Consider the following 48,657-nt stretch of genomic DNA (forward strand, 5'->3'; position numbering starts at 1 on the left):
ACCATGACGGAGCCGCTCGCAGGGTCACCGGTGAAGGTCCCGAACCAGGTGCCGAGCAGCTCGGAGCGGTTCAGGTGCTCCCAGATCCGGGCTGCGGGGGCGGCGACGGTGCGGGTGAGCACGAGGTCGGGGCCTGCGGTATCGAGGGTTCCGGTGATGGGCATCTGCTCTCCTCCGACGGGGACGCGGAGCTGATCCGCGCACTCGCCCAGAGTAATCCGCACGGGGCGGACGCGCCCCGTGGTATTCCTGTGCGATGAGCACTTCCTCGTCCTCGCTGTCCACCCCGGATCGGGCAGTCCGAGCTGCCCTCCGCACCGGACGCCCGCACGAGATCCTCAACCTGCTCGAGCCGCTTCCGGCGACCCTGCGGCGCCGGGCGTGGAATGCAGTGAAGGAATCGGCAGATGCCATCGACGCGGCGCCGATCGGGGAGCGCGATGAGCAGGGGCGCTGGAGCGGGACCCTGCGCACGGGTCACCACGACGCCGCATGCGTCGCCCGGCTGGCGACCCGTACGGCGCAGGCCGCGACGAGGGTGCATCCCGTGGAGCTCCCCATAGCCCGGGACATCATCCCGAGACTGTTCCCCGAGAATCTGCCGGCCTTCGTCGAAGCATGGGCGGAGCGCTTCGAGACGAACCCCAAGGCATGGGACCGGAACCGGGGCATCGAGGCGATGTTCGACTGGGCGCAGAGCGGGCTGATTCCGCCGCTGGTCCAGCGCGGCGCCGTCCTGCTCCTGATCTCCCAGCCGGGCCTCTCGCGCTTCCTCGACGAGCGCCCGCTCCTGATCGACACCACGCTGCCGATGCTGTTCGAGGTGGCGGGGCAGAAGGGCGCCTCGGCCGCGCAGCGGGACGAGACGACGCCCGGGCTCACCCTCGGCGCGCACATCATCCCGCGCCTGATCCGGGAGGGCCGATGGGAGCGGTCGCAGGTGCTGAGCTGGTGCGAGCACGCCCTGGCGATGCCCCGCAGCGAGTACGAGCTGCGGTGGTTCCGTGCGCTGCGGGCTCGCCTCTCCGGCCTCGCCTGAGGTCGTCGTCCCGGGCGACTCAGCCTGCGTCGGAGACGGTCGCCGTCTGCCGCCGCGCCCGCATCATGTCGAGCACGCCACCGACCACGCTGCCGATCACGAGCGCGACCAGCACGGTGATCAGGGTGGCCAGCAGCGGCAGCTGCGGCAGATCGACCCCCGCAAGCTCATACAGCAGCATCCCAAACATCCCGAACACGCTGATCAGCGCGCCGATGATCGCGGCCGCCGCCACCCCGATCTGCAGCGCCCGCACCCTGCCCGCGACGGCGACCAGGAAGCCGACGATCGCCACCAGGGCGACCGCTCCGATCACCACCGAGGAGAGCACCACCAGGGTCGAGGAGCTGATGCCGAGCATCGCGACCACGGTCTCGCCGGGCTCGCCGAGGCCGATCAGCACGCAGGCGACGATCCCGAGGACGATGGCGAGGGTGTTGCCATCCTCATGCACGATGACCAGCACCGCAGCGGCGATCGCGCACAGCAGCCCCAGCGTCAGCCCGATGCCGCTGAGCGTCTGCAACGGCCCCGGCCCGATGAAGAACGCCGCGATGGCGAGCAGCACGCCCAGCAGCAGGCTGACCCCCATCGCGAGCCCCGCCCCGCTCCAGGCCCGACGCGGACCGGCGATGATCCCGGCGGCCAGCGGGAACGCGATCGGGACGGACAGCAGCACGGCCATCAGCGCGGCGGCGACGAGCTCGAGAGGATCCAGGTCGAAGGACATGACCCCATCGTCCCCCTTCAGCGCCGCAATGGAGAAGGAATGCGCGAAACGGGCTCTCAGAGGGAGCCTCAGAGCGAGGCGTCAGCGGGGCGACTCAGCGCGGCGGCCCAGTGCGGCGCCTCAGAGCGGAGCTGCAGCGCGCATGGGTCGGCGTCGACTCTCCGCGAGATGCCAGGCCCACAGGAGCGACCCGACCACCACGTAGCCGAGCGCGACCACTGCCACCACGGTGAGGCTGCCGGTGATCAGCGGGGCGATCACCCCGGAGAGCAGGGCGTTCATGACCAGGGTGAAGAAGGTGCCCAGCGATGCTGCGGCCCCGCGCTGATGCGGGAACAGATCCAGGATCTCCAGCTGGATGGGGGCGAAGAACAGCGAGGCGGTGAAGGACATCAGCATCGGGCCCACCAGCACCGGCAGCAGGCTCACATCGAGCTGCCCGGAAGGATCCGGGAAAACCATCACCAGCACCAGGTTCAGCACGCTGGTCACCACCGTGCCGAGGTAGCCGAGCGTGATCAGCCGGGTGCGCTCCATCGCGTCGGCCGCCCGCCCCACCAGGTAGGACCCGGCCATCATGCCGATGATCAGCGGGCCGAAGAGCACCCAGAAGTCCTGCTCGCCGAGCCCCAGCAGCCGCACCACGATGATCGGGGCGGCGGCGACGAACACGAAGTGCGCCGCGAACCCGAAAGCGGTCGCGAGCGCAATCCGCACCATCGTCGGGGAGCGTCCCACCTCCCACAGGGCTCCGACCACGGAGCCCACCCGCAGCGGGATCCGGGCCGCCTTCGGCAGGGATTCGGGCATCAGCGCGGTCGCCACCATCACGGCCACCCCGTACAGGCCGACGCCCACGAACACCCAGCGCCAGTCGCCCAGCAGCAGCAGCCAGCCGCCGAGCATCGGGGCGATCACCGGGGAGAGCGCGAAGATCATCATCACCTGCGCCATCAGCCGCTGCGCCTCGGCGCCCGCGAAGAGATCCCGGATCACCACTCGCGAGACGATGGTGGCGGCGCCGGCGCTCATGCCCTGCAGCACCCGCAGCGCGATCAGCATGCCCATCCCCGAGGCGAAGACCGCGCCGAACATCGCCAGGATGTAGATCGCAAGCCCCACGAGCATCACCTTCTTGCGGCCCAGCGCGTCCGAGAGCGGGCCGTGGAACACGCTCATCACTGCGAAGGAGGCGAGGTAGACGCTGATCAGCTGCTGCAGCACCACGTCGGAGGCACCGAACTCCTCCCCGATCTGTGTGAACGCGGGGAAGACGGTGTTGATCGTGAACGGGCCCAGCATCCCCAGGGCGGCGAGGGTGAGGGTGATGCGGGCGCCGGCCGTGCGGCGGCGGGGAGGGATGGTCGCGGGGTCGGCCGCCTCGGGGGTGGTCACGCCGGCGAGTCTATGACCAGGCGCTTTCGCCCCGTTTTCCTGTCCGCACCGGGCCGGAGGCACGCTCCTCGCCGGGGTGCGGCGCTCGCCTCAGGCGACCGACGGGCGGGCGCTCAGGGCGCCAGGGTGTCCAGCGTGCTCAGGGTGCCCCGGGGGATCAGCCGCGGCACCTCATGAGCCACGCGCACCGGGGTGCCCGGAGCCGCGAGCAGGGTCTGCGCAGTGCGGGCGAGGTCCACGCCGAGCTGGTGGGGATGGTGCTCGAGCACCGCCAGCGGCGGCTCATGGGTCTGACAGGCTGGCGAGTCGTCCCAGGCCACGATCGAGAGGTCCTCGGGCACCCGCAGCCCGGCCGCGGCCGCCCAGTGGGCGCCGGCGATCGCCATCGCGTCGTTGTCGTAGACGATCACGGTGGGGCGCTGCGGGTCAGCCAGCAGGGCCTGGGTCGCGGCGGTGCCGCTGTCGGCCCCGTAGTCGCCTTCGGCGAAGAGCGTGGGCAGGCCGCGGGCGTGCACGAACTCCCAATATGCCTCGCACCGCCAGCGGCTGTGCAGCAGGTGGGAGGGGCCGCCGACGTGGCCGATGGCCCGGTGGCCCCGCCCGTGCAGGTCCTCCAGGACACGTTGCATGGTGCCGGCGTTGTCGACGGTCACGGCGGAGAACTCGCCCTGGCGCTGATCGCCGATCACCACGAAGGGAAGGTCGAGCGTATGAGCCTGCTGGAGGCGGTCATCATCGTCCAGGAGGTCCTTGAGGATCAGCAGGTCGACCATGTCGCGCTCGGCCCAGCGCCGTACCGTCTCGATCTCCTCCCCGGGGCTGCCGGCGACGTGACTGAGCACGGTGTGGCCCTGGGAGACCGCGGTGTCCTCGAGGCCATGCAGGACCTGGGTGTAGAACCGTTCCGAGCGTGCGGACCAGACGGTCTCGGGGATCGTGATCCCGATGGTGGCCATGGATACCCTTCCCCGCTTCCTCAGGTGTCGCGGGCACGGGCCCGTGCCACCAGGTCGTTGGCGCTCAGAAGCACATCATCGGCCAGGAAGGCCCTCGGGTCCACCGTGGCGGAGGTGCGCACATGGAAGCGGGTACTCTCCCCGGCCAGCAGGGTCACCAGCTGGCGGTCCACCGTGGCGGCGGGGTCGACCTTGTCCGCCAGCACGCACAGGTCGCGCACGGTCGAAGCGGCCTCCACGAGGATCTCGACCCCGTCCGAGACCGGCTGTGCAGTGGCGGTGACCGCGTCACCGACCAGGGCGGAGTCCCGGTCCTCTGCGAAGGGGTGCACCGTGCGCACGACTTCGCCGTCCCCGTCGGTCCCCGCCAGCTCGACCAGCAGCACCTCGTCGGCAGCGTCCGTGGCGGTCGCGAGCTCTGCAGGCACGGGCAGCGTGGCCGCTGAGCGAGCGGGAACCTGCGCGTCGAGCGTGGCCTCGGCGAGGACAGTGCCGTCGTGGCGCTGTCGGCGCAGGTGCAAGGTTCCGCTCAGGGGCTCGTCGGTGTCGTTGCCGAGGCTGATCGCGGGGCTGGCCTCACGGGGCTGGATGCTCAGCAGCACCGGCTCGTACACCTCGCGCAGCGCGTACCAGAGCAGCTTGCGGCGTCGGTCGCCATCCACCGCGGCCCAGGAGGTCACCGGCCAGCAGTCGTTCAGCTGCCACACGATGGTGCCGGCGCATACCGGCCAGTGGGAGCGGTAGTGGCCGATCCCGCTGATCAGCGCGCGGGCCTGGTTGAGCTGGGTCGCGAAGTGGAAGTCGTCGAAGCCCTCGACCGGTGGCAGGTGCGGGGCCATGCCGCGGCGCAGCTTGTCCTGTCCGCCCACGGCCTTCTGGTGGGAGAGCATCGTCTCGGAATCCTCGTCCAGGGGCCGCTCTGTGATCGCGCGGGCGATCGTCGCGTAGTTCGCCGGGCCCTGGTAGCCGAACTCGGCGGAGAACCGCGGGATGGTGTCCCGGTAGCGGGTGTAGTCGTTGTCCTCCTCGGAGGCCCAGGCCACCCAGTTGTGCACGGTGCCGTGGTCGGGGTTGCGGGGATCTTCGGGCAGTGGCCGCGAATAGGGGCTGGTGGGGGTGTAGCTGCGTGTGGGGTCGAGCTCAGCCAGCAGCGAGGGGAACAGCTCGGTGTAGTAGCCGAGCCCCCAGCCGGCGCCCTCGGGGATGTGCTCCTGCCAGCCCCAGTGGTAGTAGCCCTCGACGTTCTCGTTGCTGCCGTTCCAGTGGACCAGCGCCGGATGCCACGCCAGGCGCACGATGTGCTCGCGGGCTTCGGCCTCGAACTCGCTGCGCAGCGGCTCGAGCTCGGAGTAGGCGGCGCAGGCGGTGGTGAAGTCCTGCCACACCATGATCCCCAGTTCGTCACACAGCTCGTAGAGCAGCTCCGATTCGTAGAGCCCGCCGCCCCAGATCCGCAGGGTGTTCATCCCTGCCTCGAGCGCGTCGGTGACGCTCGCGCGGTAGTCCTGCGCGGTCAGGCGCACCGGGAAGCAGTCGTCGGGGATCCAGTTCGCACCCTTGGCGAGGATCGGGCGGTCGTTGACCACGATCGTGAAGGAGGTGCCGATCTCGTCGGGCTCCTCGAGGACGCCGGCGGTACGGAAGCCGATCCGGTGCTCGCGCGCATCGCGCACCCGGTGCTCGGCGTCCCGCAGCTCGATCGCCACGGTGTACAGGGGCTGGTCGCCGTAACCGCGCGGCCACCACAGCTGCGGGTCCGCGGCCGACAGCCGCAGGTCGAGCTCGTCCTGCGCATCGGAGCGAGAGAGCTCATCGATCTGCTTCCCGGCAGGGTCCAGCAGTCTCGCCGAGACGGTCACCGCGGACTCGTCCAGCAGATCCGCACGCTCGATCAGGACCGTGAGGTCGACGAGCCCGCGCGCGCCAGCACCAGGCTCGACGGTGATCTGCGGGCGCACCTCGGCCAGGCGCGCCCCGGACCATTCCTCGAGGCCGATCGGGCCGGCGATCCCGCTGGTGACCAGCACCGGTCCCCAGTCCCAGCCGAAGTTGCAGGCCATCTTGCGGATCGCGTTGTAGGGCAGGTCGTTGCCGGTCACCGGCATCTTCCCGAGCACCCGCTCGTTCTCGCAGGCGGTGCGCAGCGGGGAGGCGAACCGGATCTCGAGCTGGTTCTCGCCCTCGATCAGCGCGTCGGTGACGTCGAAGCGCCAGGAGCGGTGCTGGTTCTGCGCCTCGGCGATGCGCGTGCCGTTCAGGACGACCGTGGCGGCGGTGTCGAGGGAGGCGGCGACCAGGTCCACCCGCTCGGCGCCGGTGGGTGCCCAGTCGAAGCGGGTCGCGTAGGTGACATCGCATTCGCCGGTCCACTGCAGGTCGTGCTCGTGGCGGTCCAGGTACGGATCCTCGATCAGCCCGGCGGCGTGGAGGTCGGTGATCAGGGTGCCGGGCACGGTGGCCGGCACCTCGCGCACCGCGAAGGGCGCGGGACCGTCGGTGATGCTCAGACGCCAGCCCTCGTGCAGGGGCCGACGGCTGGGGGTGCTGGTCAGGGTCACGGGGTCTCCTTCGCGAGGGCCAGATGGTCGGGCATGGGGACGCCGCGGCGCTGGGCCTCGGCGAGGAAGCGCGGGTTGTTCCCCGGTTCAGGGGCGGCGAGCAGCAGCTGCCGGGTGAACTCCGCTTGAGGGTTCAGGATGACATCGTCGGCCGGGCCGCGCTCGACGACCTCGCCGCGGTACATCACCAGGATCTCGTCGGAGAAGTGCCGGGCGGTGGCCAGGTCATGGGTGATGTAGAGCATCGCGAGGTTCTCCTCGCGCTGCAGCCGCGCCAGCAGGTTCAGCACTCCGAGGCGGATGGACACGTCGAGCATCGAGACCGGCTCGTCGGCGATCAGCACCGTCGGCTCCGGGGCGAGCGCGCGGGCGATCGCCACCCGCTGGCGCTGCCCGCCGGAGAGCTCGTGGGGGCTGCGGTCGATGAAGCTCTCGGCGGGGCTGAGGTTGACCCGCTCGAGCGGCTCGCACACCTTCTGCCGCACGTTCGCGCGGGTGGCCTTGCCGTGCAGCAGCAGGGGTCGCTCGATGTGGTGGCCGATGGTGTGGAAGGGGTTCAGCGAGGCGAAGGGATCCTGGAACACCATCTGCACGTGGTCGCGGTAGTGGGCCAGGCCCTTGCCGCGGGTGCCGATCGGCTGCCCGTCCAGGGTGATGGTGCCCGAGGTGGGCTTCTCGAGCTGGACGAGGATCTTCGCGATGGTGGACTTGCCGGAGCCGGACTGGCCCACCAGCGCCACGGTGCGGCCGGGCTGCAGCTCGAGGTCCACCCCCTTGACGGCCTGGAGGGTGGTGAAGCGGGCCCCGCTGCGCAGCCGGTAGGACTTGTGCAGGTCGGTGACGGTCAGCGTGGTCATGCGGTGGCCTCCTGGTCGGCGTGCTGCTCTCCGCCGAAGCCGGCGCGCACGAAGTCCCCGGCCTCGCCGGTCAGGGAGGGGAAGGAGCCCAGCAGGCGCCGGGTGTAGGGATCCCTGGGCTCGAAGTAGAGGTTCTCGGCGGTGTCGATCTCGACGATCCGTCCCGCCTTCATCACCGCGATCCGGTCGGAGATCTCCAGCAGCATCGGCAGGTCGTGGGTGATGAACACGACCGCGAAGCCGAGCTCCTTGCGCAGCCGCAGCACCTCCTGGAGGATCTCGCGCTGGACCACCACATCCAGTGCGGTGGTGGGCTCGTCCATGATCATCAGCTGCGGGTCCAGCGCGAGCGCCATCGCGATCATCACGCGCTGGCGCATGCCTCCGGAGAGCTCGTGGGGGTAGGCATCGATGCGGCCGCGGTCCACCCCCACCAGCTCCAGCAGCTCCTCGCCGCGGTGGCGGCGCTCGGCCCGTTCCATCTGGGGCCGGTGCGTGATGAGCACATCGGCGAGCTGGGTGCGGATGCTGAGCACGGGGTTCAGGGAGTTCATCGCCCCCTGGAACACCATCGCGACCTTCGACCAGCGGAAGGCGCGCAGCGCGGGCCCCTTCAAGGCCAGCACGTCCACGTCGGAGCCGTTCACGCGGTCATGGAAGGTGACCGAGCCGCTGGTGATGCGGGCGGGCGGGCGATGGAGCTGGTTCAGTCCGTAGGCGAGGGTGGTCTTGCCGCAGCCGGACTCCCCCGCCAGGCCCAGGATCTCTCCGCGGCGCAGGATGAATGAGGCGTCCTTGACAGCATGGACCCCCTCGCCGACCTCGTAGACGATGTTGAGGTCGCGCACGCTCAGCACGGGCTCCTCGAGCACCGGGGAGACGTCGCCGCCGGTGCGCCCCTCCTCGAGCGAGCTGTCCAGGACGGGGTCGCCGATCTCGCCGCGCGCGATCGCGGAGGCGGTCTCGACATTCGGATCCGGTTCGTGGGCGGGGTGGTCCGGGGGGACGGGCCCGGTCATCGGGGTGCTCATACGAGGACCTCCTTCGTCGTGGCCTCGGAGTCGTCGGCGTTCTCGGCCTTGCGGACGCTGCGCGCGGCCTTGGGGGCGGTGCGCAGGCGCGGGTTGATGATGCCGTCGATGGAGAAGTTGATCAGGGACAGCCCGCAGCCCAGCAGCGCGATCATCAGACCCGGCGGGACGAACCACCACCAGCCGCCCAGGGTGAGGGCCTGGCCGTTCTGGGCGTAGAACAGCATCGAGCCCCAGGTCTGGGTGCCCACCACGCCGAGACCGATGAAGCTCAGGCCCGCTTCGCCGAGGATCGCGGTGATCAGGGCGAACACGAAGCCGCTGGACATCACCGGCAGCAGGTTCGGCAGGATCTCCACGGCGATGATGCGGAGGGGCTTCTCCCCGGCGATCTTCGCGGCCTGCACATAGTCACGGGTGCGGATCGAGAGGGTCTGCGAGCGCAGCACTCGGGCCGCGGCGGCCCAGGAGGTGATCGCGAGGATCACGGCGATCAGCAGCAGGCCTCGCTGCTGGACGTAGGAGCCGATCACGATCATCAGCGGCAGGCCCGGCAGGATCAGCACGACATTGGTGAACAGGGAGAACCCCTCGTCGATCCAGCCGCCGAGATAGCCGCCGAGGATCCCGAAGAAGGCGGAGAGGAACAGCGCCAGGACCGCGACGATGATGCCCACCAGCAGGGAGCCACGGGTGGCCCAGGCGAGCTGTGCCAGCACGTCCTGCCCGGTCTGGGTGGTGCCCAGCAGGTGCTCGGCCGACGGCGGAGACATGCCCACGCTGGAGATGGCCAGCGGATCGGCGACGACGAGCGGGGCGATCAGCCCGAACAGGGTGATCGCGACGACCAGTCCTGCCCCGATCACGAGTGAGGGGGTGGCGTTGCGGCGCAGGGAGGCGCGGAAGCGGGCGCCACGGGAAGCGGGGGTGTCGATCATGGGAGCTCCTCAGCCTCGCGCTCGGGTGCGGGGGTCGATGACGCCGTACAGCAGGTCCACCACGAGGTTCGCCGCGAGCACGGCCACCGTGATGATCAGGAACATTCCCTGCATGAGCGCGTAGTCGTTGTTCTGCACGGCCTGCAGCATGGTGAAGCCGACCCCTGGATAGGAGAAGACGGTCTCGACCACGATCGAGCCGGAGACCACGAAGCCCAGCGAGATCGCGAAGCCGGAGACGCTGGGGAGCATCGCGTTGCGGGCGGCGTACATGAGCATCACGCGGCGCGGAGAGAGTCCCTTCGCCTCGGCGGTGAGGATGTAGTCCTCGCTGAGGGTGGAGACCATCATGTTGCGCATCCCCAGCAGCCAGCCGCCCAGCGAGGACAGCACGATCGTCAGCGCCGGCAGGAACCCGTAGTAGAGGGCGTTGGAGATGAAGGGGTAGTCGAAGGCCGGGCGCACCAGGGTGTAGTCGTAGCCGCCGGAGATCGGGAACATCCCCAGGTTCACCGACAGCACGTAGATGAACAGCAGCGCGAGCCAGAAGTAGGGCACGGCCTGCAGGATCGTGGTGGCGGGGATCAGTGAGTCGAGCCAGGTCCCGCGCTTCCATCCCGCCAGGGTGCCCAGCGCCATCCCCAGGATGAAGGTGAAGGTGGTCGCCAGGCCCACCAGCACCAGGGTCCACGGCAGGGACTGGCCCACCACCTGGGAGACGGGGGTCGGGAAGTAGGTCACCGAGACCCCGAGATCTCCGGAGAGCAGACCGCCGAGGTAGGCGAAGTACTCCTCGAACAGCGATCGGTCCGTATCCGCTCCGAGCATCACCTCGATCGCTCTGCGGGTCTCAGGGGATACCGGTCCGCGCAGCGCGAGCTTCGCGAGGACGGCGTCCACCGGGCTCCCCGGCAGGGCGCGGGGGATGAAGAAGTTGAGGGTCACTGCGGCCCAGAGAGCCACCAGGTAGAACCCGATCTTGCGCAGGAGGTGCACTGCCTCGAGATCCTTTCGTCGCCCGGGCCGCGCCGCCTGGACCGCCGGTGTCCGGGCGGGGTGGGCGGCGCGGGCCGGTGGGTCAGCTGGCGGGGGTGATGGCCTTGAGGACCATGGAGTTGTCCGGCGCCGCCCAGGCCATCGGGTAGGCGAAGAGGTTCTCCTGGGTGGGCCAGCCGGTGACCCTCGAGGAGTTGTACTCCGTCAGGCTCGAGCCGATCATCACCGGGATCGCCGGCATCACTTCGGCCAGCCGCTGCTGGATCAGGAAGTAGTGCCCCTTCTTGACCTCGGGATCGTCGGTCGCCGCAGCGGCATCGAGTGCGGCGTCGACCTCGGGATCCGAGAAGCGGGTGACGTTGTGGTACGGGTTGCCGTTCTCGCCGACGGGGACCGTGTTGTCGGTGGAGAAGTGGTTGCGGTACGGGTAGTACGGGTCCGGGGCGGGACCCTGGCCGACGGAGTCGATGACCAGCTGATAGGTGCCGCGCGCCTTGGCGTCGTTCCACTCGTTGACCGAGACCTGCTGGGGGATCAGCTCGATGCCGATCTCCTTGTACTGCGCGGCGAGCGTGTCCAGCGCGGTGACGAAGTCGGACCAGCCGGTGGGGCAGGAGACCGTCATCGAGACCCGAACGTCGCCCTTGGCGTACACCCCGTCGGAGCCGAGCGCGTAGCCGGCGTCCTCGAGGATCTTCTTGGCCTCGTCGGGCTGGGCGTTCCAGGGAGCGTTCTCGATCGAGGGATCGATGAAGTCGGCGTCGCGCTCAGGCAGGCCGAAGGAGGGCGAGATGTCCGCGCCGAGGTCGAAGAAGGCCAGCTTGGAGAGCTGCTCGCGGTCCCTCCCGTAGTAGAGGGCCTTGCGCACGGCGACGTCGGTCTGAGGTCCCTCGCAGCCCAGCTCCGGGTTGGAGGCGGCCATGAGCGCCATCTGGGAGATGCCGGTGTTGGTGAACGAGAGGTCGGGGTTGGCGGCCACGTGCTCTTCGAGGTTCGGGATCGCGGAGGACATGTAGTCGATCTCGCCGGCCAGCCACATGTCGGTCGCGGACTGGTTGCCCGAGATGGCGATCGCGCGGATCCCGCCGATGGCGGGCTTGCCCTCGTCCCAGTGCTTGTCGTTGGCCAGCAGCAGGTAGGACTCGGGGGTGAAGTCATCCAGAGCGAAGGGGCCGGTGCCCACCGGTTCCGGGTTCGCGTAGGTCGCCAGATCATCGACGTCCGCGAAGAGGTGCTCGGGGATGATCCAGGTGCGGGCCAGGGCGTTGGGACCCTCGGTGAAGGACGGCTCGGCGTATGTGATCTCGACGGTGGTGTCGTCGATCGCCTCGGCCGACGGGGCGGTGCCCGCGGCGTTGAGCGCTTCAGTGTCGAGGATCTTGGTGAAGGTGAAGGCGACATCCTTCGCGGTGAAGGGGGTGTCGTCGGCCCAGACCGCGCCGGCGCGGGTGGTCACGGTCAGGACGGTGCCGTCCTCGTTCCAGGCGTAGCTCTCGCCCAGCAGCGGGACGGGCTCCTGATCGATGGGCTCGAGGGGGTTGAAGTAGAACAGCGTCTCGTAGATCAGGCCCTGGATCAGGGAGATCACCGAGGGTGAATGCGGGTTGAAGTTCTCGGCCAGGCCGGTGTTGGCGGTGGTGGTGATGATCGGTCGCTCCTCCGCCCCACCGCCTCCGCCGTTCTCGAGGTTGGAGCTCGTGCTGCACGCCGCGAGTGCGACGGGGGCCGCGCCGAGCGCGGTGAGCTTGTACAGGTCTCGACGACTGAGGTGCATCGTTGCTCTCCTTGTCACGCATCAGTGCGTGCCGGGTCGATCGCTCCGAGGAGATTTCTTCATTACGTTAATGAAGTATCGGTATTGTGGAGACCTCGGTCACGATCCGTCAAGTGGCGGGGGCATCCGGAGCAGGCAACGGAATGATCACGATGCGGTGCGACCCGCCGTCGCCGCCCGGGTGCGAGACTGACGCGAGATTGACGCAAGACCATCTCGAGACCATCTCGAGAACAGCTCGAGAGCAGCACAGGACGAGCTCGGGAGCAGCTCGAGACCATCCCAGGACCGGAAGACAGGAGGCGGTGATGAGCGTGATCGGAGAGCGCAGAGCCTCCACCACCGACGCCGCGATCCTCGAGCTGGTGCGCCGCCGCTCGGAGACCAGCCGGGTGGAGATCTCACGGGAGCTCGGGGTGACCCCGGCGACCGTCACCTATGCCGTCAAGCGTCTGCTCGCGGCGGAGCTGCTGGTGGAGAGCGGTTTCGCTCGGTCCAACGGCGGCAAGCGCGCTTCCCTGCTGCGGCTGAACGACCAGGCGCGATGGGCGATCGGCTGCACCATCGATGCCGACCGCCTCTCCCTGGCGGGGGTGGATCTCGCCGGTGGGCTGCGCGCCCGGATCGCGGTTCCGCTGGGCTCCGCCTCCGATGCGGAGGAGGTGGGCACTGCGCTGCGCCGGGCGCTGTCCATGATCCGGCCCGAGGCCGAGGCGCACTCCGCCACCGGGATCGGTTTCGCGATCCCCTATGGGCTCGACGGGCGTGGTCCGGCCCTGGTGCGCACGATCTCGGAGGGCCTGGACATCCCTTCGATCAGTGCGAACGCACCGACCTGCGCCGCGCTCGGCAGCTTCTGGAGCGGAGAGCAGCCCGAGAGCGGGCTGTGCGCGACGGTGCACATGGATGCGGGGCTGGGGCTGTCGATCCTGCTGGATGGCCGGCCGCTGCAGCCCGGCTCGGGCAGCTCCGCCACCCTCGATCATGTGGGCATCGATCCCGACGGGGCGCCCTGCGAGTGCGGCGGCCGCGGCTGCCTCCATCAGTACGCCTCGGCCCGCGCGATCATCGAGTGCGCCGTGCGCACCGGCAGCCTGGCGCAGGACCTCGAGCTGCGGCTGACTCCGGCCTCCCTGAGCAGCAACGTGGTGCTGATCGCCCTGGCCGCCGCTCGCGGGGAGCCTCGAGCGCGTGAGGTGTTCGTGGCAGCGATCTCCGCGCTCGCCCAGGCGGTCTGGTCCGCGACCAGCGCCCTGGGGATCCGCGCGGTGGTGCTCTCCGGACCAGGGGTGCAGGTCGCCCCGGTGCTGGTCGAAGAGGTGATGGACGAGCTGCTCACTGCCCGGGCCCGCAACCTCGGCGGGGAGATGACCGTGGCGGTCTCCCAGGTCCAGCCCCATCCCTGCGCTGTCGGCGCAGCGGTGCTCGCACTGCAGACGTTCATGACCCCGGGACGGGCCTCCCGCAGCGGCCCGGCCCGCGAGCTCTCCCACGCCGGGCCGGGCGCCTGAGCGCACCGCTCCTGCCCGCACCGCTCCTGCCCGCTCGGCGAAAGAGAGCTCGACGCCTGCGCTCCTGTGGGGTGGCGCCGGCGCTCCTGCGGGGTGGCGCCTGCGCTACTGCGGGGTGGCGCCTGCGCTCCTGCGGGGTCACCCCCGATGCGCCCACAGGTCGCGCAGCAGGGCGATCTCGGCGAGGTGGTGGATGAGCTCTCGGCTGATGTGGGCGACGAGGGTGGCGCGGGAGTATTCGGCCCACGGCCCCTCCGCCTCGCCCACGGCGACCTGGAGGTCCTCCGCGTCCCAGGCCCGCACGCCGGCGATCCAGCGCTCGTACTCCGCGTCGAACTGGGCCAGAGCCTCCGTCGCTGTCGCGGCATAGTCCCAGCTCATGTAGTCCGCGGACGGGCCACCGTGGTGGTCGTGGCTGCGCATCGCGAGCAGGGCGACGATGATGTGCCCCAGCCGCCAGGCGATCGTGGTCAACGGCGCGGGGTCAGGCTCTGGGAACTCGAAGTCGATGACCATCGCCCCGGAGCCGCCCTGCATCGAGGTGGGCGGGAGCTCTCCGTCGGCTGCGCGCGGGTGCACGGTCCAGGCCCGGCCGGCGCCGGAGGGGTCGTAGAAGTACTCCTCGTCCGAGAGGCCCTCGAGGCGAGGACGCAGGTGCTCGCGGGCGTGGAGCTCGATCTGGTCGAGCAGGACGGTGGGCAGGTCGCCGCCGATGCCGCGGGGCTGGTCGGTCTGAGTGATGTCGGGGCTGGTCATGAGGGTTCTCCTGTGAGGGTTGGAGCAGGGAGGCGGCGCCGGCGGGCGACGCGAGGGAGCGGGAGGGGTCACCAGCCGGCGGGCGGCCAGCCCTCCCCTGCGGCGAGCGCGTTGAGCTCGTAGGCGGTCTTGCCGTCGATGCTCTCCCGCAGGATGTCCGCATGGCCGGCGTGGCGGGCGTTCTCCTCGATCAGGTGCAGGGCGTACCACCGCAGGCTCCACGTCGTGCGCCCCTCGAACCAGGGTTGGTCGGGGACGGGACCCCTGGTCTCCAGATCGACCTCACGGATCGCGGCGGCGAGCCCCGCACCGGCCTGTTGGAGCTGCTCGATCAGCGAGTCGGCGGTGTCCTTCTCGCGCAGCGCCTCGGAGGAGATGGTGCCCTCGGCCATGAGCTGATCCAGGGTGCTGGCGGGCGCCGGGGGCGCGTCCGGCGCGGCGTGGAAGGACTCTGCCGCACGCTCGGAGATCAGCAGCACGTGCCGTGCCAGGGCGCCCAAGCTCATCTCGGAGGCGCTGGGGATCTGGGCGAGCTGTTCCCGGTCGAGCCTGTGGAGGGCCGTGGCGATCTGGTCGATCTGCTGCTGGGCGAAGGTGGCGAGGCTGTCGCGCTCGTCGGTGGTCTCTGCGGTGAGGAAAGGCATCGTGCTCTCATCTCTCGTCTGCTTGGGGCCGGGACACGGTGTTCTGCGACCCTCCGGTGGTTCGAGACCCACTCTTCGCCCCCGTGCGGACAAGTGCTGTCCGCGAAGTCACCCGGCTGCCTCGATAGCACCCACTAGGATGCTGGTCATGGCCTCCGTCACAGCACGCTACCGACAGATCGTCGAGGTGCTGGCGCGCAACGGCCTCTCTGCCCTCGCTGCCCAGATCGGTCTGCGCGATCACCTTCCGCAGGCGCTGCGCCACCATCACGCGGAGGAGCGTCTGCCCATGGGGCCGGAGCGCCTGCGCACCGCTCTGGAAGAGCTCGGCCCCACCTTCGTCAAGCTCGGCCAGATGCTGTCGACCCGCAGCGATCTGCTGCCAGCGGACTACATCGCCGAGCTGACCAAGCTCCAGGACTCCGCCACCCCGGTTCCCTACGAGGCCATCGCTGCCTCGATCCGTCGCGAGCTGGGCGCCGACCCGCATGAGCTGTACCCGAGCTTCGAGGAGACACCCCTGGCCACCGCCTCCATCGGCCAGGCCCACCGGGCCCGCCTGCATGACGGCACCGAGGTGATCGTCAAGGTGCGCAAGCCCGGGGTCACCGCCGAGGTCAGGGCAGATCTGGACGTCATGAAGCAGCTGGCCTCCCTGGCCGCCCGCGAATGGGAACTGGCGCGCGATGTGGACATCGAGGCCCTGGTCGAGGCCTTCGACCGGATGATGCTCGGGGAGCTCGATTACCGCACCGAGTCCGCGAACGCCGAGCAGTTCCGCCAGAACCTGGCCGACAACCCCGCCGTACGGATCCCACTCGTGGTCGAGGAGCTGACGACCTCCGAGGTGCTCACCGAGGAACTCGTGACCGGTCGGAACATCACCGATTCCGCGGGACTGGAGGCCGCCGGAGTGGACCGTCGGGCGCTCGCGCACACCGCCACCGATGCCCTGATCCGGATGGTGCTCGTCGACGGGTTCTTCCACGCTGACCCGCACCCGGGCAACCTCTTCGTCGCCGCGGACTCCACGATCTGGCTCATCGACTTCGGGATGGTCGGCCGGCTCAACCCCGCGGCCCGTGAGGATCTGCTGTGGCTGCTGCTGGCGATGTCTCGTCATGATGAGGAGGCCATAGTCGCCTCGCTGCTGAGGCTGGCGCCCCCGCGCCGAGGGATCGACCGTCGGCGCCTCACCCGGGACGTGGGGGCCCTGGTCGAGTCGATCTCCGGGCATCCGCTGGCCGAGGTGTCGGTCTCACGGGTCGTCGAACAGATCTATGCGCTGTTGCGCCACCACCGATTGCAGCTGCCCGCCGAGGTGTCCTCCATGCTGCGGATGCTGGTGCTCACCGAGTCCACCGCCGTGGTGCTGGACCCCGACTTCCACCTGGGAACGGTGCTCCAGAGCGTGATGCCGGTGGCGCTCGTCGAGCTGCTCAGCCCGGAGGCGCTCCTGCGACGGGCCAGCTCCGCCGGGATGCAGGCGCTCCGCGTCGGGCACGAGCTGCCGGGCCGCGCGGCACGGCTGCTGGACGACTACGAGGCCCACGGCATCGACATCGGCATCCATGCCGAGGACCTCGACCGGGCCATCTCCCGCCTGGAGGGCACCGCCGACAGGCTGATCGTGGGAATGACCCTCAGCGCCCTGCTGGTGGGCATCGGCAGCTTCATCTCCGCCGCCCCTGGACGACCCTCGCAGCTGCGCGGCCCCGCGCTGCTCGGCGTCGGCGGAGCAGCCGCACTGCTGGGCACGTACCTCGCCGCGAGCGGCGGCCCCGCGCGACGGGCTGGCCGCTTCGTGCACCGCACCTTCACCCGGCGCTGAGCGGGTCAGGCGGCGGCCACTTTTCGCACACCTGCGGACAGGTCCTGTCCGCGAAGCCGGGCAGACTGTCCCCATGAGCAACGTGACGACTCGAGCGCTGCGGCTGCTCGCCCTGCTGCAGTCGCGCACGGTGTGGACCGGGCCGGAGCTCGCCGCGGAGATGGCCGTGACCACGCGGACGGTGCGGCGCGATGTGGATCGGCTGCGGGAGCTGGGCTATCCGGTGCTCACCTCGGCCGGGCACGGCGGCGGCTACCAGCTCGGCGCGGGCCGAGCGCTGCCGCCCCTGCTGCTGAGCTCGAGCGAAGCGGTCGCGGTGGCGGTGGGACTGCGACTGGCGGCGTCCTCCGGGGTGGACGGCCTGGACGAGGAAGCACTCCGGGCCCTCGCCGCCCTGGACCGGATCCTCCCGGCGCCGGTGCGGGCGGAGGTGGGCGCGATCAGCGAGGCGATGGGGGTGATCACCCGGCCAGCCGCCGGTATCCGCTCCGAGGTGCTGATGACCCTGGCCACCGCGGTGCGGGACGGGGTGCGGGTGCGGGTGGACTACGAGCGGGCCGACGGCGAGCGCGCCGAGCGCCGGCTCGAACCGCACCGGGTGCTGTCCATGGAAGGGCGGTGGTACCTCTTCGCCTGGGACCTGGACCGCGAGGACTGGCGCACCTTCCGGCTGGACCGCATGCACGCGGTGCACACCTCGACCTTCGCCATCACCCCGCGAGCGACCCCGGATATCGAGGCGGTGGTGCGGGAGTCGATCACCGTGGGCGGGTATCCGAGGTCGACGACGGTGCGGATCCTGGCCCCGTACGAGCAGGTCGCGCCGCACGTCCCGGCGAGGTCCGGAACGGTCACGGCCGACGGGCCGGATGCCTGCATCCTCCGCGCGGGCGCCGATGAGCTGCACTGGGTGGCGATGTACCTGGCGTGGATCGGCGCCCCGATCGAGGTGATCGACCCGCCCGAGCTGCTCGAGGTGATCGCCTCCCTGCGCGACTGGACGGGCACGGTCCGGAAGGCGCCAGAGGAGGGGCGGGGCGTGTCGGATCCGGGGCGATGAGCCATTCCCTCCGGGGGACCGTCGGCCTATGCTGAGCGGCAGAGCTCCGGGGCGGGCGGAATGGGCCGTCGTCCCCCTGCTGGAACGGACACTCACTCTCCATGGCTGCTCACCGCCGACCACTCGCCCTGCTCAGCGCGCTCCTGCTCGCCCTGGTGCTGGCGGCGTGCAGCGGCGCCGCTCCCCCGCCGGAGCCCGAACCTCCCGAGCCCCCGAGCGCCGGCAGCGACCTCCCGGGTCACCAGGTGCCCTCGGTCGATGCCGATGCCCCGGTCCCCTCCGAGGGCGAGCCCGGGGCGCACGTCGATGGCAGCGGGGAGGGGGCGCCGCTCACGGCCACCACGATCACCGGGGTCTGGCCTGATCAGAGCTGGCAGATCGAGGAGCTCGAGGGTGATGCGTGCGCCGGCCGGGCACCGCAGATCTCCCGCTGGGTGCTGGGCAAGAACTATTTCGGCTGCGGCGCGGAGGAGGATCTGCTGATCGCCTGCAAGCAGGTGCAGGGCGACGAGGCGCTCTGCGTGCGTGACCCGCTGGAGAAGACGGCCGTGCGCATCCACTCCCCCGCGATCGACGGGTTCACGGCACCGTCCCCCGAGGCGCCGCTGCCGCTGATGGTGATCCTGGCAGACGGCACCACCTGCACCCCCGTCGCCCGCGACGGCATCGATCATCATGCCGGGCGACAGAGCTGGCTGTACTGCGGCGAGAACGCCGCCCTGCTGCTGGACATCTCGACCGCGAGCTACTACTTCGACCCCAGTGGCAAGGTGTGGACGGCCGACCTCGGGGTGGGGGGCGCCGCGCCGACGACGGTCGAGGTACGGGAGATCATCTACGCCGGCACCCCCGAGGACGTCCAGGCGCAGGGCTTCCACGTGGGCTGAGCCTCCCGGGTGTGCGCTGCCGAGAGAGTCGTCAGACCAGCAGCAGGCCCAGCGCGGCGACGACGGTGAGCACCAGGATCAGGTTCTCGAACACCTTCTGGGGGATCCGACGGGCCACCTTCGCGCCGGCGTAGGCGCCGATCAGCACCACGGGGATCAGCATCGCGTCCATCACGAGGGTGTCCCGGCTGATCAGGCCCAGCCCCGCGGAGAACGGCACCTTGAAGAGGTTCACGATCGCGAAGTACCAGGCAGAGGTGCCGAGGAAGGTCAGCACCGGCATCCGCATCGCGTAGAAGTACAGGGACATCACGGGCCCAGCGGCGTTGGCGACCATGGTGGTGAAGCCGCCGAGCAGGCCGTAGCCGATGCCCTGCACGGCCGCGGCGGTACCGGGCTGTGACCCGGCCGCGGCGGCGCGGGTGGGCGGCAGCTCCTTGCCCGCGGCGGTACCGGCGGCCTCGCGGCGCTGAGCGAGCACGCGACGGCTCACGGTGACGATCATCAGCACCAGCAGGATGATGCCGATGGTCAGGCGCACCCCGTCCCCGTCGACCCGGGCGAAGTAGAACGCACCGATCACCACTCCGACCATGGCGCTGGGCAGCAGCCTGATCAGGGTGCGCCAGTCCGGTTCGCGCCGGTACACCCACAGCGCGGTCATATCGCCGACGATCAGCAGGAGGAGCAGCGCAGCGGTGGATTCCTTGGCGGGCATGGCGAAGGCGAACAGGCCCACCGCGAGGGTGCCGGCACCGGGCAGTGCGGTCTTGGAGAAGCCGACGATCAGGGCGCCGAGTGCCACCAGCGCCCAGGCAGCAGGACTCATGGTGGGGATCAGGGCAGCGAGGTCAGGCACGGTGAGTGAACTTATCAGCGTGCTGCCCCGGGAGGAGAGGCGGTCCGTGTCGCTGCTGCTGCGTCGGCCCCGTCCGGGGGTGCCGCATCAGCCCTGTCCGGATTCTGCGTCGGGCCCTGCCAGGGGTGCCGCGTCGGCCCCAGCTGGCTGGCCGCGTCGGCCCCGTCCGGGCCGCTCCATCCGTCTCGCCGTGGGGAGGTGAGTAACCTACGTCACGAACAGTGCAGGGATCCCGCTCTGACCCTCCCGCGCGAGGGTGCGATCTGCGGGCATGCCGCATCTCCACCGACGAATCTGTGAGGACCATGTCTGCACCCCGTCCCTCCGCTCCCCGTTCTTCCGCCCCGCCTCCGTCTGCTTCCCGCCCGTCTGCTCCCCTGCCGTCCGCGGCCCCGCCTTTCCGCCCTCTGCGGATCGCCGCCCTCTCGGCCTGGCACGTCCATGCCGAGGAGTACGCCCGGGAGGCGCAGCAGCATCCCGATACCGAGCTGATCGCCGTCTGGGACGAGGACGCCGAGCGCGGCCGGGCCCTGGCCGAGACGCTCGGGGTCGAGTTCACCCCGGACCTCGAGGCGCTGCTGGCCCGGGAGGATCTCGACGGCGTCACCGTCACCACCGCCACCAGTGCGCACCGCGACGTCATCGGCCGGGCGCTCGCGGCGGGCAAGCACGTGTTCACCGAGAAGCTGCTGGCCCCCACCGTCGCCGAGGGCGAGGAGCTGATCGCCGCGGCCCGTGAGGCGGGTCTGCGGCTGACCGTCTCCCTGCCCCGCCTGGCCCACGGCTACGCGCTCGCGCTGCGCCGAGTGCTCGAGGAGGGGCGGCTCGGGCGCCTGACCTACTCGCGGGTGCGGCTGGCTCATGACGGGTCCACCGGCGACTGGCTGCCGGCGCGCTTCTACGATCCGGCCACCGCGATCGGCGGGGCGTTCAGCGACCTCGCCGCGCATCCCGTCTACCTCACCCAGATGATCCTGGGCAGCGAGGTGCAGGTGAGCTCGGCGACCTTCACCGACATGACCGGCCGCGGCGTGGAGGACAACGCCGTGGTCACCGTGACCGGCCCCGACGGCGCGATCGGAGTGATCGAGACCGGATTCGTCACTCCCACGAGCCCCTTCTCGATCGAGGTGCAGGGCACCGAGGGCTCGTTCCAGCACGGGCTCGGGGCCGACGGCGGCACCACCGTCGACACCGGCGAGGGCCCCGTCCCCCTCGACCTCCCGGAGGACGCCGAGAACCCCTTCGCGCAGTGGGTCGAGGCGATCCGCACCGGTGAGGACACCGTCGAGAACCTCGAGCGGGCTCAGGCCCTCACCGCCCTCGTGGTCGCCGCGAACGCCGCGGCCGCCTGAGGCACACCTGCACGCGCCCGAACCAAGCACGTCCAGCACGACCCCCACGACTTCTGAGGAGCTTCCCATGAGCACGACTGTCCCCTCCCCCGTCCGCATCGGAATCCTGGGCGGCGGCGGCATCGCCACCGCTCACCTGAACGCCTACGCGACCGTCTCCGACCGTGCGAAGGTCACCGCCATCGCCGACGTCGACCCCGAGGCGCTCGCCCGGCGCGAGGCTGAGACCGGCGCGAAGGGCTACACCGACTTCCTGGAGCTGGTGAAGGACGAGAACGTCGACGCGATCGACATCTGCCTGCCCCACCACCTCCACACCCCGGCGATCCTCGCGGCCGCCGCGGCGGGCAAGCACATCCTGTGCGAGAAGCCGCTGTGCCTCACCCCCGAGGAGGCGAAAGAGGTCAGCGACGCGGTGCAGAAGGCGGGCGTGACGCTGATGTGCGCGCACAACCAGCTGTTCATGCCGGCCGTCGCGAAGGCCAAGGAGATCCTCGACGCCGGCACGCTGGGCGAGGTGTACGAGGTGCGCACCACCGACTCGTTCTACAACGACTTCGATCCCGACTCGATGGGCTGGCGCGCGAACGCTGCGACCTCCGGCGGCGGCGAGCTGATCGACACCGGCTACCACCCCACCTACCTGATGCTGCACCTCGCGGGCGCAGTGCCCACCAGCGCCTTCGCGATGCTGTCCACCCACCGCCTGAAGTTCATGGAGGGTGAGGACTCGGCGCAGGTGCTGGTGCGCTTCGAGAACGGGGCCGTGGGCCAGATGGTCACCTCCTGGGCGTATCAGGCGGCGCCGGGCACGGACCGCTTCTCGGTGGTGGGCGAGAAGGGCTCGCTCAGCTCCGACGGCTCGACCCTGCGGGTGCAGGTGCGCGGTGAGGAGGAGCAGGTCTTCGAGCACGAGGAGGTGGAGACCTTCGCCGCTGAGATCGCGCACTTCGTGGACTGCCTGCTCACCGGCGAGCGCCCGATCAACACCGAGGTCGAGGGGGTCAGCGTGCTCGGCGTGATCCTCGCGGCGTACGAGTCCTCCCGCACCGGGAAGATGGCCGACGTCATCAGCCTCTGAGGCTGCGCCACAGCTCGCCGGTTCTGCGCGCTGAGGGCTGGTGCTTCATCGACCGTCGGTCCTCAGCGCGCTATCTGTGATTCGGAGCCGACAACTTCACCCAGTGGTGATGACGCTGGCGCTTCACGTCCTCGTGGCCCGCTGGTCACGGGAGCGGCTCAGGTTCCCCTCAGGCGATCCAGCCGATGTTGGCGACGCCGGAACCGTCGGCCCCGGCGCGGGCGGAGCTGATCACCAGGGCCATGGCTGCGGAGCCGGGGTCGATGACGCCCTGGGAGGCTTCGCCGACGTAGCTGGCACGGCCGCGACGCGCGATGGTCTGCGCCGTGGCGGTGGCCCCGGCGACCGCGGCATCCTCCGCCGCGAACAGGGCCTCGACGGCGGACGTCTCCGCATCGGCCTCGAGGGCCGCGCGCAGGGCGGTGACGGCCGGGTCGAGTGAGTCGATCATCGTCTTGTCGCCCACCTTCGCCTCGCCGTAGCGCTGCACGGTGGCCTGGCCGGCGGCGAGCGCGTCGGCGAACTCGGCGATGGTGGGCACGGCGCCGCCTCCCTCCTCCCCTGCCTTGGCGAGGTCGCGGAAGAACATGCCGAAGAGGGGCCCGCTGGTGCCGCCCACCCCGAGCCACGCCATGTACAGCGCCGTCAGCCACTCGCGGTAGCTGCTGGGTTCGTCGGCCTCGAGGTTCCGGTCGAGGTGCTTCATCGCCGTGCGGACGTTGGTGCCGAAGTCGCCGTCGCCGGCGCGGCGGTCGAGGTCGCCGAGCTCGTCCGCGGAGCCCACGAGGGCCTCGCGCAGGGTGAGGACGAAGGCGCGCCCGAAGCTCGCGGGGAGGGTCCTGTGGGGGGTCTGATCGTTCATGGGGTAGTTCCTTACCAGGTCAGGGCGGGGGTGCGCACGGGAGCATCCCACAGTCGGCTCTGCTCGTCGTCCAACGGCATCAGAGTGATCGAGATGCCGTGCATGCCCAGGCTGGTCACGTAGGAGCCGACCAGGGAACGTTCGATCGACACCCCCGCATCGGCCAGCTGGTGGTGCAGCGAGCGGGCTGCGAGCTGCAGCTCGAGCGGGTAGGTGCCGCCGAGGCCGTTGACGATCGCGAGCACCTCCTCGCCGCGGTGGAGGTCCAGCTCCTCGCGCAGCGGCTGGACCAGCAGCTCGACCAGTCCGTCGGCGTCACGGAAGGGGACCCGGCCACGGCCGCGTTCGCCGTGGATGCCCACGCCGAGTTCGACCTCGTCATCGTCGAGGGTGAACTGCGGCTCGGCGTCCCCGGGATGGGTGCCGGCGGAGAGGGCGAGGCTCATGGTGCGGGCGCGGGAGGCGGCGCGGCGACCGATCTCGGCGACCTCCGCGAGGCTCGCCCCGGCCTCGGCGGCGGCGCCGCACAGCTTCTCGACGATCACGGTGGCGGCGGTGCCGCGGCGACCGGGGCCGTCGTCCTCCCCGGTGTCGGTGGCGAGGTCGTCGTCCACCAGCACGATCTCGGTCTCCACGGCGTCATCGCCGCTGATCTCGCCGGCGATGCGGAAGTTCAGGACGTCGCCGGTGTAGTTCTTGACGATCTGGACCACGCCGCGGCCTGCGTCGGCCGCCTTGGTGGCCGCGAGGACCTGCAGTGCGGTGGGGCTGGCGAAGACGGCGCCGGCGACCGCGACGTCGAGCATCCCGGTGCCCACGAAGCCGGCGTGCAGCGGCTCGTGGCCGGAGCCGCCGCCGGAGACCAGGCCCACCTTGTCGGTGGCGCGCTGGCGACGGGTGACGAAGTGATGGTGTGCATCCAGGTCCAGCAGGAGGGGGTGGCTGAGCACGAGACCTTCGAGGGCCTCGGGGACCAGGTCCTCGGGAACGTTGACGATGCTGCGGCGCATGGTGCGCTCCTTCCACAAAGCAGGTGCCGGCGACAGCTCGACACTATCCTGGCGTGATGCACACCACCGCAACTCGTCGCAGCTCGCGGCTGCTCGTGATGCTCGCCGGCCTGCTGATGCTGGTCCTGGTGGGCGCACCCTCGGCGTATGCCTGCGACTGCATGGAGCTGACCTTCGAGGAAGCCGCTGCGAATGCCGATCTGATCGCGGACATCACGATCGAGAGCGAGATCGAGGACGTCGAGGGCGAGGTCACCTACTTCGCGGTGGTCGACACGGTGTGGAAGGGCGAGGAGTCCCGCACCATCGAGTTCACCACCCATGAGTGGGTCGCCTCCTGCGGACTGGGCAGGATCGAGGCGGGCACGAGCCTGCTGGTCTGGGCTTCCGGGGAGGACGGCTCGTACAGCAGCACCTGGTGCGCCCTGCCGTCGGACGGCGGCCCCGATAGCCCGGAGCGCCTCACCGAACTGCTGGGCGCGCCGGCCGACCTCACCGATCAGCCCGTTCCGGCACCGGGCGAGCCGGGCGGTCCGCCGGAACAGGCCACGCCGGAGTGGGTAGTTCCCACGCTGGTCGCGGCCGGCCTCGGGATCGGCGTGCTGGTGACACGAGTGGCCGGGCTCGCGATCGCGCGGGTGCTGGTCGGACGCCGGAGGGGCTGACGGGCTGGCGCGGCTGACGCCACCGGACGGGCCGACGGCCTGACGCATCCGGCCGGGCCGATGGGCCCGCGGCCCGATCCTCGCGTGGGATCGCTCCCACAGCTGTGACCTGCGCACCGGTTGTTCACCTGGCGTCCATGGAACCCGTCGGGTGATCGCGTACGGTGCGAGACATGCGACTTCTCCTGATCCGTCATGGCCAGACTCCGAGCAACGTCGAGGGGATCCTCGATGCGGGCTATCCCGGGCCCGGGCTGACCACCCTGGGCCGTGCACAGGCGCAGGCCGTGCCCCATGCCCTGCAACACGAGACGATCCAGGGTCTGCACGTCTCCCGTCTGCTGCGCACCCATGAGACGGCCGCGCCGCTCGCCGCCGCGCTGGGCATGAGTCCGCGACTCACCGAGGGGCTCGAGGAGATCGTCGCGGGCGACTTCGAGATGCGGCGTGACGAGCAGGCCGTCGAGGCGTACCAGGACAATCAGGCGCGATGGAGCGGGGGCGAGCTCGACGGCTCCCTCCCCGGCGGGGAGACGGGACACGCCTTCCTGGACCGCTACACCCGCGCACTGCGCCATATCGCCGGGCTCTACGCCGAGGATGCGACCGTCGCGGTGGTCAGCCATGGCGCGGCGATCCGGGTGTTCGCCTCGCTGGCCGGGCAGCTGGGCGCCTCCACCCGCCACGACCGCCCGCTGTACAACACCGGCATGGTCACCCTCACCGGTCACCCCGAGGAGGGCTGGGTGCTGAACGACTGGGTGAGCACCCCGATCGGCGGCACCCATCTGCTGGGCGAGACCGAGCATGACGTCACCGCAGACCAGCACGCCGAGGCGGCCGTCTGACACTCGCTCCCGCCCGCAGTCAGGAGCCCGGCCCTCGCGCAGCGAGCACGGCCAGGCTCCGGAGCGAGCTGCACCCCGGGCGCACGACCCCGAGGAGCAGCGCTCGGGAGTCAGCTGCCAGGTGCCAGCTGCGTGGATCAGTCCTCGAAGATGATCACCTGGCGCACTGCCTTGCCGTCGGCGAGCTTGTCGAGGGACTCGTTGATGTCGGCGAGCTTGATGCGGTCCGAGATCAGCTCCTCGATGGGCAGCTTCCCCTGTCGCCAGAGGTCGAGGTAGACGGGGATGTCGCGGGAGGGGACCGCCGAGCCGAGGTAGGAGCCGACGATGGTGCGAGCCTCGGCGGTGAGCCCCAGCGGGGCGATCGTCGAGCGGGCATCGGGTGAGGGCAGCCCGATGGTGACCGTGGTCCCGCCGACGCCTTCCTGGTGCACGCGGACGTCTCCGGGGAGCTCGCCTCCCGCGCGGTCGCGATCATCACCGATGAGCATGTCAGAGCGCTGAGCAGCCTGCACTACGAGATGATGGCCGCGTCCCTGCGCGATGATCTGACCACGCTCGAGTCGCTCAACAGCTCCTTCCACCGTTCGCTGAACCTGGTGGTGGATGCGCCGCTGCTGGACCGGATCGTCGGCCTGTGCTCGAAGTACGTGCCCCGCGGCTTCTATGACGGGATCGAGGGCTGGCCGGAGGCCACCCGTTCCGAGCACGATGCGATCATCGAGGCGCTCCAGGCCCGTGACGCGGAGGCCGCCCGCGCGGCGGTGCGCTCGCACATCCTGCATTCGGGCGAGCTGCTGGCCGAGCATCTGCGTGCGGCGCTCGAGGCCCAGCTTCAGGAGGAGACGGGCTGACGCTCCGCGGAGTGGTTCTGCGGGGTGTGGCCAGCCTGCGCTGAGGCTGCATGCGCTGACGCTGTCTGTGCGGAGGCCGCCAGCGCAAGAGCTCCCTGGTCTCCGTCGGCCCGCACGCCCTCCATTTCCGCGCGGAGGAATTCCGGGCGAGGCACCTTGGTGGTCAGCGCGCTGATCCCGGCCAGCAGGATGATCAGCAGCATCACGCCGATCAGCACCGCCCAGCCGGAGAGGTCGTAGGCGATGGCGACCAGGCCGCCGACCACGCCGCTGCCCAGGTAGAAGAACAGCGTGTACAGCGCGCTGGCCTGGCTGCGCGCCTGGGGCGAGCTGGTCGCGCCCACGGTCGTGACCGCCGCGGAGTGCGCCATGAAGAATCCGGCGGTGAAGATCACGACCCCGGCGACGACCGCCGCCAGGTGCGGGACCAGGGTGAGGGCGAGGCCCAGGGCGGTCAGGGCGAGGGCCACCAGGTCGGTGCGCACGAAGCCGAACCGGGGCAGCCACGTGCCGGCCAGGCGGGAGCTGACCGTTCCCGCGAAGTAGGCGAGGAACACGAACGCGGTCCAGGTGGGCGAGAGGTGGAACGGCTCGGCGGCGAGCCGGAACCCGATGAGGCTGTAGAAGCTCACCATGACACCGGTGATCAGGAGCCCCTGCAGGTTCAGCCGGCGCAGGTGCGGCTGGGCGAGCGCGGCCCGGATCCGGGACCACTGGCTGGCGCGTGCAGCGGGACTGCTGGTGCGCGCCGATGAGCTGGCCGCGGATGGCCTGGCAGCGGGGACCAGGGCCGAGCCGGCGGCGGGCACCGGGGCGAGCAGGGCGAACAGGATCGCGCACAGCAGGCTCAGGCCGCTGATCACCATCAGCGCGCTCTCCCAGCCCAGCCATTCCCCGAGCGGCCCGGCCAGGAGCCGGCCGCCGGCGCCGCCGATGGTGGTGCCGGAGATGTAGGTGGCCAGGGCCACGGCGGCGCGGCGGCCGCTGAGCAGGTCGTACACATAGGGCACTGCGAGCACTGGCACGCCGCCCAGGAAGACTCCCGCGAGGAGGCGGCCGATCAGCATCACCTCGAGCGTCGGCGCGAGGGTGGCCACGAGCATGAGCAGCACACCCACGATGGTGGCCAGGCGCAACGCCTTAAGCCGGCCGATGCGTCCCGCCGCCCAGGCCCAGGGGAACACGCCGATCGCCACGCCGATCGTGCCGGCAGAGACGACCCAGGCCGAGTCTGCGGCGCTGATGCCGTAGTCGGCGGAGAGGCTGGGGAGCAGCCCCTGGACGGCGTAGAGCTCTGCGAAGCTGGCGAAGCCCGCGAGCAGCAGCACCAGGGCGAGCCGACGAGTGGAGACCTCGGGCCGTGCCGAGCCGCGCGGCGCCACCGATGCGGAGGGAAGCGGGGCTCCACCGACCTGCGAGGCGCCCTGCGCGGCGCCTCGCGCCGTGCCCTGCGTGGCGGTAGCGCCGGATGCGGGGCTCGGCGCGGGCGAGGAAGACATCTCGCCATGGTATGCAAACCCCGGGCGCATGACTAATACTGATTCGCCGACGTCACATACACTGCGAGTATGAATCAGTCGGATGCGCGTCGTCTCCTGCCCGACCTCCCCGTCCTGGTCGAGCTCGCTCGCACCGGAACGATCTCCGAGGCCGCTCTCGTGCTGGGGATGCAGCAGCCCTCTGCCAGCCGGGCCGTGGCCCGGTTGGCACAGCACGCCGGCGTGCGGCTGACCGCGCGACAAGGGCGGTCCGTCGTCCTCACCGACGCCGGGCGCCATCTCGCGGAGGCAGGCACCGAGGCGCTCGCACTGCTCGAGAACGGACTCATCGCCGCGCGCCGCCAGGCAGGGACGGAGAACGCCCTGATCAGTATCAGCTATCAGGCGGCGTTGGGCGAGAGCTACCTTCCCCGCGCGATCGCGCACTTCCGCACCTTCCGGCGCACCACCCGGTTCCAGCTGAGCCATGGGTCGCGGCGCGGGACCCTCGATGCGGTGCGGGACGGCTCCGCGGATCTCGCCCTGGTCGCGGAGCCGGAGAACGTCCCCGGTGGCCAGGTGGCGGTGCTCTTCGATGAGCCGTTGGTGGCTCTGGCCTCCACCCAGCATCCGATCGCGAGGCTCCATCGCCCGCTCCTGCCCGAGGACCTCCGCGCCCACGAGCTGGTGATCCTCAGCGCCGGGTATGGGCTGCACGATTCGATCGTCCGCCTGCTCGCCGACGTCGGCGGCCTGCCCGAGAGCGTCTTCGAGGTCGACGACTACCGGGTCGCCCAGGGCCTCGCCGCCGCAGGGGTGGGTGTGACCGTCCTGCCGCCGAGCGCCGTCACGCACGCCGCGGATGTCGTCGAGCTCCCGATCGCCCACCCCGAGGCCCGGCGCACCATCGGTGTGGTGACCGGGCCCGATCCCTCACCGATCGTCGAGGACTTCGTGGACGTGCTGCACATCGCGACCCGCGGCCACCGACGAGCGCCGGGGACCGCGACGACGGCATGACCCGCCGTGCTCACCAGCGCGGGTGGATGCTCTCGCGCAGCAGCTGGTCGTAGGTCTCGCGCACGGCGGCGTCGAAGCGGCCGAGCACCTCGGCCTGCTCGGCGGTGGGGGCGCTGCCGGCGGCGGCGTTGCGGCGGGCCTGCTCGCCGCTGCTGGCGCCGGGGATCGCGGCGGTGACGCCAGGCTGCGCGAGGATCCAGCGCAGGCTGGCCTCGGCGAGCGGCATCGCGCCGTCGAGGGCCTGCTCGAGGCGGGCCACGGTGGTGAGGCCGGTCTCGTAGTCCACGCCGGAGAAGGTCTCGCCCTGATCGAAGGCTTCGCCGTGGCGGTTGAAGCTGCGGTGGTCGTTCGCGGCGAAGCTGCTGCTGGGCGAGAACTTGCCGGTCAGCAGGCCGGAGGCGAGGGGGACGCGGGCGATGATCGCCACGCCCTTCTGGCCCGCGAGCGGGACCACCTCGTCCAGGGGCTTCAGGCGGAAGGGGTTCAGGATGATCTGGATCGAGGCGAGGTGCTCGCGCTCGAGGCTGATCAGCGCCTCCTCACAGGTCTCCACGCTCACGCCCCAGGCGGCGATCTTCTTCTCCGCCGCAAGCGCGTCGAGCACGTCGAACACGCGGTCCTCGCGGTAGATCGCCGGCGGCGGGCAGTGCAGCTGCACCAGGTCCAGGGTGTCCATGGCGAGGTTCTGCCGCGAGCGCTCGACCCAGGCGCGCAGGTTCTCCTCGGTGAAGGTCTCCGGGGCGAAGGGGTCGGCGCGGCGGGAGGCCTTGGTGGCGACGAACGGAGCCTCCGCTCCCCCGTCGACGGCGGCGGCGCGCATCGCGCCCACCAGCTGCTCGCTGCGGCCGTCGCCGTAGACGTCGGCGGTGTCGAAGAAGGTCACGCCCGCATCGAGCGCGGCGCCGAGCACGGCCTGGGCGGAGTCGTCGGTGACGTCTCCCCAGTCGGCGCCGATCTGCCAGCAGCCCTGACCGATCACGGAGAGCGGGCGGCCCAGACGGGCGGGGGTGCGGTACTGCATGGACATCGTCGACCTCGCATATGTTCGGCAAGCCGCCGGGGGCGGCACTCGACAAGCAGTGTCCCAGGCCATGGAGCTTCTGCGGGAATATGGTTCACCGAAGGCGGCTCCGAGCGCCAACGCTCAGCGTTTCGGCTCCCCCGGATCCTTCGCCTCCCAGGCATGAACGTGGCAGGACGGGGCCGATCCGGCATGATGAACCGTGCGGGTCCGCCCGATCTCGGTGCGAGCCGACATCTCCCGGTCCGCGAGCGCCGCTCCCGGGGAACGATTCCCGCACAATCGACGCGCGCTCCGCACGACGCGTTACGCACCACGCAGCACGCAGCACGCAGCACGCAGCACGCAGCACGCACCACGACAGCGATTCCATGAAAGAGACGGAGGCCCGGTGACCACACGATCCGCCTCCGAACGCCCCAGCATCCGCCAGGTCGCGGAGAACGCCGGGGTCTCCCACATGACGGTCTCCCGGGTGCTCAACGGCCACACGAGCATCAAGGAGAGCACCCGCGAGAAGGTGCTCGCCGCTGTGGAGGAGCTGGGGTACCGCCCCAACATCGCCGCCCGGGCCCTGGCCACCCAGAAGACGCTGCGGATCGGCGCGATCGTGGAGACGGAGGCGGAGTTCGGCCCGGCGAGCGCCCTGCGGGCGATCCATCGCGCGGCTCGGCAGCGCGGCTATTCGGTGAGCTCGATCGCGCTGGACGAGGATGATTCGGCCGACGCCGCCCAGGCATTGCGGCAGCTGACCGGTCTCGGCATCGATGCGCTGTGCCTGGTCACCCCGCGCTCCTCCTCGCTCGCCGCCCTGCGCGCGCTGGCCGCGGAGATCCCGGTGCTGGTGGTCAAGCCCGAACGCGAGGAGGAGCTGCTGCGGGTGTGCGTGGACCAGCAGCTGGGGGTCACGATGGCGGTGGATCACCTCGCGGCGCTGGGCCACCGCGACATCCTGCACGTCTCCGGCCCGATGGACTGGCTCGACGCCCGCGCCCGGGAGCGGGCCTTCCGGGCACGCACCCGCTCCTGGGGGATGCCGGAGCGGCCCATCGTGGCCGGGGACTGGTCCGCAGATTTCGGCTACGACTTCGCCGTCGGCCTGCAGCGCCGCCCGGACTACACGGCGATCTTCGCGGCGAACGACCAGGTGGCACTCGGGATCGTGCACGGTCTGCACGACCGTGGGATCAGCGTCCCGGGGGAGCTCAGCATCGTCGGCTTCGACGACGCTCCCTTCTCGCGGCATTCCATCCCGCCCCTGACCACGGTGCGCCAGCCCTTCGAGATGCTCGGTGCCGCGGTGGTGGACGTGCTGCTGGCTGCGATCGAGGGCCGCCCCCTCCCGCAGCGCACGAAGATCCCGCCCGAGCTGATCGTGCGCCTGTCCACCGCGAAGGCACGGGAGACGCCGTGAGCACGGAACGGGCGTCGGAGCGGGCGGCGAAACCGGTAGCCGAACGGGCAGCGAAAACGGCAGCGGGGCGGTCAGCAAGACCGACAGCGGGACGGGCGGCGGATGCTGCTGTGGCGGTCGAGATGCGGGGCATCACCGTGGACTTCGGCCCGGTGCGCACGCTCCACGGGGTGGATCTTGTGCTCCGCCCCGGCGAGATCCATGCACTGATGGGCGAGAACGGCGCCGGGAAGTCGACCCTGATCAACGTGCTGGCCGGGGTGGTCCATCCCAGCTCGGGCAGCATCCGCCTCGAGGGCCAGGAGGTGCGCTTCTCCTCAGCGGCCGACGCCCAGGCCGCCGGCATCGCCGCAGTGCTGCAGGACGTGCCGCTGTCCCAGCACCTCAGCATCGGCGAGAACGTGATGCTCGGCCATGAGCCCTACGGCCGCCTCGGCATCCGCTGGGCAGAGCTGCATGACCGCGCCCATCAGATGCTCAGCGAGCTGGGCCTGGCAGAGCTGGACACCCGCCAGCCGCTGCGGTCGCTGTCCCCCGCGCTGCGGCTGCTGGTATCGATAGCGCGCGCCATGGCGACCGGGCCCCGGGTGCTGCTGCTGGACGAGCCGACCTCGAGCCTGGACTCGGCGGAGGTCCAGCAGCTGTTCAGCGTGCTGCGCCGGCTGCGGGACCAGGGGGTCGCGATGGTGTTCGCCTCCCACTTCCTCGAACAGGTCCTCGCCCTCAGCGACCAGCTGACGGTCCTGCGCGCGGGCACCCGGATCGCACAGTTCCCCGCCCATCAGGTCGAGCGGGCGGAGCTGATCGCACTGATGATCGGGCGGGATCTGCAGGAGCTGCGACGGATCGGCTCGCTGCGCCAGGAGCATCGCACACATCCCGAGGGCCGGCCGTTCTACAGCGTGCGGGGCCTGGGCCAGCAGGACGTCCTGTCCCCCACGGATCTGGACCTCCACCGGGGCGAGGTGGTGGGGATCGCGGGGCTGCGCGGCTCCGGGCGTACGGAGCTCGCGCGGCTGCTGGCCGGGGGTGAGCGACCGGACTCCGGCCGCGCGGAGGTGGACGGGGCCGAGGTCTCCTTCGCCTCCCCCGCCGCGGCGCTGCGCCACCACATCGCGATGGCCAGCGAGGACCGGCTCGGCGAGGGGGTGATCGCGGGGCTGAGCATCCGCGAGAACATCACGCTCGCGCTGCAGTCGATGCGCGGCTGGGCGCGGCCGATGTCCCGCGCCGAACGGGATGAGCTGGTGGCAGCCTATATCGACGAGCTCGGGATCACTCCGGCCGATCCAGCCACCCCGGTCGAGCTGCTCTCCGGCGGGAACCAGCAGAAGGTGCTGCTGGCCCGCTGGCTGGCCACCCGGCCCCGGATCGTGGTGCTGGACGAGCCCACCAAGGGGATCGACATCCGTTCCCGGGTGGAGATCCAGTCCCTGATCGCGCGCCTGGCCGCGAGCCACGTGGGGGTCGTCATCATCTCCTCGGACCTCGATGAGCTGATCCGGCTCAGCGACCGGATCGTGGTGATGAAGGACCGGGTGAAGATCGGCGAGGTCAGCAACGGCCCGGGGCTGAGCGTGGACACGATCGTGGAGATGATCGCGGCCCCCGCCGAGGAGGACGACGACCTTCCGCCGATCGGCGAGGTCGCGCCCGGCTGAGCCGTGCCCGCGCTGCCGCTCCGCCCGACCGCCGGCCGTCCACACGGCCGCTCCGCACGTCCCGCAGCTGTTCGCGGCGTCGCTCCCCCGCCCCGCGACCGTGTCCGTTTCGTCCGTCCCGCGGCCGTGTCCGTTTCGTGATGTGACCTACCTTGCACTCCGCCATGTTCCCGGTAACATTTGTGGAACATGGCGCGGCAGTCCGCCGTCCCCCTCTCGCCCCCGCCCCCGCGCCCGGTCTCGATACCGGGCAGGCGCCCACGGCGCCCTCGATCTCAAGGAGGAGATCATGACTACCACTCGTCGTACCCTTCTCGGCCTCGGTGCCGCCGGCCTCGTCGGCACCGTCCTGGCCGCCTGCTCCTCTGATGACTCCGGCAGCGCCGGCGGCGGCTCCGGGGGCGGCTCCGGCGGCGACTCCGGTGAGCTGATCACGATCGGCTTCGTCGCCGTGGGCCCCGAGGGCGCCTGGCGCCAGGCCAACGAGGAGAACGTCCAGGACACGTTCACCCAGGAGGCGGGCTTCGAGCTGAAGTACGCCCCCGCCACCAACCTCGACCAGAAGTCCCAGATCGACGCCTTCACCTCCTTCGTGGATGAGGGGGTGGACGTGATCCTGCTGTCCGCCACCGAGGGCTCCGGCTGGGAGGAGTCCCTCAGCCGCGCGCAGGAAGCGGAGATCCCGGTGCTGCTGATCGACCGCGGCATCGAGCCCGACGACGCCTCCCTGTACGTCACCCGCCTGGCACCGGACAACATCGCCGTGTCCACCTCGGTCGCCGAGTGGGCGCTGGAGACCTTCCCGGACGGCGCGAAGTACTTCGTGCTCGAGGGCCCGGCCGGCGTCTCCGTGGTCAACGAGCGCAATGAGGGCTGGAACGCGGTGATGGAGGGCGAGTCCTCCTTCACGAACCTCGGTGCGCAGACGGCGAACTGGTCCACCGAGGAGGCCAAGAGCGTCTTCGAGACGGTGCTGAAGTCCAACAGCAACGACGTCCAGCTGGTCTTCGCACAGAACGACGAGATGGGCCTCGGCGCCGCGCAGGCGGTCGAGGAGGCCGGACTGGTCCCGGGCGAGGACGTCAAGATCGCGACCATCGACGGCACCAAGGCAGCGCTCGAGGCGCTCGCCGCCGGCACCTTGAGCTTCGTGGCGGAGTACAACCCGCTGTTCGGCGACCAGGCGCTGGAGGCGGTCAACACCGTGCTGGACGGCGGCGAGGTCGAGTCCTACATCCAGGTCGAGTCGACCACCTTCGACTCGTCCGAGGCCGCCGAGGAAGCACTCCCGGACCGCAAGTTCTGAGCAGCAGGCGGCCCCGTCCTTCGACCCTCAGGGTCGAAGGACGGGGCCTCCCGCACCGCACCTGACTGCGCCTGACCAGGCCGTCTGACCAGCCCGCAGCACCCCAGAGCGCCGCGCAGAACCCCACCGCAACTGATCGCCGCTGCCCGCAGCACCCACGGAGAGGCACCGATGCCCGCACCACCGATCGTCGAGATGCAGGACATCTCGATCTCCTTCCCCGGGGTCAAGGCCCTCGACGGGGTCGACTTCCGGCTCTTCCCCGGCGAGGTCCACGCCCTGATGGGCGAGAACGGCGCGGGGAAATCCACCCTGATCAAGGCGCTCACCGGGGTGTACAGCATCGACGCGGGCACGGTCCTGGTCGCCGGGACCCCCCAGCGCCTGCACGGCACGGCCGACGCCCAGGCCGCCGGGATCTCGACCGTGTACCAGGAGGTGAACCTCTGCACGAACCTGTCGATCGGCGAGAACGTGATGCTCGGCTATGAGCTGCGCGGGCCACTGGGCATCCGCTGGGGTGCCACCCATCGACGGGCCTCCGAGGTGCTGGCGAAGGTGGGGCTCGGCGGGCTGGACCCGCGCCAGCCGCTCTCCTCCCTGTCGATCGCGCTGCAGCAGCTGGTCGCGATCAGCCGCGCCACGGTCACCGACTCCACGGTGCTGATCCTGGACGAACCCACCTCGAGCCTGGATTCGGCGGAGGTCGCGCAGCTGTTCGCGGTGATCCGCTCGCTGCGGGATGAGGGGGTCGCGATCCTGTTCGTCTCCCACTTCCTGGACCAGGTGTACGAGATCAGCGACCGCCTCACCGTGCTGCGCAACGGCGTGTTCCAGGGCGAGTTCATGACCGAGGAGATCAGCCAGGGCGCGCTCATCTCCACCATGGTGGGCAAGGAGATCGGCGCACTGGATTCGCTCGAGCGCGCCAGCGCCCGCCGCGAGGTGGACCGCACCGGCACCCCCGTCTACAGCGCCGAGGGCCTCAGCCGCACCGGCTCGCTCGAGCCGACGGACGTCACCTTCCACGCCGGGGAGGTCCTCGGCATCGCCGGCCTGCTGGGCAGCGGCCGCACCGAGCTCGCCCGCCTCGTCTACGGGGCGGACAAACCCGAATCCGGCACCGTGCAGCTGCGCGGCGCGACCACCTCGATCTCCTCCCCCTCCCAGGCACTCGCCGCCCGCATCGCCTACGCGAGCGAGAACCGGCGCGATGAGGGCATCATCCGCGACCTCACCGTGCGCGAGAACCTCATCCTCGCCGTCCAGGCGGAGCGCGGCTGGGCCCGGCCGCTGCCCGCGCACGAGAAGGACGCCCTGGTCGAGAAGTACATGACTGCGCTGAACGTGCGGCCCGCCGATCCGGACCGGCCGATCAGCAACCTCTCCGGCGGGAACCAGCAGAAAGTGCTGCTGGGACGGTGGCTGGCGACCCAGCCGGAGGTGCTGATCCTGGATGAGCCCACCCGCGGCATCGACGTGGGCGCGAAGACCGAGATCATGGAGCAGGTGATCGCCCTGGCCGATGACGGCGTGGCGATCGTGTTCATCTCCTCCGAGCTCGAGGAGGTGGTGCGGCTCAGCGACCGCATCATCGTGCTGAAGGACCGCCATAAGCTGGCGGACCTCACCGTGGACGAGTCCGTCACCACCGACTCGCTGATCGCCACCATCGCCGGGGACCCCGCACCGGGCCAGCCCGGGAGCCCCCACCCCGCAGGAACAGGAGTCGGCTCATGAGCCTCGACGGCACACCCCGGCATTCAGCGGTGCTCGACCTGATCCGCCGCCCCTACTTCTGGGGGATCATCGCGATCGCCCTGCTGCTGCTGATCAACACGCTCAAGGACCCCGGATACCTGGCGGTCAGCTACAACGAGACCACCGGGTCCCTGGTCGGCAACATCATCGACATCCTGCGCGCCGCCGCGCCGATCGCGATGATCTCGGTGGGCATGTGCCTGGTCATCGCGACCGCCGGGATCGACCTCTCGGTGGGCTCGCTGATGGCGGTCTCCGGCGCGATCGCGATGGAGTTCCTCTCCTCCGCCGGCAGCTCCGTCGGCGCCGCGGCCGGAGCGCTCGCCCTCGCGCTGCTGCTGGGAGCGGCGCTCGGCGCCGTGAACGCCGTGCTGGTCTCGGTGGTGGGGCTGCAGCCGTTCATCTCCACCCTGGTGATGATGCTCGCCGGGCGAGGTCTGGCGAAGGTGATCACCGGCGGGCAGAACACCGCGGCGAGCAACGAGTCCTTCCGCTGGCTCGCCAACGGCTACGTGCTCGGCATCCCGGTGGTGTTCGTGCTCGCCGTGCTGATCGTGATCGCGGTGGGCCTGCTGGTGCGCCGCAGCGCACTGGGCCTGATGATCGAGGCGATCGGCATGGATCCCCGGGCCGCACGCCTGGCCGGGGTGAACCGGCGCGGCCTGCTGTTCGCGGTGTACATCGCCTCCGGGCTCCTCGCCGCGGTGGGCGGAGTGTTCGCCACCGCCAGCGTGATGACGGTGGACGTCTCCAACACCGGTTACCAGCTGGAGATGGACGCGATCCTCGCCGTCGTGATCGGCGGGACCTCCCTGGCGGGAGGGAAGTTCAACATCACCGGCGCCGCGATCGGGGCGCTGCTGATCGCCACCCTCGACAAGACCGTCGTGTTCCTGGGCATCTCCTCCTCCGCCACCCCGGCGTTCAAGGCGATCGTGATCATCGCGCTGTGCCTGCTGCAGTCCCAGCGAGTACGGGACCTGTTCCGTGCCCGCCGCTCCCGGCCCGTCGGCCCCCGCAGCGAGACCCCGAAGGAGGCGGTGTCCGCATGAGCACCGCGATCACCACCCCGCCGGCGACCAGCACCCCGCAGCGCCCCTCGCCCCTGCACCGGGTCAAGAGCTTCTTCCGCGCCGACTCGCTGCCCACCCTGGCCGCGCTGGTCATCTTCGTGCTGATGCTGATCTACGGGGAGACGGCCTACGGCCGGATCTTCCAGCTCAGCACCATCTCGAACCTCTTCATCAACAACGCCCATCTGATCATCCTGGCCGTGGGGCTGACCTTCGTGATCATCAGCGGCGGGATCGACCTCTCCGTCGGGGCGATCATCGCGCTGTCCTCCGTGTGCGGGGTGATGCTCGCCGGCACCGGGATGAATGCGGTGCTGGTCATCGTGGTCATGATCCTGATCGGCTCCACGATCGGGCTCGCCTCCGGAATCCTCATCCAATACTTCAACGTCCAACCCTTCATCGCGACGCTCGCGATGATGTTCCTGGGGCGGGGCCTGGCCTCGATGCTCTCCACCGTGCCGGTGCGGCTCGAGGAGGGCTCCGGGATCCTGCTGCTGGGCACGAAGCTCAAGATCATCGACGGTCCGAAGGTCAACGACCTGGTCATCACCCCGGGCGTGCTGATCGCTCTGCTGGTGGTCATCGCCGCGTTCCTGGTGCTGCACCGCACCCGCACCGGGCGCACCGTCTACGCCATCGGCGGCTCCGAGCAGTCCGCCTCGCTGATGGGCCTGCCGGTGCTGCGCACCAAGCTGCTGATCTACGTGATCAGCGGGACCCTCGCCGGGATCGCCGCGGTGGTCTACACCGCGCGCCTCGGCTCCGCCCAGAACATCACCGGCATCGGCTGGGAGCTCGATGCGATCGCTGCTGCTGTCATCGGCGGCACCCTGCTCACCGGCGGCTTCGGCTACGTGCTCGGCTCCGTGGTCGGTGCGCTCGTGCTGGGCCTGATGAACGTGCTGATCACCCGCGACGGCAGCATCCCGCCGGAAGCCACCACCATCATCACCGGCGGGATCCTGCTGATCTTCGTGCTGCTGCAGCGTGCGGTGATGTCGAGGCAGCGGGAGTAGCGGAGCGGGCAGAGCAGCGGGGGCGGCCCGACGGGGACAGTGCGGCCGGGCGGGCAGAGCCCGGCCGCGCTGCAGCGGGTTCCCTGCGCCCCCGTCACTCCCGGCCGTCACTCCCCGCCGTCGCTGGGCGCCTCGGACCCCTCGCCGTCCGCCGGAGGCTCGCCCCCGGGGCCCCCGCCCTGCGGTGCGTCCTCGGGCGGGGTGCCGCCGCCACCCGGGCCTCCCTCGCCACCCGCGGGGGGTTCCCCGCCAGAGCCACCCTCACCGCCGCCCCCACCGGGCATCCCGCCGGCCTCAGGCTCGGTGGTCGTGTCGATCGGGACGTCGATGCTGAAGGAGTAGCCGCCCTCGAGGTCACCGCTGAAGGCGACCAGCTGCTGCTCGTAGCCGTCGGAGAAGATCCCGTCGCTCTCGAGGGTCAGCTGATCGAGGTTCGCGGTGGAGCCGGCATAGCCCTCGAGCGCGTAGACCTCGCGGCACTCCACCTCGGGCAGGGCGATCTGGGAGGTGAGGATCGCGTTGCCGGCGTCGACGATCGAGTCGGCGTCCGGGAACACCTCGAAGTGGAGGTGGGGCCAGCGGCCGGCGTAGCAGCCGGGGAGAATGCTGGTGAAGGTGACGGCGCCCGCGGAGTCGGTGATCTGCACACCGCGCAGGTAGGTCTCGTTCTCCAGCCCCTGGGAGTACATCGAGTAGCGGCCCTCGGCGTCGCAGTGCCACAGGTACACCGCCGCGCCCTCCATCGGCACGTCGCCGCTGGCCATGTCGATGATGTTCATGGTGAGCTCGAGCGGCACGCCCTCGGCGGTGGTGTCGGAGTCGATGCTGGAGCGGAGGTCGCTGCGCTCGACGCCACTGGTCTCGAGCACGTCCGCGCCGTTGGAGCCGTCCCCCGGGTAGGGGCCGGCGGTCTCGCCGGGCATCTCCTCGAGGGCTGAGGCGGAGGTGCCGCCGCCGTCACTCGCCCCACCGCCGCTCACCCCTCCCCCGTTGCCGGCGCCGTCGGACGTCTCGGCGCTTCCGCCGGTGCAGGCGGCGAGGACCGCGGCGACGCTGCCGGCGCCGAGCACTCCGAGCACTCCGCGGCGGGAGACGAGCGTACCGACGTCGAAGGCGAGGCCCTGGTCCTCGACGTCCTCCTCGGGGTGGTGCAGGGGGCGGCCCTCGAAGCGGGTCGGAGGGTCCGTCGCCGGCGCGGCAGGGTCGTGCTCGCGGGCCTCGGGATAAGCGCGGCCGACGGGGCGGTGCGGGACATTGTCCATGGCGGTCCTCTCGGTGTCCTGTGCTGGAGCGAGAAACGTAGAACCGCTGGCTGTGGGCGTGCTGTGACCTTTCCGTGACCTTTTTGGGGTTCGGTGGGGAGTTCCCTGGATCAGCTCACGGGCTGAGCGAGGACGGCCAGCGCCTCCCGGAACCGCGCGGCGGCCACGCCGATCACCTCCGGATGCGCCCCCAGCGGGGCGCTGACGAGGTCGGCCCCGGCGCCGCCGACGAGGTTCGCGAAATGGCCCGGGGCCAGCACATAGCTCGCCGCGATCACCCTCCGGGCGCCGGCCGCACGCGCCGCGTCGACGGCCTCCGGGAGGGAGGGCGCGCAGCCCGCCCCGTATCCGATGCTCACGGGGCACGGCAGGTGGGCGGCGACCAGATCACGCATGTGCTCTACGGCACGGGCGGCGGCCATCTCGGAGGAGCCGGCTGCGGCGAGCACCACATGATCGCCGGGGCGATGCCCGGCATCTCCCTCGCTGACGGCGGCGAGTCGGTCCCGCAGTGCCCGCACCAGAGCCGGGTGCGGGCCGAGGGCGGGGGCGGCGACGGCGCGGGGATGGGGCTCGACGGCCGCGGCGATGTCCACGGAGGTGTGGAAACCGGTCGAGAGCAGCAGCGGCACCACCACCACGGGGCCCTCCGCGGCGGCGCGCGTGACGACGCCCGCGACCTCAGGCTGCTCCACGTCGACGTAGGCCTCGCGCACCTCGGCGTCCGGGACGGTGCGGGCGAGCTGCTCCCGGATCCGGGCGATCACGGCGCGGCCCGCCGCGGAGCGGGTGCCGTGGGAGCAGGCGATCAGCGCGGTCATGAGTCCTCCTGCGCCGTCGGGGCGGTGGGGTCGAAGTGCTGGATGACGGCGCGCGCCAGCGCGCCCATCCGGCTGCGGGCGGGCAGCAGTGCGGACATCCCGCGCGCTTCCAGGGGTGCGGCGGTGAGGGGGCCGACGGCCGCCATGACCAGCTCCCCGGCGCGGGTGCGGGCGGCGATGTCCGGCAGGGCGCCGGCCTGTTCGGCGGCGACCAGCCAGTTCTCGGTGCCGGGTGCGGCGGTGAACAGGACCGCGTCCACTGCTCCGGCGGCGGCATCACACACGGAGCGGTGCACAGCGGCGGGGTCGCGCGGTGGTCCCCAGCGGTAGACGGTCAGGGCCACCACCTCGGCGCCGGCGCCCTGCAGCGCCTCGTCGAGGCCGTCGGCCCCGGAGCCGTGGTGCTGCACGGCGGCGCGGGTCCCGGTGAGGTCCTGGCCGGCGAGGTGGGCGATCACCTCGGCGGAGGTGCCCTCCTGGGCGACCCAGTCCACGGTGAGTCCCGCCTGCTGGGCGGCGCCGCGGGCCTTGGGGCCGCGCGCGAGGACCCGGGTGCCGGCGAGCGCGGCGCGCAGCGAGGGGGCGAGGCCGGCGGCGTCGGCGGCCTCGAACCAGCCGCGCACGCCCACGCCGGTGGTGGCGATCAGCAGGTTCGGCGGGAGGGCGATGAGCTCGGCGGTGCGGGCCAGCAGCTGCGGGTCATCCACGTGCGGGATCATGCTCATCGCGGGGGCGTGCTGGATCTCGGCGCCGTGGCGGATCAGCGCGGCGGCGAGCTCCTCGGCCCGGCGGTCCAGGGCGAGCACGAGCCGCCTGCCCTCGAGCGCGCTGGAGAGCTGGGGCGGGGTGCTCACGCCGCGTGCTCCGGCGTCTGCCCGCCGAGTGCGGCCATCTCGGCGAGGTCCGGCGCCGCTGACCGGTTCGGCTCCGCGAGGGCGAGCGCGGCCGATGGGCTCGGCTCAGCGGGGGCGAGCGCGGCCGATGGGCTCAGCTCAGCGGGGGCGAGCGCTGCCGACGTTTCCGGCTGCAGCAGTCCGGCCCGGGCCACCTCGCCGATCACGATCACCGCGGGGCTGCGCACGCCGACGGCTCCGGCCGTATGGACGGCGCGGGCGAGGGTGGTGCGGGTGGTGCGCTGTCGCGGGGTGTGGCCGTTCTCGATGATCGCGATCGGCCGCTGCCCTGGCACTCCATGGGCGAGGGCGGCGGCGACCAGGGCGGGAAGCGCCGCGACCCCCATCAGCACCACGGTGGTCACCGCGTCGTCGGCGAGCGCGGCGAGGGTCGCGGCCGACGGTCCGTGCGGCCCGCTCAGGTCGTGCCCGCTGACCACGTGCACGGTGGAGGAGAGTCCGCGATGGGTGACCGGCACCCCGGCGGCCTGGGGCACGGCGAAGGCGCTGCTGATCCCGGGGACCACCTCGACCTCGATCCCGGCAGCGCGGCAGGCGAGCACCTCCTCGCCGCCGCGGCCCAGCACGAACGGATCCCCGCCCTTCAGCCGCACGACCGCCTTCCCGGCGCGGGCGTGCGCGATGAGCAGGGCGTTGATCTGTTCCTGCGGGACGGGATGGTGGCCGGGGCGCTTGCCGACGTCGATCACGAGCGCGCTGGGACGCAGCTCCGCGCGGACCTCTGCGGCGGGGCCGAGCCGGTCGACGATCACGACGTCGGCCGCGCGCAGCAACCGCAGGGCCCGCACGGTCAGCAGGTCCAGCGGGCCCGGCCCGCCGCCCACCAGCGCCACGTGGCCGCGGGCGGCCAACGGGTCGGTTGCCGGTGCCGGTGCCGCGGCGGGAGTCAGTGCGGGTGCCGGTGCCGGTGCCGGTGCCGGTGCCTTGAGCGTGCGGGTCGGCCTCCCGAACGCCGGGGCCGGCGCCGGAGTCCGTGCTCCGGACTCGACGGTCATCGTGCGCCGCCGCGCAGCAGGTAGACGTCCCCGTCGAGGGTGCGCACGGGCCAGACCCGGAGGCGTCGCACCTGCTTGCCGCGGGTGTTCACGCAGGTGCCCGAGCGTAGGTCGAAGACCTGCTTGTACATCGGGGAGGCGATGGTGGGACGGCCGCCGCGGGAGCCGACGATGCCGCGGGAGATGACGTTCGCCCCCGAGTAGGGGTCGTGGTTGTCGACCGCGCGGAGGTCGCCGTCGGCCAGCAGGAAAAGAGCGACCTGCTCCTGGCCCACGAGGGCCGCGCAGCCCCGTTCGACCTCGAGATCCGCGAGGGTGCACAGCCGGAGCCAGTTCGCCGCGAGCTGCGGGGCGAGGGCCGGGCTGCTGAGGCTCGGGCTGGCGAGAGTCGGGCTGGCGGTGCTCGGGGTGGTGAGGGTCGGGGTCATCGTCGTACCTCCAGGGTCGTGCCGGCGATCAGGATCCCACCCGTGCGCTCCTCAGGCCGGGCGGGGCGCACCTGCCCCCGCTCGGGGACGAAGGCGAGGCCGGGGTCGGGGGTGGTGGGGGCGTTCACGAAGGAGCGGAAGCGGGCGAGCTTGGCGGGGTCGGCGAGAGTCTCAGCCCACTCATCACGGTAACCCTCGACGTGGCGTTCCATGGCCGCGTCCAGATCTGCGGCGAGCCCCAGGGAGTCGTCCATGATCACGGCGCGCAACCCGTCGATCCCGCCGTCGAGCGCTTCGAGCCAGGGGGCGGTGCGCTGGAGCTTGTCGGCGGTGCGGGCGTAGTACATGAAGTATCGGTCCAGGGTGCGGATCAGGGTGTCGTCGTCCAGGCCCTCGACCAGCAGCTGGGCGTGGCGCGGGGTGGCGCCGCCGTTCCCGCCCACGTACAGGTTCCAGCCCTGGGCGGTGGCGATGATGCCGGCGTCCTTGGCGCGGGCCTCGGCGCATTCGCGGGCGCAGCCGGAGACGCCGAGCTTGAACTTGTGCGGGGTGCGCAGCCCGCGGTAGCGCAGCTCGAGCTGGATGGCCATGGAGGTGGAGTCCAGCACGCCGTAGCGGCACCAGGTGGAGCCCACGCAGGATTTCACGGTGCGCAGCGACTTGCCGTAGGCGTGGCCGGATTCGAAGCCGGCCTCGGTCAGGCGCCGCCAGATCAGCGGCAGCTCCTCGAGGCGGGCGCCGAACATGTCCACCCGCTGGCCGCCGGTGATCTTGGTGTAGAGCCCGAAGTCGCGGGCCACCTCCCCCACCGTGATCAGGCCCTCGGGGGTGACCTCCCCGCCGGGCATGCGCGGGACCACGGAGTAGGTGCCGTCCTTCTGCATGTTGGCCATCACGTGGTCGTTGGTGTCCTGCAGGGTGGCGTTCTCGTTGTCCAGCACATGCTCCCCGCCGAGCAGGGCGAGGATGCCGGCGAGCACGGGCTTGCAGGTGTCGCAGCCGCGCCCGCGGCCGAACCGGGCGATGACGGCGCTGAAGGTGGTCAGGCCCGAGACGTGCACGGCGTCGAACAGCTGGCGGCGGGAGAGGTCGAAGTGCTCGCACAGCCCGGCGGAGACGGCCCGGCCGAGCTTCGCGAGCTCGCTGCCCACGAGCGAGGTGACCATGACGGTGCAGGAGCCGCAGGTGGCGCCCGCCTTGGTGCAGGCGGTGACGGCCGCGGCGTCGGCGCAGCCCTGCTCTCGCACGGCGTGGCGGATGGCGCCGGCGCTCACCGAGGAGCAGGAGCAGACCACCGCCTCGTCGGGCAGTTCGGCGGTCGGGGCGGCCGACGCCCCGGCGGGGAGCAGGTAGGCGGCGGGGTCCCCGCCGAGCGGCCCGCCGACCAGCGGGCGCAGGGAGCCGTAGGCGGAGGCGTCCCCCACCAGCATTCCGCCGAGCAGGGTCTTCGCGTCGTCGGAGAGGACGAGCTTCTTGTGGACGCCGTTCACGGGGTCGGTGTAGACCACGTCCAGGGCGCCGGGGGTGGTGGCGAAGGCGTCGCCGAAGCTGGCGACGTCCACGCCGGAGAGCTTGAGCTTGGTGGAGAGGTCGTAGCCGGCGAACGTCGCCTGCCCGCCGAGGATCCGGTCGCTGACCACCTCGGCCATGGCGTAGCCGGGGGCGACCAGGCCCACGCACTGCCCCTCGAAGGAGGCGACCTCGCCGATCGCGTGCACGGCCGGGTCGGAAGTCGCGCAGGCCTCGTCGATCCGCACCCCGCCGCGCTCGTCGCACGTCAGGCCCGCGGCGCGGGCGAGCTCGTCGCGGGGGCGGACGCCGACGGTGAAGATCACGAGGTCCGCCGGGAGCTCGGAGCCGTCCGGGAGGACGACGGCGCGGGCGCTGCCGTCGGCGCCCGGGAGCACGGCGGCGGAGCGGGCCTCGGTGCGCACGGTGATCCCGCGGGCCTCGATGAGGCGGCGCAGGGTGGCTCCGGCGGGCAGGTCGAGCTGGGCGGACATCAGTCGGTCGCCGGACTGCAGGACCGTCGCCTCGGCGCCCATGCCCTGCAGGGCGCCGGCGGCCTCGAGGCCCAGCAGCCCGCCGCCGACGACGATCCCGCGCACGGGCCGATCGCCCTGTGCGGCGTCGGACTGTGCGGCGCGTGCTTCGACGTGGCGGCGCAGCGCCTCGACGTCGTCCAGGGTGCGGTAGACGAAGCAGCCGGGCAGCTCGGCGCCCTGGATCGGGGGCCTCGCCGCGTGGGAGCCGGTGGCGAGGACCAGGTGGTCGTAGGGGTGGACGGTGCCGGAGACGGTGGTGACGGTGCGGTTCTCGCGGTCGATCGCCTGAACGGGGTCCCCCTCGTGGAGGGTGACGCGGGGATCCTCGAAGATCGTGTGCGCGAGGGTGAGCTCCTCGGGACTCTCCCCGTCGAAGAAGCGGGTCAGGCCCACCCGGTCGTAGGGGCGGCGGGCCTCGTCCCCGAGCACGGTCACGGTGATCCGCTCCTCGGCGCGGGTGACGAGCGAGTCGACCAGGCGGTGCGCCGCCATCCCGGCGCCGATCACGACGATGCGGGGGCTCATCGGGGCGCCCCCACCAGTTCGGGGGCCTCCGTGGGTCCGTCGGCCGGCGGGGCGGCCGGGGCGCCGGTGGGGTCGAGGGCAGGGGCGGGGGTGGCCTCCGCAGCGGTGCCGGTCGCGGTGGTGGGGGTACCGGCAGCAGCGGCGGGGTTCTTGCGGCGGTGGGCGTAGTAGAGCGGGAGGCCCACGAACACCAGGCCGCCGACGAGGTTGCCGATCACGGTGGGGATCTCGTTCCAGATCAGGTAGTCCATGATCGTGAACTCCGCGCCGAGCAGCAGGCCGGAGGGGAACAGGAACATGTTCACGATGGAGTGCTCGAAGCCCATGTAGAAGAACAGCATCACGGGCATCCACATGCAGGCGATCTTCCCCAGGATGTTGTCGGTCATGAACGCGCCGACCACGCCGGTGGAGACCATCCAGTTGCACAGCACGGCGCGGATGAACAGGGTGAGCATTCCGGCGGCGCCGTGATCGGCGTAGCCGACGGTGCGGCCATGGCCGATCTCGGAGATCGCCAGGCCCACGGGGCTGGGCTCGGTGGAGAAGCCGTAGGTGAAGTAGATGGCCATCAGCACCGCGACCATGAATGCGCCGAGGAAGTTGCCCAGGAACACCAGGCCCCAGACGCGAAGCATCGAGCGCACCGTCACTCCGGGCTTCCGCGCGATCAGTGCGATCGGCATCAGTGTGAACACCCCGGTGAGCAGGTCGTAGCCCATCAGGTACAGCAGGATGAAGCCGACGGGGAACAGCAGCGCTCCCAGCAGCGGCTCCCCGGTCTGGGTGGAGACGGTGACGGCGAAGGCGGCGCCGAGGGTGAGGATCGCCCCGGCCATGAAGGCACGCAGCACCGTGACTCCGGCGGAGTAGGTGACCTTCGAGGCGCCGGCGGCGGTGAGCCGGTCCACCAGATCGGTGGGCTGGACGTAGGACATGGCAGCTCCTGACACGAGGGAAGGATGGGCATGTCCCGTGCGCCTGCAGCGGGGTGCGGCCATCCTGGGCTCTTGTGGAGCTGAGACGAAGGGCGAGAGGGCGCCGTGACCTTCTCGTGATGTGACGTCTCAGGGGTGGACGGGCCGTGCGACGCCCAAGAACAGGAGCCGTGCCCTGAAACCGGAGCTTGTCGGCGCACACCGGTAACCTGTCGTGAAGCGTGAGGAATTCTGAAGATGGGATTGCTGGATGGGAGCGGACGAATGGCCCCGCCACGACAACAAGTCGTGGCAAGAGGTACTGGATCGCATTCGGAAGCTCGGCTGGCCCTGCCCGTCATGGACCTCCAGCCACCCAAAGATCGTCATGGACTGTCCCGACTCCGACCGCCGCTGCCGGATCGTCGCGTTTTCGACGGGGAATGGCACCGAGAGCGCCGCGAAACAAGCGCTGAAACGTGCGGAGAGGTGCCCTCATAGACAGATCACCGACGAGCTCACGCACGTCGATGAGCTCCTCGATGCGGCCAGCCGGTTCATTGAGAGCGCTGCGAAGCTCCTCCGGCGAGGCGTCATCGACTCTCGCCTCGAGGAGCTGCTGGAGTTTGCGTCCGCCTCGATCGAGCGTGCCGAGGCGGCGTTGCTCGAGCAGGAGTTCGACGATCTCTCGGACGAGCTCGGCTCCATGGATTCGCCAACGTCCGGGTCAGCGGAGGATCTCCTCGATTCAGCCGACACACCGCTTCGCAAAGCTCGCCTGTCACTACGTGACCTCCCTGGACGTAGCGATGAGGTCCAAGAGCGGCGAGATCGACTCGAGCAGCTCACGCAGCGACGGAACACTGTGGGTGACGCTCTGCACGACTAAGCCCCCTCCCGGTTGGCAAGTGCCAACTGAGGGGCCTATAGTGACCATCCGAGAGAAAGGCCCGTTAGAACCATGGCACTCAGCATGACTCTTCGCGTCGCAGGGATCGATTTGGATGACGCGACCGTCGGTTCCGCACTCGCCAGCGATCTTCCCCTTCTGCTCTGGCAGGGCGACGACCGCTACGCAACCGCAACGTTCGACGTCGACGAGCACGATGCTGTCGCTCGGACGGTCGATGTCGCGCGCACGATCGAAGCGATAGCACCGGGCGCGAAGGTGCAGGGCACCGACCGCGACCTCGTCTCCACCACGGAGATCGCCTCTCGCGTCGGGGTGTCACGAGAAGGCGCACGGAAGTGGACCAAGGAAGCCGACTTCCCGGCCCCCTTCGCGATCATCGGCAGCCGCACGAGCACGTGGCCCTGGGCGACTGTCACCGCATGGCTGCTCGAATCCCGCGGCATCGATATGGACGAGACTCTCCCCTCCGAGTCGCTGCTCACCCAGATCGACAACTACCTCTTCCGCAACCCGGATGCCACCACGGTGCAGTGGCACGAGCTGTCCACGAACATCGAAGGTGGGCGCCCGCAGCAACGGTTGAGCTCCCGCCGCACCAGTACGGTCCGTGTCGAGAATTGGACTCAGATCTCGCAGGATCGTTCCTCGTGGAGCCTTTCCAGCCACACAGTTTCGACAGCCGAGGTCACCGCATGGGGACGCTGACGATCGTTGACAAGGACATTGAGCCGACGGTGACGGCCGACGAGGTTGCCGCCGTCATTCGCGCGACGCGAGTCGCGAATGTGCGGCTCGATGAAGTCCACGCGGGTCCTCTCGCCGTCGACGGTGGAGATCTCGTTTACGACGTGCAGGCAGAGCACCCGAAATTCGCGTACGTCGAGGAGGCCCGGCAGATTCTCGTGCGGATCGAGCACGGCGTACGGGTCTCGGCAGAAGAATCCTCCGAGCGGACCACCGAGATCACCGTCGCGCATGTCATCTCCTTCGACCTTGCAGACGATCTCGAGGCACGCCCTGCCGCGCTCGCGGCGTGGGTCGAGTCGAACGTCTACTTCCTTGCATATCCCTACGTGCGAGAGACGTTGACATCCCTCACCTCGCGCATGGGGCTGCCCCCACTCACCCTCGATTACCTGTCTCGCGACGAGCGACCCTTCCGTCCAGCTGCCGATGAGGACTGAGCACCACTGACCTCCTGCGTACGCCAGGCGTCGAGACTGACCACGGCGGGATCCTGCTGATCTTCGCGCTGCTGCAGCGGTCGGTGGCGGCACTGCGGCGGGAGAAGGTGTGTGCCGGCCGAAGGGCGAGACGGAGCGCGGCCCGGCCGACGGAGAGCAGCGTCGCTCTCCAGAGAGAGAGCTCGGCTGGTCCGAAAAGTCGCCTTACTCCGAGCGGCGAAGGCTCCGGGAAGAGAAACGGCGCCGCGGGCGTTGTCCCTCGGGTGCTGCGCCGTCCGGCGCCGCCTGCCGAGGAATGATCAGAACCTGTGGATGACTCCCGGCGAGGGGGCGTGCAAGGGGCGCACCTTCCCGAGGATGATCCGCAAGGAACGAACTCTCTGATCAAGGACCGGCGTTGGCG

44 protein-coding genes are annotated in these 48,657 nt (G+C 70.8%); 20 read left to right on the plus strand and 24 right to left on the minus strand.

The features are described from left to right. The first annotated feature begins 256 nt into the window (after positions 1–256). Positions 257–1,039, plus strand: a complete 783-nt coding sequence (locus ACT3SQ_RS14740) for a hypothetical protein (RefSeq protein WP_442332651.1) — start codon at positions 257–259, stop codon at positions 1,037–1,039. A 19-nt stretch (positions 1,040–1,058) separates the two neighbouring features. Here the strand turns inward: ACT3SQ_RS14740 and ACT3SQ_RS14745 are convergent, their stop codons facing one another. From ACT3SQ_RS14745 to ACT3SQ_RS14785, 9 genes are all read right to left on the minus strand, one after another. Further along, complete coding sequence (locus ACT3SQ_RS14745) at positions 1,059–1,769, minus strand: hypothetical protein (protein WP_442332652.1); 711 nt, start codon at positions 1,767–1,769, stop codon at positions 1,059–1,061. A 120-nt stretch (positions 1,770–1,889) separates the two neighbouring features. Beyond that, the gene (locus ACT3SQ_RS14750) at positions 1,890–3,164 is read right to left on the minus strand and encodes an MFS transporter (RefSeq protein WP_441444246.1); all 1,275 of its coding nucleotides are present in this window, start codon (positions 3,162–3,164) and stop codon (positions 1,890–1,892) included. Positions 3,165–3,277: 113 nt separating this feature from the next. Further along, positions 3,278–4,120: a LacI family DNA-binding transcriptional regulator gene (locus ACT3SQ_RS14755; RefSeq protein ID WP_442332653.1), complete on the minus strand. Its 843-nt coding sequence runs from the start codon at positions 4,118–4,120 to the stop codon at positions 3,278–3,280. Positions 4,121–4,140: 20 nt separating this feature from the next. Beyond that, positions 4,141–6,678 (minus strand): glycosyl hydrolase 2 galactose-binding domain-containing protein, encoded by a 2,538-nt coding sequence (locus ACT3SQ_RS14760; RefSeq protein WP_444601272.1) that lies wholly within the window; start codon positions 6,676–6,678, stop codon positions 4,141–4,143. Further along, positions 6,675–7,535 (minus strand): ABC transporter ATP-binding protein, encoded by an 861-nt coding sequence (locus ACT3SQ_RS14765; protein WP_444501930.1) that lies wholly within the window; start codon positions 7,533–7,535, stop codon positions 6,675–6,677. Before ACT3SQ_RS14765 ends, ACT3SQ_RS14760 begins: the two co-directional genes overlap by 4 nt. Further along, the gene (locus tag ACT3SQ_RS14770) at positions 7,532–8,566 is read right to left on the minus strand and encodes an ABC transporter ATP-binding protein (protein WP_442332655.1); all 1,035 of its coding nucleotides are present in this window, start codon (positions 8,564–8,566) and stop codon (positions 7,532–7,534) included. The genes ACT3SQ_RS14765 and ACT3SQ_RS14770 overlap by 4 nt, the downstream gene beginning before the upstream one ends. Next, positions 8,563–9,504, minus strand: coding sequence for an ABC transporter permease (locus tag ACT3SQ_RS14775; protein WP_441444241.1), 942 nt, complete (start codon positions 9,502–9,504; stop codon positions 8,563–8,565). The genes ACT3SQ_RS14770 and ACT3SQ_RS14775 overlap by 4 nt, the downstream gene beginning before the upstream one ends. A gap of 9 nt (positions 9,505–9,513) precedes the next feature. Further along, positions 9,514–10,500 (minus strand): ABC transporter permease, encoded by a 987-nt coding sequence (locus ACT3SQ_RS14780; protein WP_441444240.1) that lies wholly within the window; start codon positions 10,498–10,500, stop codon positions 9,514–9,516. Positions 10,501–10,582: 82 nt separating this feature from the next. After that, positions 10,583–12,274: an ABC transporter substrate-binding protein gene (locus ACT3SQ_RS14785; protein ID WP_444601273.1), complete on the minus strand. Its 1,692-nt coding sequence runs from the start codon at positions 12,272–12,274 to the stop codon at positions 10,583–10,585. Between the two features lie 308 nt (positions 12,275–12,582). Between ACT3SQ_RS14785 and ACT3SQ_RS14790 the strand changes: the two genes are divergently transcribed. Next, complete coding sequence (locus tag ACT3SQ_RS14790; protein ID WP_441459693.1) at positions 12,583–13,785, plus strand: ROK family protein; 1,203 nt, start codon at positions 12,583–12,585, stop codon at positions 13,783–13,785. 138 nt (positions 13,786–13,923) lie between these two features. Here ACT3SQ_RS14790 and ACT3SQ_RS14795 read toward each other — a convergent pair whose 3' ends face one another. Next, positions 13,924–14,541 (minus strand): DinB family protein, encoded by a 618-nt coding sequence (locus tag ACT3SQ_RS14795; RefSeq protein WP_441444237.1) that lies wholly within the window; start codon positions 14,539–14,541, stop codon positions 13,924–13,926. A gap of 68 nt (positions 14,542–14,609) precedes the next feature. Then, a complete protein-coding gene (locus ACT3SQ_RS14800; RefSeq protein ID WP_441444236.1) occupies positions 14,610–15,185 on the minus strand; it encodes a mycothiol transferase in 576 nt (191 codons plus the stop codon). A 148-nt stretch (positions 15,186–15,333) separates the two neighbouring features. Here ACT3SQ_RS14800 and ACT3SQ_RS14805 point away from each other — a divergent pair, with 148 nt between their 5' ends. The 3 genes from ACT3SQ_RS14805 (at position 15,334) to ACT3SQ_RS14815 (ending at position 18,963) form a co-directional block, all read left to right on the plus strand. Continuing rightward, positions 15,334–17,016: an ABC1 kinase family protein gene (locus ACT3SQ_RS14805; RefSeq protein WP_441444235.1), complete on the plus strand. Its 1,683-nt coding sequence runs from the start codon at positions 15,334–15,336 to the stop codon at positions 17,014–17,016. Positions 17,017–17,089: 73 nt separating this feature from the next. After that, positions 17,090–18,076 (plus strand): helix-turn-helix transcriptional regulator, encoded by a 987-nt coding sequence (locus ACT3SQ_RS14810; protein ID WP_441444234.1) that lies wholly within the window; start codon positions 17,090–17,092, stop codon positions 18,074–18,076. 101 nt (positions 18,077–18,177) lie between these two features. Continuing rightward, positions 18,178–18,963, plus strand: coding sequence for a hypothetical protein (locus tag ACT3SQ_RS14815; protein ID WP_444599586.1), 786 nt, complete (start codon positions 18,178–18,180; stop codon positions 18,961–18,963). Positions 18,964–18,994: 31 nt separating this feature from the next. Here ACT3SQ_RS14815 and ACT3SQ_RS14820 read toward each other — a convergent pair whose 3' ends face one another. Then, the gene (locus ACT3SQ_RS14820) at positions 18,995–19,822 is read right to left on the minus strand and encodes a sulfite exporter TauE/SafE family protein (RefSeq protein WP_345076054.1); all 828 of its coding nucleotides are present in this window, start codon (positions 19,820–19,822) and stop codon (positions 18,995–18,997) included. 305 nt (positions 19,823–20,127) lie between these two features. On the opposite strand from ACT3SQ_RS14820, the gene ACT3SQ_RS14825 reads away from it, so the two are divergent. Continuing rightward, positions 20,128–21,177 carry a Gfo/Idh/MocA family protein gene (locus tag ACT3SQ_RS14825; protein ID WP_444601274.1) on the plus strand — a complete coding sequence of 350 codons (1,050 nt, stop codon included), beginning with the start codon at positions 20,128–20,130 and terminating at the stop codon, positions 21,175–21,177. Between the two features lie 67 nt (positions 21,178–21,244). After that, positions 21,245–22,258, plus strand: coding sequence for a Gfo/Idh/MocA family protein (locus tag ACT3SQ_RS14830; protein WP_444592297.1), 1,014 nt, complete (start codon positions 21,245–21,247; stop codon positions 22,256–22,258). Positions 22,259–22,427: 169 nt separating this feature from the next. Here ACT3SQ_RS14830 and ACT3SQ_RS14835 read toward each other — a convergent pair whose 3' ends face one another. Together ACT3SQ_RS14835 and ACT3SQ_RS14840 are read right to left on the minus strand one after the other, a co-directional pair. Beyond that, positions 22,428–23,120 (minus strand): DAK2 domain-containing protein, encoded by a 693-nt coding sequence (locus ACT3SQ_RS14835; RefSeq protein ID WP_444592296.1) that lies wholly within the window; start codon positions 23,118–23,120, stop codon positions 22,428–22,430. An 11-nt stretch (positions 23,121–23,131) separates the two neighbouring features. Next, positions 23,132–24,130, minus strand: coding sequence for a dihydroxyacetone kinase subunit DhaK (locus tag ACT3SQ_RS14840; RefSeq protein ID WP_444601275.1), 999 nt, complete (start codon positions 24,128–24,130; stop codon positions 23,132–23,134). 56 nt (positions 24,131–24,186) lie between these two features. On the opposite strand from ACT3SQ_RS14840, the gene ACT3SQ_RS14845 reads away from it, so the two are divergent. Next, positions 24,187–24,795 carry a hypothetical protein gene (locus tag ACT3SQ_RS14845; protein ID WP_444592294.1) on the plus strand — a complete coding sequence of 203 codons (609 nt, stop codon included), beginning with the start codon at positions 24,187–24,189 and terminating at the stop codon, positions 24,793–24,795. 173 nt (positions 24,796–24,968) lie between these two features. Continuing rightward, positions 24,969–25,643: a histidine phosphatase family protein gene (locus ACT3SQ_RS14850; RefSeq protein WP_444601276.1), complete on the plus strand. Its 675-nt coding sequence runs from the start codon at positions 24,969–24,971 to the stop codon at positions 25,641–25,643. Positions 25,644–25,780: 137 nt separating this feature from the next. Here the strand turns inward: ACT3SQ_RS14850 and ACT3SQ_RS14855 are convergent, their stop codons facing one another. Then, positions 25,781–26,077: a hypothetical protein gene (locus tag ACT3SQ_RS14855; protein WP_444599590.1), complete on the minus strand. Its 297-nt coding sequence runs from the start codon at positions 26,075–26,077 to the stop codon at positions 25,781–25,783. Between ACT3SQ_RS14855 and ACT3SQ_RS14860 the strand changes: the two genes are divergently transcribed. Beyond that, positions 26,072–26,497 (plus strand): FCD domain-containing protein, encoded by a 426-nt coding sequence (locus ACT3SQ_RS14860; protein ID WP_444601277.1) that lies wholly within the window; start codon positions 26,072–26,074, stop codon positions 26,495–26,497. The genes ACT3SQ_RS14855 and ACT3SQ_RS14860 overlap by 6 nt on opposite strands. On the opposite strand, the gene ACT3SQ_RS14865 is transcribed toward ACT3SQ_RS14860, so the two are convergent. Beyond that, the gene (locus tag ACT3SQ_RS14865) at positions 26,479–27,996 is read right to left on the minus strand and encodes an MFS transporter (protein ID WP_444601278.1); all 1,518 of its coding nucleotides are present in this window, start codon (positions 27,994–27,996) and stop codon (positions 26,479–26,481) included. The genes ACT3SQ_RS14860 and ACT3SQ_RS14865 overlap by 19 nt on opposite strands. A 69-nt stretch (positions 27,997–28,065) precedes the next feature. On the opposite strand from ACT3SQ_RS14865, the gene ACT3SQ_RS14870 reads away from it, so the two are divergent. Next, positions 28,066–28,995, plus strand: coding sequence for a LysR family transcriptional regulator (locus ACT3SQ_RS14870; RefSeq protein ID WP_444601279.1), 930 nt, complete (start codon positions 28,066–28,068; stop codon positions 28,993–28,995). 10 nt (positions 28,996–29,005) lie between these two features. Here ACT3SQ_RS14870 and ACT3SQ_RS14875 read toward each other — a convergent pair whose 3' ends face one another. Continuing rightward, complete coding sequence (locus tag ACT3SQ_RS14875; RefSeq protein ID WP_441444281.1) at positions 29,006–30,016, minus strand: aldo/keto reductase; 1,011 nt, start codon at positions 30,014–30,016, stop codon at positions 29,006–29,008. A 391-nt stretch (positions 30,017–30,407) separates the two neighbouring features. Between ACT3SQ_RS14875 and ACT3SQ_RS14880 the strand changes: the two genes are divergently transcribed. From ACT3SQ_RS14880 to ACT3SQ_RS14905, 6 genes are all read left to right on the plus strand, one after another. Further along, the gene (locus tag ACT3SQ_RS14880) at positions 30,408–31,430 is read left to right on the plus strand and encodes a LacI family DNA-binding transcriptional regulator (protein ID WP_441444221.1); all 1,023 of its coding nucleotides are present in this window, start codon (positions 30,408–30,410) and stop codon (positions 31,428–31,430) included. Positions 31,431–31,540: 110 nt separating this feature from the next. Beyond that, entirely contained in the window at positions 31,541–33,091 is a 1,551-nt protein-coding gene (locus ACT3SQ_RS14885) for a sugar ABC transporter ATP-binding protein (protein WP_444601280.1), read from the plus strand. Between the two features lie 289 nt (positions 33,092–33,380). Next, on the plus strand, positions 33,381–34,397 hold the full coding sequence (locus ACT3SQ_RS14890; protein ID WP_442332375.1) for an ABC transporter substrate-binding protein: 1,017 nt from the start codon (positions 33,381–33,383) through the stop codon (positions 34,395–34,397). A gap of 171 nt (positions 34,398–34,568) precedes the next feature. Beyond that, positions 34,569–36,137, plus strand: a complete 1,569-nt coding sequence (locus ACT3SQ_RS14895) for a sugar ABC transporter ATP-binding protein (RefSeq protein ID WP_444601281.1) — start codon at positions 34,569–34,571, stop codon at positions 36,135–36,137. After that, positions 36,134–37,210: an ABC transporter permease gene (locus ACT3SQ_RS14900; protein WP_444601282.1), complete on the plus strand. Its 1,077-nt coding sequence runs from the start codon at positions 36,134–36,136 to the stop codon at positions 37,208–37,210. The genes ACT3SQ_RS14895 and ACT3SQ_RS14900 overlap by 4 nt, the downstream gene beginning before the upstream one ends. Further along, positions 37,207–38,250 carry an ABC transporter permease gene (locus ACT3SQ_RS14905; protein WP_444601283.1) on the plus strand — a complete coding sequence of 348 codons (1,044 nt, stop codon included), beginning with the start codon at positions 37,207–37,209 and terminating at the stop codon, positions 38,248–38,250. The genes ACT3SQ_RS14900 and ACT3SQ_RS14905 overlap by 4 nt, the downstream gene beginning before the upstream one ends. 107 nt (positions 38,251–38,357) lie before the next feature. On the opposite strand, the gene ACT3SQ_RS14910 is transcribed toward ACT3SQ_RS14905, so the two are convergent. From ACT3SQ_RS14910 to ACT3SQ_RS14940, 7 genes are all read right to left on the minus strand, one after another. After that, positions 38,358–39,512, minus strand: a complete 1,155-nt coding sequence (locus ACT3SQ_RS14910; protein WP_441444215.1) for an intradiol ring-cleavage dioxygenase — start codon at positions 39,510–39,512, stop codon at positions 38,358–38,360. Positions 39,513–39,622: 110 nt separating this feature from the next. Beyond that, on the minus strand, positions 39,623–40,333 hold the full coding sequence (locus ACT3SQ_RS14915; protein WP_444601284.1) for a sirohydrochlorin chelatase: 711 nt from the start codon (positions 40,331–40,333) through the stop codon (positions 39,623–39,625). Beyond that, the gene (locus tag ACT3SQ_RS14920) at positions 40,330–41,187 is read right to left on the minus strand and encodes a uroporphyrinogen-III synthase (RefSeq protein WP_444601285.1); all 858 of its coding nucleotides are present in this window, start codon (positions 41,185–41,187) and stop codon (positions 40,330–40,332) included. The genes ACT3SQ_RS14915 and ACT3SQ_RS14920 overlap by 4 nt, the downstream gene beginning before the upstream one ends. After that, positions 41,184–42,242, minus strand: a complete 1,059-nt coding sequence (gene cobA, locus ACT3SQ_RS14925) for a uroporphyrinogen-III C-methyltransferase (RefSeq protein ID WP_444601286.1) — start codon at positions 42,240–42,242, stop codon at positions 41,184–41,186. Before cobA ends, ACT3SQ_RS14920 begins: the two co-directional genes overlap by 4 nt. Further along, complete coding sequence (nirD, locus tag ACT3SQ_RS14930) at positions 42,239–42,670, minus strand: nitrite reductase small subunit NirD (RefSeq protein WP_444601287.1); 432 nt, start codon at positions 42,668–42,670, stop codon at positions 42,239–42,241. Before nirD ends, cobA begins: the two co-directional genes overlap by 4 nt. Then, on the minus strand, positions 42,667–45,240 hold the full coding sequence (gene nirB / locus ACT3SQ_RS14935) for a nitrite reductase large subunit NirB (protein ID WP_444601288.1): 2,574 nt from the start codon (positions 45,238–45,240) through the stop codon (positions 42,667–42,669). Before nirB ends, nirD begins: the two co-directional genes overlap by 4 nt. Then, positions 45,237–46,178 carry a formate/nitrite transporter family protein gene (locus tag ACT3SQ_RS14940; protein ID WP_444599598.1) on the minus strand — a complete coding sequence of 314 codons (942 nt, stop codon included), beginning with the start codon at positions 46,176–46,178 and terminating at the stop codon, positions 45,237–45,239. The genes nirB and ACT3SQ_RS14940 overlap by 4 nt, the downstream gene beginning before the upstream one ends. A 367-nt stretch (positions 46,179–46,545) precedes the next feature. On the opposite strand from ACT3SQ_RS14940, the gene ACT3SQ_RS14945 reads away from it, so the two are divergent. From ACT3SQ_RS14945 to ACT3SQ_RS14955, 3 genes are all read left to right on the plus strand, one after another. After that, positions 46,546–47,046 (plus strand): hypothetical protein, encoded by a 501-nt coding sequence (locus tag ACT3SQ_RS14945; RefSeq protein ID WP_442332930.1) that lies wholly within the window; start codon positions 46,546–46,548, stop codon positions 47,044–47,046. A gap of 84 nt (positions 47,047–47,130) precedes the next feature. Further along, positions 47,131–47,775, plus strand: coding sequence for a helix-turn-helix transcriptional regulator (locus ACT3SQ_RS14950; RefSeq protein WP_442332929.1), 645 nt, complete (start codon positions 47,131–47,133; stop codon positions 47,773–47,775). Further along, positions 47,763–48,254 carry a hypothetical protein gene (locus ACT3SQ_RS14955; RefSeq protein WP_442332928.1) on the plus strand — a complete coding sequence of 164 codons (492 nt, stop codon included), beginning with the start codon at positions 47,763–47,765 and terminating at the stop codon, positions 48,252–48,254. Before ACT3SQ_RS14950 ends, ACT3SQ_RS14955 begins: the two co-directional genes overlap by 13 nt. Positions 48,255–48,657: the final 403 nt, after the last annotated feature.

This window comes from Brachybacterium sp. AOP42-C2-15, assembly GCF_052377065.1.
Taxonomy (GTDB): Bacteria; Actinomycetota; Actinomycetes; order Actinomycetales; family Dermabacteraceae; genus Brachybacterium.

What these genes read in the sequence shown, in the direction of transcription:
- ACT3SQ_RS14850 (WP_444601276.1), top strand. Translation starts at nt 24,969, where the DNA reads ATGCGACTTCTCCTGATCCGTCATGGCCAGACTCCGAGCAACGTCGAG.
- ACT3SQ_RS14745 (WP_442332652.1), bottom strand. Translation starts at nt 1,769, where the DNA reads ATGTCCTTCGACCTGGATCCTCTCGAGCTCGTCGCCGCCGCGCTGATG.
- ACT3SQ_RS14875 (WP_441444281.1), bottom strand. Translation starts at nt 30,016, where the DNA reads ATGCAGTACCGCACCCCCGCCCGTCTGGGCCGCCCGCTCTCCGTGATC.
- ACT3SQ_RS14950 (WP_442332929.1), top strand. Translation starts at nt 47,131, where the DNA reads ATGACTCTTCGCGTCGCAGGGATCGATTTGGATGACGCGACCGTCGGT.
- ACT3SQ_RS14755 (WP_442332653.1), bottom strand. Translation starts at nt 4,120, where the DNA reads ATGGCCACCATCGGGATCACGATCCCCGAGACCGTCTGGTCCGCACGC.
- ACT3SQ_RS14805 (WP_441444235.1), top strand. Translation starts at nt 15,334, where the DNA reads ATGGCCTCCGTCACAGCACGCTACCGACAGATCGTCGAGGTGCTGGCG.
- ACT3SQ_RS14830 (WP_444592297.1), top strand. Translation starts at nt 21,245, where the DNA reads ATGAGCACGACTGTCCCCTCCCCCGTCCGCATCGGAATCCTGGGCGGC.
- ACT3SQ_RS14840 (WP_444601275.1), bottom strand. Translation starts at nt 24,130, where the DNA reads ATGCGCCGCAGCATCGTCAACGTTCCCGAGGACCTGGTCCCCGAGGCC.
- nirB (WP_444601288.1), bottom strand. Translation starts at nt 45,240, where the DNA reads ATGAGCCCCCGCATCGTCGTGATCGGCGCCGGGATGGCGGCGCACCGC.
- ACT3SQ_RS14865 (WP_444601278.1), bottom strand. Translation starts at nt 27,996, where the DNA reads ATGTCTTCCTCGCCCGCGCCGAGCCCCGCATCCGGCGCTACCGCCACG.
- ACT3SQ_RS14770 (WP_442332655.1), bottom strand. Translation starts at nt 8,566, where the DNA reads ATGAGCACCCCGATGACCGGGCCCGTCCCCCCGGACCACCCCGCCCAC.
- ACT3SQ_RS14765 (WP_444501930.1), bottom strand. Translation starts at nt 7,535, where the DNA reads ATGACCACGCTGACCGTCACCGACCTGCACAAGTCCTACCGGCTGCGC.
- ACT3SQ_RS14815 (WP_444599586.1), top strand. Translation starts at nt 18,178, where the DNA reads ATGGCTGCTCACCGCCGACCACTCGCCCTGCTCAGCGCGCTCCTGCTC.
- ACT3SQ_RS14955 (WP_442332928.1), top strand. Translation starts at nt 47,763, where the DNA reads ATGGGGACGCTGACGATCGTTGACAAGGACATTGAGCCGACGGTGACG.
- ACT3SQ_RS14890 (WP_442332375.1), top strand. Translation starts at nt 33,381, where the DNA reads ATGACTACCACTCGTCGTACCCTTCTCGGCCTCGGTGCCGCCGGCCTC.
- ACT3SQ_RS14810 (WP_441444234.1), top strand. Translation starts at nt 17,090, where the DNA reads ATGAGCAACGTGACGACTCGAGCGCTGCGGCTGCTCGCCCTGCTGCAG.
- nirD (WP_444601287.1), bottom strand. Translation starts at nt 42,670, where the DNA reads ATGACCCCGACCCTCACCACCCCGAGCACCGCCAGCCCGACTCTCGCC.
- ACT3SQ_RS14800 (WP_441444236.1), bottom strand. Translation starts at nt 15,185, where the DNA reads ATGCCTTTCCTCACCGCAGAGACCACCGACGAGCGCGACAGCCTCGCC.
- ACT3SQ_RS14790 (WP_441459693.1), top strand. Translation starts at nt 12,583, where the DNA reads ATGAGCGTGATCGGAGAGCGCAGAGCCTCCACCACCGACGCCGCGATC.
- ACT3SQ_RS14825 (WP_444601274.1), top strand. Translation starts at nt 20,128, where the DNA reads ATGTCTGCACCCCGTCCCTCCGCTCCCCGTTCTTCCGCCCCGCCTCCG.
- ACT3SQ_RS14915 (WP_444601284.1), bottom strand. Translation starts at nt 40,333, where the DNA reads ATGACCGCGCTGATCGCCTGCTCCCACGGCACCCGCTCCGCGGCGGGC.
- ACT3SQ_RS14785 (WP_444601273.1), bottom strand. Translation starts at nt 12,274, where the DNA reads ATGCACCTCAGTCGTCGAGACCTGTACAAGCTCACCGCGCTCGGCGCG.
- ACT3SQ_RS14740 (WP_442332651.1), top strand. Translation starts at nt 257, where the DNA reads ATGAGCACTTCCTCGTCCTCGCTGTCCACCCCGGATCGGGCAGTCCGA.
- ACT3SQ_RS14940 (WP_444599598.1), bottom strand. Translation starts at nt 46,178, where the DNA reads ATGTCCTACGTCCAGCCCACCGATCTGGTGGACCGGCTCACCGCCGCC.
- cobA (WP_444601286.1), bottom strand. Translation starts at nt 42,242, where the DNA reads ATGACCGTCGAGTCCGGAGCACGGACTCCGGCGCCGGCCCCGGCGTTC.
- ACT3SQ_RS14910 (WP_441444215.1), bottom strand. Translation starts at nt 39,512, where the DNA reads ATGGACAATGTCCCGCACCGCCCCGTCGGCCGCGCTTATCCCGAGGCC.
- ACT3SQ_RS14845 (WP_444592294.1), top strand. Translation starts at nt 24,187, where the DNA reads ATGCACACCACCGCAACTCGTCGCAGCTCGCGGCTGCTCGTGATGCTC.
- ACT3SQ_RS14895 (WP_444601281.1), top strand. Translation starts at nt 34,569, where the DNA reads ATGCCCGCACCACCGATCGTCGAGATGCAGGACATCTCGATCTCCTTC.
- ACT3SQ_RS14835 (WP_444592296.1), bottom strand. Translation starts at nt 23,120, where the DNA reads ATGAACGATCAGACCCCCCACAGGACCCTCCCCGCGAGCTTCGGGCGC.
- ACT3SQ_RS14795 (WP_441444237.1), bottom strand. Translation starts at nt 14,541, where the DNA reads ATGACCAGCCCCGACATCACTCAGACCGACCAGCCCCGCGGCATCGGC.
- ACT3SQ_RS14905 (WP_444601283.1), top strand. Translation starts at nt 37,207, where the DNA reads ATGAGCACCGCGATCACCACCCCGCCGGCGACCAGCACCCCGCAGCGC.
- ACT3SQ_RS14900 (WP_444601282.1), top strand. Translation starts at nt 36,134, where the DNA reads ATGAGCCTCGACGGCACACCCCGGCATTCAGCGGTGCTCGACCTGATC.
- ACT3SQ_RS14775 (WP_441444241.1), bottom strand. Translation starts at nt 9,504, where the DNA reads ATGATCGACACCCCCGCTTCCCGTGGCGCCCGCTTCCGCGCCTCCCTG.
- ACT3SQ_RS14870 (WP_444601279.1), top strand. Translation starts at nt 28,066, where the DNA reads ATGAATCAGTCGGATGCGCGTCGTCTCCTGCCCGACCTCCCCGTCCTG.
- ACT3SQ_RS14945 (WP_442332930.1), top strand. Translation starts at nt 46,546, where the DNA reads ATGGACTGTCCCGACTCCGACCGCCGCTGCCGGATCGTCGCGTTTTCG.